Raw genomic sequence first — 57671 nt, 5'->3', positions numbered from 1 at the left:
AAATTGAATTATAACTTATTGTTTTTTACCTTAAAATAGAATAAGATATATTAATTGTTAAAAATAATTAATTATAATTTTGTGAATGTAATAATTGAATCTTCTTCACCTTTCAATACAACAGAAGATAAATCTTTTGCTATATCTAATCTAGCAGCTCCATAACCACTTTGATTAGTTGCTGGTATCAATATATCGTTGAATTTTTTAATAAACGGAGTTTTTTCAGCAGTATTCATAAATTTTTCAGCTTTAGATAAATAATAGACATCAAATTTTGGATTAATTGGTACAAACATTGCTTCAGCATTTTTAAGAATGAAATAATCTTTACTATCTTCGGCAGAAGCTATGCTTATTTTTTGAGGGTTTCCAGGAAGTATCTGTATTCTTAATTTTAGATCTCCTTCTTGATTATAAAAGACCTTGCCAAATAGAGGATCATTCACTCTTTGTGAATTTACTTTTACCGATTGAACTGATTTCGGTTCGTTTACTTCATCTTTTGAACATGAAAATAATGAAGAAACTACTACTAAAGTTAAAAAAATTTTTTTCATTTTTTTGAAATTAAATTAATAATAAGTAATTTTTAAGGAAGCTTATTTCTATAAAGGGTATCTCTAAAAAATATATTTATAAAAAAAGAAATAACCTATTGCTTTATTTTTTATAAATTTTAAAAGATAATTTTAGAGGTCATCATCATGATTTTACTACATTTCCTAGTTCCTCCCGTTTTTAAGTTTTAAATAACTTCCTTGTTATCTGTTTTACAAATATACAGTGTTGTTGTTTTAATAAAATGTTAAATAAACAAAAAACACGAATTTTTGTTTATTTATAACCAAAAGTGTTTATTTTTTTTGATTTATTGTTTTTTTTAACATCTTTATTTTTGTATTGCTTAATAAGCTTAAATTCTTGTAAAATTTAACAATTTAAAAACTGAATTTTATTGTTGACTGGAGGGTTTTTATGCTATTCTCTACAAAAACCCTGTATCTAATAATACAATTAGCGTGATTTATAATTTTAAACCTCCTTTTACGAAATATTAAAGTATTATTGGATCAATTGTAGTTTTGAATTGAGGAAAAGTGTTTAATCCTCAGGGTAACCGTAAGGTAATGTAAATAGATAGTTTTATGTATTGTACTAAAAAGAATACGAATAGAAAGATTGTTGTTTTTATAGATGTGCTATTAAAAGACTGTGTATTTGTTTTTGAACGGTGTTTGGGTTTTTTTGATAGGATCGGAAATACAAAAAAAGAGTAGAGAAAATCAATTCTCTACTCCTTTAATAATTTAAGAATACTTTTTCGGTGCTCCCTTAAAAGGAGCCTCTTCGTGTTGTTACATCTTATTTTATGATTTTACAACTAATTTTGTTTTTTTTGCAGAGGATGTTTTAGTTAATGAGGGACTTTTAATTTCACTTAAAACATTAACTGCTTCATCTATATAGGCATCTTTTGTAATAGCTTCAAACCAATCTTTGCGTTTTTGAGCAAAATTAGTGTCTTTTTTCATTAATTCATTTTCCTCACCTAGGTGGTTTACGGCTAAACTGTTTTTGTATTTTGTGATTTCTTTGAATTTTTTGGTTGCTTCTTCTATGTTTTTCTGTTCTGCAATAAATTTATCCATCTTTAGGCTAACCATACTTTCATCTTTTCGTTCATTAATCCATTTAGCATTTTGGTCTATTAGCTTAAATTGAGGATTTTCGATAACTCTTTTTTGGCTATTTGCTATTACGGTAGTAAAATTGCTTATGCTGTTTGTTAATTGATAATTAGCAGGGTCTATTTTGTCCCATTGTAAAGCTTTTTTCTCATCTCTTTCGCCTATTTTGATATAAGTATAACGATCAGGGAAAACCACATCGCTTGTAACACCTTCTAGTTGAGTAGAGCCACCATTTACTCTATAGAATTTTTGGGTGGTAGTTTTTAAAGCTCCCATATTAAAATTAAGATTAAATTTTGTTTTCAATTGATTTAAATCAAAAACATTTTGAACAGTTCCTTTGCCAAAAGATTGTTTGCTGCCTAAAATTATACCTCTTTTATAGTCTTGTATTGCTGCCGCAAATATTTCTGATGCGGAAGCAGAAAAGTTATTTTGAAGCACTACTAAAGGACCATTCCATTGAACTTTGTTGTTATGATCTGATAAAACATCTTTTTTATGTCCAGATGATTTAACTTGAACTACAGGACCTTGATCAATAAATAATCCTGTTATATCTACAACTGTTTTTAGAGAACCTCCTCCATTATCTCGTAAATCCATAACAATACCTTCGACACCTGCTTTTTTTAATTTTAGAACTTCTGCTTCTACATCTTTAGCCGCATCACGATTATCATCGTTTTCAAAATCTATATAGAATTTAGGTAAATGAATCAGTCCAAATTTTCTTCCGTTTTTTTCAATGATGCTTGATTTAGCATACGTTTCTTCTATTTCAACAACGTCCCGTATTATACGTATTACTTTGATTGTGCCATCTGTCTTTTTGATAGTTAGACGAACTTCTGTTCCTTTTGGCCCTTTTATTTTTTTTACCACGTCATCAAGACGCATTCCAACTACGTCTACAGGTTCGCCATTGCCTTGTGCAACTTTTAAAACTACATCACCTGGTTCTAATTCTTTACTTTTCCATGCAGGGCCTCCAGATATTAATTCGGAAATTTCAGTATTATCATTTTTTTTCTGTAAACGAGCACCAATACCTTCTAGTTTGCCACTCATACTTATGTCGAATTTTTCTTTTTCTTCTGGAGCAAAGTAAAAAGTATGTGGGTCAAACTGCGTTACAATTGAATTTAAGTATACCTCAAACCAATCTTCGCGATCTAAATCACTCACAAAATCAAAATAATCATCTAAATTTTTTATGGCTGATTCTCTTGATTCTTTTTCTAATTGTTCAAATGATTTGGCAGTATAGTTAGGGTCTTTTGCTTTTTTTTCATCTTCTAACTTTTGCTTGTCTACAATAGAAGCTAGTGTAGAAAGCTTAATTTGTAATCGCCATCTGTTTTTTAATTCATTATAATTTTTTGAAAATTCAATCTTCTCAGAATCAATGTCTATAGATTCATCTGTATTAAAGTTGAAAGGTTTATTGTTCAAAGCTCTGTAAATTACTTTGGCTTCGTTCATTCTCTTTTGAAGCCTTTCATAGACAAGATTAAAGAAACTCAGATTTCGAGCTTGTATCATGTCATCAATTTGATACTCAAAATTTTTAAATTCACGAATGTCTGATTCTATAAAAAAACGTTTAGAAGGATCTAAAGCATCAATAAAATTTTCGAATACATTTTTTGAGAAATTGTCATTGATAGTAGCGGGGGAGTAATGATAAACTTCTAATACGCTTACAATAGCGTCTAGTAGAACTCGATCTTTTTCTGGGTCCTCAGTTTTAAATTTTGGTTTAAAACTCCATAATACAGCTGATACCGCTACTATGAGCAGTAATAATTTGTAATTCTTTTTCATAAATGTCCAGATTGTATCCATATCTAATACTAAAATACATAAAAAATTATGCGAATATAAAATTGATGGTATAATTTTTTGTTAAAGCTACAAAATTAGTTAGAACAATTTAAATTCCTTACTTTAGCAAGACTTTTTTATGTTTTAAATAAATGAAAAAACCACTTATATTAGTAACTAATGATGATGGGATCACCGCTCCTGGCATACAAAAATTAGTAGAAATAGTTAAAGAAATAGGAAATGTAGTTGTAGTAGCTCCTGACAGTCCTCAAAGCGGGATGGGCCATGCAATTACCGTAAATAGTACTTTGTACTTAAATAAAATATCTGCTGATGGAGCAGAAGTGCTAGAATATACAACTTCAGGAACACCCTCTGATTGTGTCAAGCTGGCAAAAAATGAAATAATCAATGAGTCTATTGATTTATGTGTGTCAGGGATTAATCATGGATCTAACTCTGCTATTAATGTAATTTATTCAGGAACGATGAGCGCGGTTATAGAAGCAGGAATAGAAGGAATTCCTTCTATAGGTTTTTCTTTATGTGATTTTTCGTGGAATGCTGATTTTAGTGCTGTTAAACCTTATGTTGTAAAAATTATCCAGCAGGTTTTACAGAATGGATTGCCTAAAGGAGTTGTTTTAAATGTCAATTTTCCCAAATTACCCGCTCCTGATATAAAAGGAATCAAAATCGGACGCCAAGCAAAGGCTAAATGGGTTGAAAAATTTGATAAAAGACAATCGCCTTTTGGAAAAGACTATTACTGGTTAGCGGGTGAATTTGTTTGTGAAGATGTAGGTCAGGATACAGATGAATGGGCATTGGCTAATGGATATGTTTCTATTGTGCCTATTCAGTTTGATTTAACAGCTTATCATGCTATTCAAGAACTTAATAATTGGAAATGGGATGAATAAAATAGAATTGTTAAAAGGAACTTTGATAGGCTTTTTATCTACTTTTATAGGTGTTTTTTTGTTCTTTGAACTTTTTACAAATTATAGTTTTGGTGCTGGAATTACTCAAATGAAATCGTTGGGTTTCTTAGGTAAAATAATTACTCTTGGAGCAATACTTAATATGGTTGCCTTTTTTGGATTGTTAAAGTTAAATAAAGAATTAATGGCTAGAGGAGTGGTTTTGGCTACTATCCTTCTAGCAATTTTTACACTTTTTGTATAGATGAAATATTATATTATAGCAGGCGAGGCCTCTGGAGACCTACATGGAGCCAATTTAATGAAAGCACTTTATAAAGAGGATTCTAGTGCAGATATTCGTTTTTGGGGAGGTGATCTAATGCAACAAGTTGGAGGTGTATTAGTAAAGCATTATCGTGATTTGGCTTTTATGGGATTCATAGAAGTAATAATGAATTTAAATACAATACTAAAAAATCTTAAATTTTGTAAAACAGATATTTCTAATTTTAAACCAGATGCTATTATTTTTATAGATTATCCTGGATTTAATATGCGAATTGCCAAATGGGCAAAAGCGTTAGGAATAGCCACGCACTATTATATTTCACCTCAAATTTGGGCTTGGAAAGAAAGTAGAATTCATGCCATAAAGAGGGATATAGACCAAATGTATGTAATATTGCCTTTTGAAAAAGACTTTTATGAAAAAAAGCACAACTATGAAGTTCACTTTGTAGGGCATCCTCTTTTGGATGCTATTAAAAACAGGGCGAAAACGGATGAATTTTCGTTTAGGAAAGAATTTAATTTATCCTCAAAGCCAATTATTGCATTGCTGCCAGGAAGCCGAAAACAAGAAATTACTAAGATGCTTTCTGAAATGTTAGGAGTGGTTAGCCATTTCCCAGAGTACCAATTTGTAATTGCAGGAGCTCCAAGTCAAGAATTTGTTTTTTATGAAAAATTCATAGATAAACAATCTATTCAATTTATCCCTAACAGAACGTATGATTTATTAAGTATTTCAGCTGCTGCTTTAGTAACTTCAGGAACGGCTACTTTAGAAACGGCTTTGTTTAAAGTGCCAGAAGTCGTTTTGTATAAGGGAAGTGTTATTTCTTATCAAATAGCTAAGCGGATTATTACTCTGAAATATATATCTTTAGTGAACTTGATTATGGATGCACCTGTGGTGACAGAATTAATACAAGATGAATGCAATTCGGATAGAATCAAACAAGAATTAAAACAAATTTTAGAAGGAAATGGACGACAGAAAATGTTAGCCTCTTATGAGGTATTAGAAACAATTTTAGGGGGAAGTGGTGCTAGTATGAACACAGCCCAATTGATAGTAGAAAGTGTTTCTAAAAAAAAACAGTTTCTTTATGGTGCTTTGGATAAATAAAAACATTAAAATTCTAAAAGAATAGATGTTATTTTACAGATAAAGAAAATTAATTTAATTATTATTTGAAATGAAACTGTATCAATTTCCATTAATAAAGTCGGTTTTTTGGTTTATTATCGGGATTGTACTGTTTCATTTTTTTATATTTCATTTTCTTGTATTAATTTCTGTTTGGATCTTTTTAGTTTTAGGGAGTTTACTCCTTTCGGTTGGTTTTTATAAAAAAAGAAAAGATCAATTAGGTATTTCAATTCTTATTTCATTGGTTTTTACGGTAAGTGGCGTTTTAATTTCTATGCTTCATCAAGATTCTTTTAGATTGAGTCATTTTACTCATCTTAATGGGTATGATAAAAAGATTGGTATAAAAGCAGTGGTTTATGAACGTTTAAAAAGTACTTCCACTAAGCAGCGATATGTGATTTCTATTCAATCTGTGAATCAAAAACCATGTTCAGGTAAGATAATTTTGAATGTGAATAAGGAAGGGAAAAAGAACCCTAGATTAATTGTAGGTGCTGTATTGTTAATAAGAGGTATGATACATCCGATTCAATCAACACTCAATCCAGGACAATTTGATTATGCGTCTTATCTTAAAAAGAAAAATATATACGGTCAGTTATATGCTGAACAGGAAGATTTTAAAGTATTAAAGACCTCAGCCAAATCTATTCGTTATTATACTGCTAGATTTAGAGATCGGATTATAAATACATTGCAAAACAATGGTTTCCCCGAAAGAGAATTGGCTGTTTTAACCGCTTTAGTTATTGGTCAACAACAAGGAATAGATGAACATTTAATAAAAAATTATCAGTATGCTGGGGTTATACATATACTTTCAATATCCGGTTTGCATGTAGGTATTCTTTATCTTTTATTAGATTTTATTTTGACTGTTTTTTTGAAGGATAAAAGATACAGCTTGCTTAAGCTGTTTTTTCTTTTATTAGGATTATGGGGATTTGCCTTTGTAGCAGGTCTAGCAGCATCTGTTGTACGATCTACAGTTATGTTTAGTATAATTGGAATTGGAGCAAGCAGTAAAAAGCAAGTTAATATATATAATACACTTGCTGCCTCTGTATTGATTATTCTAATTGTTCAGCCTGCTTTTCTTTTTGATATTGGATTTCAACTTAGTTATTTGGCTGTTCTTTCTATTGTAAGTATGCAACCTATTGTAATTAAATTATGGAATCCAAGTAATCAAGTTTTGAACTTTTTTTGGAAATTATTTGTTGTTTCTCTCGTAGCCCAAATAGGAACTCTGCCATTAAGTTTGTATTACTTTCATCAAATCCCAGGTTTGTTTTTTGTTGCCAATCTTTTAGTAATACCTCTATTAGAATATATCATCATGCCTTTAGGAGTATTGGTTGTTTTGTTAGCTTATATAGATGGAACCTTCGAAGGCCTTATCTGGGTTTTAGTGAAAATGATTCAAGTAATGAATACTATAATAGAAAGTATTGCCTCTTTTGAAGAGTGTATATGGAAAGGAATCCCTTTTTCTTTTGATTTAATGCTTGTGAGTTATCTAATTATTATAACATTTTTTATTTGGGTGCAAAAACCTAGTTTTACAAAAATAGTGTTCTTTTTAGGGTTTTTATTGTTGTTTCAATCTGTTTTATTATTAAAAAAAATAGGAGCAAGCTATCAGGAGAAACTTATTGTTTTTCATTTGCCTAAACAAAAGTTGATAGGTGTTAGTAAAAACGGTACAACTGTTGTCTATAGTGATAGTGCAATAAGAAAAGGAAGTTATTTAGAACGTGTTTTGAATGATTATCAGGTGGAAACGGTTAATGAAAAGTTAGTAAAAAAAAATAAAAAGCAATGTGTTTTTTGGATTTCAGGTAAAAAAGTATTACTTATTGATTCGGATGATTGTATACGAAATAAAGTAAAGGTGGATTTTTTGATAGTATCAAATTCACCTAGAATAAATTTAGAGCGCGTGATAGCTATGTACCATCCTCAAAAGATTATAGCTGATGGGTCTAATTTTAAGAGTTATGTAAAATGCTTTCAAAAAACTTGTTTAAAAAGAAAAATCCCTTTTCATAATACATTTGAAAAGGGATCTTGTATAATTGAGTAAGAATTTATTTTTTTTGTTTTTTGTTAGATGTGTAACTGTTAATAATTTTATTAGCACCCTCTATCCATACGGTTGGACCACCAGCCACATAGCCGGAACTGCCTAATTGTTGGAAATTTATTTTTCCTTCTTTTTCTTGTGCTTGTACAAACCATACTGTTGGGTAACCTTGAACTTGAAATAATTGTTGTAATTGTGCGTTTTGAGTTTTTAATTCAGTTGGTTGCTCTGTTCTTCTTGGAAAATCTAATTCTACTAAAACTACATTTTCTTTTGCCCATTTTTCAAATTCAGGGGTTTTAAAAACTTCTTTTTGCAAACGAATACACCATCCACACCAATCGCTACCTGTAAAAAAGAAGAATAATGGTTTGTTTTGTTTTTTGGATAAGGCGACTGCTTTTTTTACATCGGTATGCCATTCTAAATTTTTATCTTCTGTTGGTTTTAGGACAAAACTCATAATAAAGAATGATAAAAGTGTAGCGAATATTATTTTTGTAATTTTCATAGGGTTAATTTTTTAAAATTCGTAATAATTCGGTAGGGTCCTTAGCCCCTTCGATTACTTCTTTTATATTGCCTCGAGTATCTAATATATAAAGAGTAGGATAACTAGGAACTTTAAGATATTTAGTTAATTCATGTGTGCTATTGCGTCCTTTTCGTTCAGGATCATAATTTGGGTTGTCAAAAGAATTTCCCATATAGTTTATTCTTGAATTTCCTTCGGCATTAAATTTGACGGCATAGTAATTTCGATTGATGTATTCTGCTACATCAGCATCTTGAAAAGTACCCTTATCCATCATTTTACAAGGAGTGTGCCAATCAGTATAAACATTCAAGAAAATAGGTTTAGCAACTCTTTTTTGTTTTGCTAAGGCATCATCAAGAGATAACCAATTGATATCTTGGGCATATAAGCTAAAACTGCTAATGGTGAATAATAATATGAGTAAAGTTCTCTTCATGTTTGTTTTTTACGTTCTTAACAGCAAAAATAATGCCGAATTTATGAAATTATTTCACGTCTTGCATTAGTTTTTTTATTAATGGTGAAATAACTATCAAAACCACCCCTGCTATTAGAGCATATAAGGCCAATGTATAATACCCATCTGTGTAAGATTGTAGCTTTGAGGCTAATGTGGTTCCTGTATTTGATTGCGAAATTTCAGCACCTAGCTTTCCAGCCGCTAATTGTCCAAAAGCACTGGCTAAAAACCATAATCCCATCATCATGCCAAACAACCTTTTAGGAGATAATTTGGTGATAATAGACATACCTATTGGGCCTAAACACAGTTCGCCTATGGTTGTAATAAAATAGGCAAAAGTAAACACATTTAATGAAGCAACTCCATTAGAGTCCGCAAAAAACTTCGTTGAATAAAAAAGATAAAAAGAAGCCGAAAGGAATAAAAAACCAATACCAAATTTGATCAGTGTATTGGGTTCTAATTTTCTTTTAGATAATCCTAACCATAGGAGTCCTATAAGAGGACTCAAAAGGATAACAAAAAAAGTGTTTGAACTGTTATTTACGACGTTAGGATCTATCGTAAAACCAAATAGGTTGTTGTTTAAATTATCTTTAGCAAATAAGGATAATGATCCACCGCTTTGTTCATAGATTGCATTGAAAAGAAAATAGAAAAAAATAAATGAAAAAGCAGCTATTAATTTTTTTTGTAAACTGGAATCCCCTAGCTTTATTAATTCATATACAAAATAGCCAATAGCAATAATTCCAATTGTATACATAAAATAATCCGTATAGTCTGTATTAATAACCATACTGTAGATAAAAGGAATACTAAGTAGTGATCCTAAATATACGGATATTTCTCGTATTTTTCTTTTGTTGTCAGGCAATCCTATTAGTGGAGAATCACCAATAGGACCTAAATGTTTTTTTGTAAATAAAAAGGTAATCAAACCAGCTATCATTACAACGGCTGCTGCTAAAAAACAGAGAGTCCAAGAATGGTATTTGCCTAAATAGATACATAAAGCACCTCCTAGAAGCCCCCCAATGTTAATTCCTGCATAAAACATACCGTATCCTGCATCTCTCCGAGGATCTTTTTCATCATATAGTTCCCCAACCATAGAGGATATGTTAGGTTTAAAAAAACCAGTTCCTATAATAGAAAAGGCAATGCCATAATAGAACATTTGCTGTGGAGAAAAGGCAATGAGAAGGTTTCCTAAAATCATTACAATACCTCCAAAGAAAAGAGATTTTTTAAAACCTAAAACTTTGTCAGCAAAAATACCTCCAATAAAGGTAAAGGCATAAACAAAGGCTTGAATAGCACCATATTGTAGGTTTGCAGCATGATCTTTAAGTAATAGTTGGTCTACCATAAAAAAAGTAAGCACACCTCGCATACCGTAAAAACAAAAGCGTTCCCACATTTCTACTGTGAACAAATACCACAATTGTTTAGGGTATTTTCCTTCAAAATTTTGAATTTCTTCTATTGTTGTTGACATAGTTTAAGATTGAAATTAGTTCATTCCTTTTTCTTTCATAACAGCATTTAATTTTTTTAGGATGGATAGCCCTAATATAGTTGCAAATAATAATAATAATATATTTACAATAAAGAAATTAGCTTTGTTTTCATAATCATACCACATACTAGCTAACACACCTGAAAGTTTGTTGCCAATAGAAATAGATAAGAAGAATCCTCCCATCATTAAGGCTGTAAGTCTTGGTGGGGCTAATTTAGATACAATAGATAATCCCATAGGGGATAGGCAAAGTTCACCGATGGTAATAACACCATAAGTACCTACTAGCCATAAAGGAGATACTTTTATAGAACCATTACTTCCAGCATATACAGCAGCTACCATAACCAAGCAGGAAAGGGATGAGATAAACAGTCCTAGTACAATTTTAGAAGGAGTACTTGGTTCTCTGTTTTTACGACGTAGCATAACAAAAAAACCAACTACTACTGGAGTAAGTAAGATAATCCATCCAGGATTTACGGATTGAAATAATTCAGTGTTGATAAGGGAGATTTTTTGATTAGGATTTTTTTCTAATTCAGCTAGTTTTTCTGGAGCTTCATTTTGAAAATAAACATCCTTTCCTTGTGTTTTAATTGGATCGCCATTTTCATCTTTTTGTGCTTGGAATTGGTGATCGTATTTTTGAACTTCTTTTGTCGCAAAATCTTTTTGATCTACTAGATAAATAGAAGATAAGACTTTTTCAGTAGAACCTGTAACTTGTCTATCAGTATAATAATTTGCCCAACGTGTTAAGGCTGTTCCATTTTGTTTAAAGACAGCCCAAAATAACATACCTACGGCAAAAATGGCAAGTAGGGCACCTAAAGGGCGTTTGTCTTCAGAGTTAGCTTTTAGATACAAACTAACATAAAAGATAATAACAGGTATACAAGCAAAAATAAAAGCATCTGTAGAATCTGATTTAAAAATATTACCAGGAATTATCCAACCGATAGCCCCACATATAATAGCTGGTAAGAATACTTTTCCTAAAATACTAGCTAGTGATATATCACCTTCTTGAACAGGTTTCGTAATGTTTGCATGCTCTAGGTGTTTTCTCCCTAATGTGAAAATAATTAAACCTAAAAACATTCCAATACCAGCAGTAATAAATGCAGCACTCCATCCGTACTGATTACGCATAAAAGCAGCTATGATGTTGCATAAGAAGGCACCTATATTTATTCCCATGTAAAAAATATTATATCCAGCATCTTTATTTGCAATATATTTTTCATCAGTATATAAGTTTCCAACCAAAGTAGAAATACTTGGTTTAAAGAATCCGTTTCCAATAACAATTAATGCCATTGAAATATAAAACGTAGTTAGGTCTTGAAACCCCAATCCTATGTATCCTAGTCCCATTAGGGTGCCACCTAAGTATACAGATTTAAAATAACCTAAATAACGATCAGCCATGTACCCTCCCAAAAAAGGAGTTAAATAGGTTAATGCTATAAAACTGCCAAATATATCATCTGCATGTTTATCACTAAAAGCCAATCCTCCTGTAGTAGTAGGATCAATCATGTATAAGACAAAGATGCCAATAATCAGATAATAACCAAAACGTTCCCACATTTCAGTAAAAAACAAAAATAATAATCCTTTAGGGTGTTTATTTTTCATGTGAATTAGTATTTAAAAAGCCCGCAACAATTTTGTTACAGGCTTGAAAGATATAAAATATTTTAATAAATTATCTATTTTCTACAGATAAGTCAATCTCGTCTTTATGATCCTCTTGCATCATCTTTTGCAACCAAGAACTTAATATAAATAAAATACCTGCTGCTATACCTGTCATAATGATGAATAGCATAAAGAATTCATATAAATTAGTGATTTGAAACCCTAAGAATGAAGGATAGACTAATGGCTCTGTTGATCCTGCTTCTTGTATTGGTGGTATTAGTGAAGATAAAGTACCAGCAAACTTATTTGCGGCAGCATTTGCTAAAAACCAGGTTCCCATTAATAAAGAAGATAATCTTAAAGGAGCTAATTTAGATACCATAGATAAACCAATTGGAGAAAGACATAATTCGCCAATTGAGTGAATGATGTATAAACCAATTAGCCACCACATAGAAACTTTTTCATCCATTCCAAGACCTTTAACAGCTATAGCAATTACGCCATAACCTAAAGCTACCAATGTTAAACCTAATGCCATTTTTTTAGGAGAAGAAGGCTCTGCATTACGCTTGTATAAAAAACCCCATACGATTGACATTACTGGAGCTAATAAGATTACAGCTAGAGGATTTACAGATTGGAAATAAGATGCTGGCATTTCCCATCCTAACAAATTTCGGTTGGTTTGTCTGTCAGCAAAAAGGGTTAAAGAAGCTCCTGCTTGTTCAAAAGCACCCCAGAAAAAGATTACGAAGAAAGCTAAAATAAAAATTACTAAAATTCTATTTCTTTCTACACTTGTTAAGCTTTTATCTGTTAAAATAATTAAAGGCATTACTACCATTGAACCATAAATAAAATAGCCAATAATATCCGTATCTGTATTGAATAATTGCTTGAAGTTAAGCATGAAAAAAACAATACCAATAGATCCTATTATATATAAAATGTTCTTTATATCTAATTGCTTAACGGGCAGACCTATTTCTTTTCCTTCTTCAGAAACTAAATATTTTTTTTGAAATAATGCAAAAAATATTAAACTCATAAACATACCAATACAAGCAGCTAAGAATCCCCATTTGAAATCCATCGAACCACACACTAAAGGAGAAAAGAATGCTCCTAAGTTAATTCCCATATAAAAAATAGTAAAAGCACTATCAATACGACGATCATTTGCGGGATATAACTGACCTACCATAGTTGAAATGTTAGGTTTAAAAAAACCGTTACCAATAATAATAGCAGTAAGTCCTAACCACATTAATGCAACGCCTCCGTTAGCACCGGTTGTGGCACTTAAAAACATGAAGAACTGACCAATAGCCATTAGTAATCCTCCAATCATGATACTTCTCCTATTCCCTAAGAATTTATCACAAAGATATCCTCCTAAGAGAGGAGTTAAATATACAAGTCCTGTATAGCTTCCGTAAATTTCAGAGGCTTCCGCATCTTTCATTAATAAGATTTTGGTCATGAATAGAATGAAAATAGCTCTCATTCCGTAGTAACTAAATCGTTCCCACATTTCTGTAAAGAACAAGAAATACAGTCCTTTAGGATGTCCTTGTTTTGCTGTTTCGCTCATTTTATAGTTTTTGGTTAGTAAAATATTTAAATTATAGTTTTTCTTTTATGAAATGGGTCATCTTAGTATACAGCTGTAAACGTGTTTTGCCTCCATAAATGCCGTGGTTTTTATCTGGATAAATGGCCCAATCAAACTGTTTGTTAGCCTGTACTAAAGCTTCTATCATTTTCATTGTGTTTTGTACGTGTACGTTGTCATCAGCCGTACCATGGATTAATAAAAAGTTTCCTTTTAATTTATTTACGTGTGTAATGGGAGAATTATTATCATAGCCCCCTGCGTTTTCTTGAGGCGTTTGCATATAACGTTCTGTATAAATACTATCATAATACCTCCAAGAAGTTACAGGTGCAACAGCTATAGCTGTTTTAAACACATCGGCTCCTTGAAAAATACAATTAGATGCCATAAATCCTCCAAACGACCAGCCAAATATACCAATTCTAGTTTTATCTACGTAAGAATAGTTTCCTATTACTTTTGCCGCGTCTATTTGGTCTATGACTTCATATTTTCCTAATTCTTTGTACGTACATTTTTTAAATTCAGCTCCTTTAAAACCTGTTCCACGTCCGTCTACACATACTATAATGTAGCCTTGTTGTGCTAACATTTTGAACCAGTAATCATCATTGGTATTCCACTTGTTCGCTACTTGTTGTGAACCAGGGCCTGAATATTGAAACATGAATACAGGATATTTTTTTGAGGTATCAAAATTTGTTGGCTTAATTATCCAAGTATTTAATTTATGTCCTTTTTCTGTTATGAGTTCAAAGAATTCTTTTGAAGGCAGGTTGTAATTTGTTAATTTCTCTTCTAGTTTTTCGTTAGAAGCAATAACTTTAATTTCTTTTCCCGTCTTAGAATCGTTTAGAGTGTACTTTGGTGCGTTTTTAGCACTAGAATAGGAATTAATAAAGTACTGAAAGTTAGGGCTAAAAGTAGCTGTATTCGTTCCCGTTTGGGATGTTAAACGGGTTTTATTGCTTCCGTCAATTTTTATAGCATATACATCACGATTGATAGAACCATTTTCAACAGACTGATAATAAATCATACTATTTTTTTCGTCAAAACCGTAATAGTGAGTTACTTCCCAAGGGCCTTTTGTTATTTGTTTTTTTAACTTACCTGTTTTGTCATAATGATAAATATGATTAAAACCCTCTTTTTCAGAAGTCCAAATAAAACTATTGTCTTTTAAAAATGTCAAATTATCAGTTACATCTACGTATGCTTTATCTTTTTCGTTAAGAACAACTTTAGTGGTTCCTGAATTTCCATCTACAAATAACAGGTCTAAATTGTTTTGATGGCGATTTAAAATTTGCGCACTCAACGTGTTAGGGTCATTAGTCCATTTTATACGAGCAATATAAAAATCGTTGTAATTATCTAAATTAATTTTTTTCGTTATTCCTGTTTTTATATCGTAGATATGCAAAGAAACTAGAGCGTTTTTTTCACCTGCTTTCGGATACTTAAAAACAGATTGTAGCGGATATAGACCTTCATTGTATAGATCCATTGAAAATTGAGGGACATCTGTTTCATCAAAACGGATAAAACCTATTTTATTAGAATCTAAATTCCAATCATAAGCTTTTACAAACGAAAATTCTTCTTCGTATACCCAATCTGTTACACCGTTAATAATATTATTTTTCTTGCCATCAGTTGTAATTTGGGTATGTTTTTTTAAAGCTATATCGTAGAAATATAAATTGTTTTGGTAAACATAGGTTATTTTTGAACCATCAGGTGAAAAGCTAGGTTCTTGTACTTTGTAATCGGTTAATTGAGTTAACGATTTTGTGGTAGTATCATAAATAAAATAATCAGCTACGAAAGAATGACGAAAAATTTGTTCACTATTATTTGCAATCAATATTTTTTTTTCGTCCTTACTAAAAGTATATTGGTCAATCCCCTCTAATTGACTAAAGTTTTTGCTATCTATTAGTGTAGCTACTTTAGTTAAGGTGGCAAAATCATACAAATTAATTTGTGAAGATTTAGACGTTTTATCAAAATCTAAAACAGTATATTGATTTGTGTTTTTCATGGCTTCTAAAGCAGTCATACCTTGTGCTCTAAAGGCTCCAGACCAAATTTCTTCTAAGGATACTTGTTTTTGAGCTATCGCTGAAAATGATACCAAAAACAATACTAAAACGGATGTAATTTTGTTTTTCATTTTTTAGTTGATATAAAAAATCGCCCAATTTTAGTGAAAAAAAACTAAACAATAGCGGATTTTTTTGTTAAAAGCTAATTTTGACCATCTGAGCAATGGTTCTGGTTGTGGCTTTATGGTGTAAAATTATTACTTTTGTTCCGTAAAATACTCGTTATAGAAACAATAAGGATTGATGTTAATTCCAGCATTAAAAAGGAAGGATGGTATTTTAAACCTTGTTTTTTTAATGAATCAAAGAGAATTAGTCAATTAGAGAGAATAAAATTTCATGGTTACTATCAATAGAATGTACCATGTTCGTAAAAGAAATGACATCTAGGAAGTAAGTACTTTTGATAATTATATTTATAACGAAAAGGAATTGTTGATTTTGAAATAAAAGATGCCGCTCTTTTGAACGTTTAGAAAAAATAAATTTGGGGGCTTTAAAAAAGATTTAATAAGCCTAAATAGATAAAGATAGTTGTTTGTTTTAAAAGGAGTTGGATAAGCAATTATTCATAAAAAAGATTTAATTAGAATATAAAATTAGTGATGATTGTAAAATTATCACTATAAATAGCATTATTAAGAATAAAGAAAACACTAGTAAATAAAATGACTAAAACAGTTAGCGGATTTTCAAAATTATCAAAGGAAGAAAAAATCAACTGGATAGTTGAAACCCATTTTTCAAATTCAGAAGAAACAAAAAGAATCATTAAACAATATTGGAATGATGATACGAACTTACAAAAATTACATGATGAATTTATTGAAAATACAATTACTAACTTTTACTTACCATTAGGAATCGCACCTAATTTCATAATTAATGGAAAGAATTACAGTATTCCTTTTGCCGTAGAAGAAAGTAGTGTAGTAGCTGCTGCCAGTAAGTCTGCTAAATTTTGGTCAGACCGTGGCGGATTTAAAACGACTGTTATTAATACCGAAAAAATAGGGCAAGTCCATTTTATTTATCAAGGAGATAAACAAAAATTAGAAACTTTTTTTGATACAATCAAATCGAAATTTTTTCTCGAAACGGAAAGTATTACTAAAAATATGCAAAAACGCGGTGGTGGAATTTTAGAGGTTGTACTTCGTGATAAAACAGCTGATTTAGAAAACTATTATCAGTTACACGCTACTTTTGAAACAAAAGATTCAATGGGCGCTAACTTTATTAATTCCTGTTTAGAGCAATTTGCTAAAACATTAAAAAAGGAAGCACAAGTATTTGAAATATTTTCAGAAGAAGAAAAAGACATCACAATCGTGATGAGTATTTTATCTAATTATGTTCCAAATTGCTTAGTTCGCGCAGAAGTTTCTTGTAAAGTAGAAGAATTACGTGAGAAAACTATTGAAAATCCACAAGAGTTTGCTGAAAAATTTGTGCAAGCAGTTCGTATAGCAGAAATAGAGCCGTACCGTGCCGTTACACATAACAAAGGGATTATGAACGGAATAGATGCTGTGGTAATTGCTACAGGTAATGATTTTAGAGCAATAGAGGCAGGAGTTCATGCTTATGCTTCAAAAGAAGGAAAATATTCTAGTCTGTCTCATGCCAAAATAGAAAATGGTGTTTTTACTTTCTGGATGGAAATTCCTCTGGCATTAGGAACAGTAGGAGGATTAACTACTTTGCATCCTTTAGTCAAAATAGCTTTAGAAATGTTAGAAAAGCCATCGGCTCAAGAATTGATGCAGGTGGTTGCAGTGGCTGGTTTAGCTCAAAATTTTGCCGCATTGCGTAGTTTAACTACTACAGGGATTCAGCAAGGACACATGAAAATGCACTTGATGAATATTTTAAACCAATTTCAAGCTACTGAAGAGGAACGAAAAAAAGTGGTGAAATACTTTGAGAAAAATACGGTTTCGCATAGTTCCGTTGTAGATTATCTAGCTGAAATTAGAAAGTAAAGAACTTTTTTGCAAATGACTATGAGACAAACTTTTTATAGCAACGGTAAACTATTGATTACAGGAGAATATGTAGTTTTAGATGGTGCTCAAGCTTTAGCATTGCCTACAAAGTTTGGACAAAATTTGATAGTTGAAGAAGGATCGCCTAATACTTTTGAGTGGACTAGTTACGATAGTGATGGTAGTATCTGGTTTGAGAGTTCTTTTAGTTTTCAAGAGGTTCTAACTAAAAAAGAATTTCAAGAGGATAAGATAAAGACAACATTAGTGGAAATACTACATCACGGATACTTGTTAAATAAAGATTTTTTTAAAAAGCATTCAGGATATAAAATAAAAACAGAACTAACTTTTCCAAAACTTTGGGGTTTAGGAACTTCTTCAACACTAATAAATAATATTGCTCAATGGTTAGAGATTGATGCTTTTACATTGCTTAAAAATAGTTTTGGAGGGAGTGGATATGATATTGCATGTGCGAAATATTCTTCTCCGATAACTTACCAACTTATTGATGAAAAACCCCATGCTATAGAAACTGATTTTTTTCCAGATTTCAGAGATCAAATTTATTTCGTTTATTTAAATCAAAAACAAAATAGTCGAACTGCAATTAAGAAATATAATGAGAAAAAAGTTGATATAGCGACCATAATACCAACGATTAATGCACTTACTCAGGAAGTTATAAATGCTGCTGAAATAGAAAGTTTTTCTAAGGCATTGCAATTACACGAAATCCAAATGAGTGCCATTTTAGAGCAACAAACTGTAAAAGAGGTACTTTTTACAGATTTTAATGGAATGGTTAAAAGTCTAGGAGCTTGGGGAGGGGATTTTGTTATGGTTGTTTCAAATGAAAACCCTTTATCTTATTTTTTAGACAAAGGGTATCCTGTAGTTCTGTCTTATAAAGATATTATTTTATAATTTTTCTAATTCACGTTCCGCTTTTTTTACTTTTTTATCTTGGTTAGCAGCTTTTTCACGCATTTTTTCTATTTTTTTATTCCACTTTTCAATGTCTAGAGGAGATAGCTTTCCTTTTTGGTTGAGTTTGTCAAATTTTTTCTGTTCTTTTTCAATATCTTGATTGATTTCTTCTTGTTTGTCACGTGCTTTTGCTAAATTTTTTTTGACTTCTTCTATTTTTTTGCGTTCTTTTTCAGCTTTTTCAAGCTGTTTTTCCATTCTTTTTTTGTCCTTTTCTAATTGTTCTATTCTACGTTGTTCTTCTTTAACTCGATCAGCTTCTGCTTCTTTCAATGCTTTTTCTGCTTTTAGTGTTTTTTCCTTTTCTTTTGCTATTTTTTTAGCTTCTTTTTCTGCTTCTTTTTGAGCGTGTAACTCACTTAATTTTATCTTAGCAATAGAATCTTCTTTTTTACTGATTAATTGTTTTTCGGATTGAGAAAGTATATTTTCTTGTGCTTGTATTCCTATACAGGTAAGAATAAATATTCCTGAATAAATAAATTTTAAGTTCATAATATTTTTTTAAAAATTAGCTCCTACTTTTCTGTTTGAGGTTACTAAATTTACAAATATTATTTTAAAAATTATGAATAAAATGAAAGGGGTTTTTATTGTATTTATAGTATTGCAACTGCTTGTGTTGAGTTGTAAAAAAGAAGAAGAACTTGAGGAGGCTAATTTTATACATCAGGAAAAAAAATCCGATTTTTTATTGCCAGAATCTAAAAAAGGACAGGTAATAGATCATAACTACTATTCTTTATCTTATAGAGAAGAGCATGAACAGGCAGAATGGGTAGCGTATTGGTTAAATCGGAAAGATGTTGTGTCTATACATCGTAAAAGGCCTTATTTTATAAATGATCCGATGATTGTAAGTAGATCAGCTAGTTGGAAAAATTATATTCGTTCTGGATATGATCGAGGTCATTTGTGTCCTGCGGGAGATAGGCGATTTTCGAAGCAAGCTTTTGAAGAAACATTCTATACCTCTAATGTTACTCCTCAAAAAAAGGATTTTAATGCAGGAATATGGAATCGCTTAGAACAAAAGGTACGATATTGGGCAAAGAAATATAATGAATTGTATGTGGTTACAGGAGGTGTTTTATCTCAAAAATTAAATCATATCGGAAAAGAAAATGTTACAGTACCAAATTATTTTTATAAAATAGTATTAAATAAGCGAGGAGATACCTATCATGGAATTGCTTTTTTACTACCACACGAGGATTCAGATCGTCCGCTTTATGAATTTGTTGTGTCAATAGATAAAATAGAACAATTAACAGAAATTGATTTCTTTCCAAAACTTCCTGATGAGATAGAAAATAGATTAGAAAGAAATCAAAGTTATAGAGAGTGGCGTTTTTAAAAAACTACCACTCATTTACTTTATTAGCATCCATTTTTAAAAAGACAAAGAGTAAAATGGTAAAAGCCCATAAGCTAGATCCTCCATACGAAAGAAAGGGTAGTGGAACTCCAATGGTTGGAAAAATACCAATAACCATAGCTATATTTACAAAATAATGTGTAAATAAAATAGAAGCTACTCCATATCCATAAATTCGACTAAATTTAGTGCGTTGATTTTCTGCTAAATATAAAATACGAAGCAATAATCCAGCAAATAATAAAACGACTATGGTTGAACCTATAAAGCCCCATTCTTCTCCAACAGTAGTAAAAATATAGTCCGTATGTTGTTCGGGAACAAAGTTTCCCTTGGTTTGAGTGCCTTCTAACCAGCCTTTTCCTAACAGTCCACCTGATCCAATAGCTATTTCAGACTGATTGGTGTTGTAACCTATTCCTGCTAAATCAACTTCTTTTCCTAAAAGGATGTTAAAACGATCTCTGTGATGTTGTTGGAACACATTTTCAAAAACATAATTTACAGAAATACTAAAGCCTGACATTAGTAGAAAAACAATCGAACTAGCAACAATATTTCTTTTTACTGGTTTTGATTTGTAAAAATGCAGGATTACACCTGTTAAAGCAATAAGTACTACATATTGTGGTTTTAATAATAAAGACATGATAAAAAGAACAATAGCTCCTACGCCAGTCCATAGATACCAAGAAGGTAATCCTTCTCGATTGAGTACGAAAATCATGGTAATGAATATGAGCGCACTACCTGCATCTGGTTGAAGCATAATGAGGCCTACAGGTATAAAAAGGATAGAAAGACCTAATAACTGATGGTTGAAATTTTTTAGATTAATTTGACTATCGCTTAAAAATTTTGCCAGAGCTAAAGCAGTTGTTGATTTAGCAAATTCGGAAGGTTGTAAAGTAAAAGATCCAATAGCATACCAGCATCTTTGTCCTGCTATGGTTTTACCAGCAACAAACAATCCTATTAAGGTTAGTAGCGAAATTCCGTAAAGAACACTCGAAAAACGTTCGTAAAATTTAGCTTCAATAGATAATACAACTATAATTACTAAAATAGTAAAAGATATAAAAATTAATTGTTTACCATAATTTTGCGTAATATCAAAAATGTAATTTGAATCAGGAGTTACATCAGCCGAATAGATGTTAGCCCATCCTATTAATACCAATAGGATATAAATTAATACTGTAATCCAGTCGATGTTTTTTCCAACACTTTGATGTCTCATTAATTTGTTTTTGTAACAGAGTTAGTAGTTTTTTCTAATGAATCTAGTTTTTGTTTTGCTTTGATTCTGTTTAAGGAATCTTTACGTAACCTAATTCTATACATGGAATCAATATATTTTCTAGTAAATTTGTTATATTGATGCTGAAGGCTTCTGTTGATGATGTTTTCTTCTCTAAATTTGTTAGTAATCTTTCCTTTTAGATATTTTTCAATCATAAGAGAAGTAATGGGGCCTGCAATGGTAGCTCCATAACCGCCATTTTCAACAAAAACGGCCATGGCTATTTTAGGGTTGTTTTTAGGAGCAAAAGCTACAAATATAGAATGGTCTTCTAATTGGACTTTTTTTCCGTTTATTCGTGCAAAATTTTCTGCGGTACCTGTTTTTCCACATATTTCAATACCTTCCACGCCTAAAAAATAAGCGGTACCTGTTTTAAATACTTCTGCCAAGCCTTCAATTACTGGAGGAAAGTGTTTTTTATTTATGGTAGTGGTGTGTTTGGTTCTAAATTTAGCGTCAATTGGTTGACCTTTTATTCTCTTAATGATATGAGGTGTGTAGTAATAGCCTTTATTAGCAATCGTTGCCATCATGTTGGCTAGTTGAATAGGAGTCATGAGTATTTCACCTTGTCCGATAGAGTTAGATACAATCATGGTCGATTTTAAACGACCGTTGGGGTAGTAACGTTCGTATGTTTTAGCGGTAGGAATATTGCCTTTTCTTCCCGTAGGTAAATCATATCCCATAAATTGGCCTAATCCAAAACTTCTTAAATGATCGCTCCAATAATCTACGCCTTTGGAAGCATTAGGAAACATACCAAGTGTTCTTAGATAGGTCGTTCCAAAGTAGGAATTGCATGATTTAGCTATCCCCATGTGTAACTTTCGCATACCTCCTCCGCAGTGACAACGCATAAATCGTCGACCGTAACTGAATCCGTGATGGCATCCTACAGCTGTTTCTGTGTTTATCGCGCCAGATTGAAGTCCAACTAGGGCTGTTAGGATTTTAAAAGGAGATCCTGGTGGATACTCAGCTAATAAACTTCTGTCGTACAAAGGTTTTGCTAAAGAATCATTGTATAATTTAGTGTAGTTTTTTGAACGCTGACGACCTACTAAAATAGCAGGGTCGTAAGTAGGAGCTGTTACTAAGCATAGTATTTCGCCTGTTTTAGGTTCAATAGCAATAATTCCTCCTCTTTTGTTTTTCATTAATAATTCACCATATTCCTGTAGTTTGGAATCAATGGTTAAGGTGATGTCTTTACCTTGAATGGCAATTGTATCGTATTTGCCTTCTTTATAAAGTCCAATTTCGCGGTTAAAACGATCGCGTTGGATATGCTTTACTCCTTTTTGACCTCTTAGTATTTCCTCATACATTTCTTCTACTCCTTGTTTGCCGAGTAAGTCACCACTTTTGTAATAAGGATTTTTAGTGATTGTGGCTTCATTAGCTTGTGTGATAAAGCCAAAAATATTAGCTCCATGATGAAATTGATAATCTCTTAAGGAGCGTTTTTGAATATAAAACCCATCAAATTTGCGTTCTTTTTCTTGAAAAGCAGCATACTCCATTTTATTTAATTGTCCCATAAATACAGAGGGGAGAAGAGGAGAATAAACTACCGCTTTTTCTAAACGTTTTAGAAAGTCTTTTTTAGTAATGTTTAATAGTTTGCAAAACTCGACTGTATCTAGTTTTTTTACTTCTCTGGGAACAACCATAATGTCATAAGAGGGTTGGTTGGCTACCAGTAAGTTGCCATTACGGTCATATATATATCCTCGTTCAGGATAATCGTATTTTATTTTAATAGAGATGTTTTCTGACTTTAGTTTTAGTTCATCATCTATTACTTGTAAATAAAAAAGCCTTGCTATGATTAGGATAGCAGAAACTATAATCATACCAGGTAAAAGAAGCTTTCTCATTTTTTAACGTTTGCTAGGCTTAAATAAATAAATAAATATAATGCTTACTATTAATGTAAATAGGGAAGCAAAAAGGGTACGGATTAGAGCATCTAACATAAACACGAATTTAAAAAATTCAAGTGTAAAAAGTACAAGATGATGCGTTATGATAGAAATTAGAATAAAAGTAAACCGTTCCGGAGATAATCGGTCGTTTATTCGTATTGTTTGATATTCGTAACTTAAACCGAATGCAAATTTAAAAAAGCTGGGTCTTAAATATGCTAATATTAAACAGGCAGTGGCATGAATACCTCCAGAATTATCAAAATAATCTATAGAAAGACCTAATAAAAAACTACTTACCAATAATCCCGCTTGATTCGTGTTGACAGGGTATAAAAGTATGAATAGAATGTATGGAAAGGGATTTATAAAGCCAAATAGGTTTATTTTGTTTAAAATAATTACTTGAACCGCAATTAGCAGGATAAAGCGAACGATATTTGATATAAGAGTACTATTCATCTTTTTTTACTGTTTCGGCTTCGAGTTTGTTGATTTCGGCGGCGTCTTTGTTTTTGATTATATACACATGATTTAAATTTGTCATATCAGTGAATAAACGAACATCTAGTGTGTAATAATTAGTTTCAGTATCCATGTAGATACGATCAATAATTCCTACAGGTATGTTTTCAGGAAAAATAGTTGAACGCCCACCAGTTACAATTGTATCTCCCTTTTTAACGCTTGCCAATCGAGGGATTTCAATGAGTTGAGCGTAGCCAGCATTTTTTGCTTTCCAGATCAAAGAACCAAAATGATTTGTCCTTTTGACTTTGGCATTTATTTTAGATTTTAAATTTAATATGCTTATTACCGTTGAATAGTTGGGAGATGTTTTTTCGATAACACCTACAATACCTTCACTACTAATTACTCCCATGTCTGGTTTTATACCTTTGATTGAGCCAGAACTAATTGTTAGATAATTTTCTGTTTTGTTGTATGAATTATTAACAACTCTAGATTGTATAACTTCGAGTTTGTCGTAACCTTTGATAGAATCTTTTGGTAGGATTGTAACACTATCTTTTTTATTAAAAAGTAGTTTTCTTAAAAAAGCATTTTCCTTTGCTAATTTGTTATTCTGATCTTGTAAGCTAAAATAGGTTTCTACTTCATTTACTTTTTCGTATACACTTCCTGTAACTGCATTGGCGGAATTTACCATTTGACTTCTATGGTAAGAATGTGATTGAATGGTAAGTGTTAACGAAAATACCAAAAGCAGCAAAAACAGCAACCGAGTGCTGTTTTTTATAATGAAATTTAGAATTTGCTGCATCGTAAAATAATAGTAAAGGTTGTTATACTATGTTGTGTTTGAAAAGCATTTATTTGATTAAAATGCTACGGAATCGGTTTAAATTTTTAAGCGTCATACCAGTTCCTCTAACGACAGCTCTTAACGGATCTTCTGCGATAAAAACAGGTAAATCCGTTTTTTGAGAAATTCGTTTGTCTAGCCCTCTTAGCATAGAGCCTCCCCCAGCTAAATAAATACCTGTATTGTATATATCTGCAGCCAATTCAGGAGGTGTTTGTGATAAAGTTTCCATGATGGCATCCTCAATACGCTGAATAGATTTGTCTAAAGCTTTAGCTATTTCGCGATATGATACTTCTACTTGTTTAGGTTTACCTGTTAATAGATCACGGCCTTGAACAGACATATCATCAGGTGGTGAGTCTAAATTTTCTATAGCTGCTCCTATTTCAATTTTTATTTTTTCGGCTGTGGTTTCTCCTACAAATAAATTATGTTGTGTACGCATGTAATAAATGATGTCGTTTGTAAATACATCACCAGCAATTTTAACTGATTTATCACAAACAATACCTCCCAATGCAATTACAGCAATTTCAGTTGTACCACCACCTATATCTACAATCATGTTGCCTTTGGGTTGCATGATGTCTAAGCCAATACCTATAGCGGCCGCCATTGGTTCATGAATTAAATATACTTCTTTACCATTTACACGTTCTGCGGATTCTTTTACTGCACGCATCTCTACTTCGGTTATTCCTGACGGGATACAAATTACCATGCGTAGAGCAGGAGTAAACAATTTTTTTTGTAGAGCAGGAATGCTTCTTATGAGCATTTTTATCATTTGCTCAGAAGCGTCAAAATCTGCAATAACACCGTCTTTTAACGGACGGATTGTTTTTATATTTTCGTGAGTTTTCCCTTGCATCATATTGGCTTCTTTTCCCACGGCAATAATTTTGCCAGATATGCGGTCACGTGCTACTATGGAAGGGCTATCGATAACAACTTTGTCGTTGTGTATAATTAACGTGTTTGCGGTACCAAGGTCAATTGCAATGTCCTCAGTCATAAAATCAAAAAATCCCATATTTCCTTTTGAGGGTTACTTAGTTTTATAGAATATACTAAGTTGCAAAAGTATGAAAATATTTTGGTTTATACGAAAATAAAAATTGCGTTAAAAATTTTTTTAACGCAATTTTTATTTTTAGTTGGAGAACTGCTTGCTTAATAATCGGGATAAGTATTTTGCGGTGCTAATTCTGTCATTTTTAAAGGTTTCTTTTCCTTTTTCCCAGTTAGCAGGACATACTTCTCCTGTTTCTTGTATACTTGTGTACCCCTCTATAAGTCGCATGAATTCTAATACATTTCTACCTAGAGACATATTATTTAAGCTTTGGTGGAACACAATGCCGTTTTCATTAATTAAATACGTAGCTCTATAACTTATATTGTCATTAATGGTTATTTCGTGGTTGTTTTCTGTGGTTTTCTTTCCATCTAATATGCCTAATATATTAGAAAGATTTCTGTTTGAATCAGAGATTAACGGATAGGTAATTCCTTTAATTCCACCTTCAGTAGCATCTGTTTGTAGCCACGCATCATGTGTTTCTACTGTGTCGCATGATGCTCCGAACAATAGTACGTTTCTTTCTTCAAGTTCTTTGGATATTTCTTGAAAAGCAAATAACTCAGTAGGGCATACGTATGTGAAATCCTTCGGGTAGAAAAAAAGTAATATTTTTTTGTTTTCTTTTTTTGCTAATTCGAATAGATTTACTTCTGAAACACCTTTGTTTTTTTGAATTGTTTTTACAGAAATACTAGGGAATTCTTTGTCAATTAATATCATATTTATCTGGTTTTAATATTTAAAAAAGTACATGTTATTTTTTATTATAAGTGTTTTTATTTTTAATTTATCCTGTTATGTGTAAATATATTTACCACTAGATGGTAGCGTTTATTATGTTTTGGAACTTAATAAAGGGGAGTGAAAATTATTTGTTTTTACTACTTATCGCTTTTCTAAGTCTGTTATTCTTTTGTTTTGTTCTTCAATCTTCTTGTTTTGTTCTTCAATCTTCCTGTTTTGTTCAATAGAATAAAGTGTTAACTCTTCAATTTTTTGAAGAAGTTTTATTTGAAACTCGCCTATATTTACTCCTTCTTGTTGCATTTGTTTTGCAGAGGCTATTTCGGGAAGGTGTTTTTTTGTTTTAATATGTTTTTCTACGTCTTCTAATTTGGGGAGATTGTAATTTTCCTCAAATACAAAGTCTGCTGTAGGGGTAGTGGTTACCTTTATTTCTTTTGCTTCAAGTCTGCCTTGTAAGGCAGTGTCTCCGTTGTTTCGTATTATTGCGCTTTTACCTATTCTTGTTCCTCCTTCAAAATCGCTCATGTAATTAACCCATAATTCATCATTATTTCCATGTACCAAAGCTCTTTGATCTAATATTTTACCTTGGTCCTGACCATCACTCATTCCTAATTTTAAATCAGCTCCTCCTATAGATGTGTTTCCATAAACTTCAAATTTATTATCTGATGATTTACCACCAATTCCTACATTACCATTTTCACCTATTAGTAAAGCATCTATATATTTGTGCGGGATTGTTTGGTTGTGTACTCTAAAGAAATACCCTCCGCCATAGTGTTTTTCATTTGAATTGTCAGAAATGATATTGTCATTTGCATCATGACCAATTTTTATATGTGTATGATTGGATGACTGATTGTCAAAAATAGCATTTCCATTAACCTCAAGTTTTTGAGAAGGAGTTAGTGTTCCAATTCCGGTATCTCCATTTGTAAGTATGGATATTCTGGGCGTATAGCCTGTTATTAAATGAAGGTTGTGGTTACTTTCGGTTCCTAAGAAGCCTCCTCCTCCATGCCAGTTATTGTGTGAAAAGATTCCTGTTTTGTATGTAGCATTCGAGTTGGTAGCTAATATTTTAGAATGATCATTGCCTGCTACATCAAGTACTCTAGCCCAGCCTTGATCATTAGAAGGAGTTAGTGTTCCAATTCCAGTATCTCCATTTGTAAGTATGGATATTCTGGGCGTATAGCCTGTTATTAAATGAAGGTTGTGGTTACTTTCGGTTCCTAAGAAGCCTCCTCCTCCATGCCAGTTATTGTGTGAAAAGATTCCTGTTTTGTATGTAGCATTCGAGTTGGTAACTAATATTTTAGAATGATCATTGCCTGCTACATCAAGTACTCTAGCCCAGCCTTGATCATTAGAAGGAGTTGTTGTGCCTATTCCTATATTACCATTTTCACCTATTAGTAAAGCATCTATATATTTGTGTGGTATTGTTTCGTTGTGTACTCTAAAGAAATACCCTCCGCCATAGTGTTTTTCATTTGAATTGTCAGAAATGATATTGTCATTTGCATCATGACCAATTTTTATATGTGTATGATTGGATGACTGATTGTCAAAAATAGCATTTCCATTAACCTCAAGTTTTTGAGAAGGAGTTAGCGTTCCAATTCCGGTATTTCCTGAAGTAGGAAAGATGTTTTGAGCGTTTGTATTGTTGAAGATGAATATTATAAAAAAAAGGACTGTCAACTTTTTCATTATGGTGTTTTTGTTTTGATGGTTTATTTTACAGAATGAGTACTTTGTTTTTCTTTATTTGACCTAGATTCTATACAATTATACGATTTGAGTGTTTTTAGTTACAATAGTTTGTTATTGTTTGGAATTTTTCCTCTTTTTTAAGGATTTTTTTGCGATTTTTAAGTTATACAAACGGATATTAGAATTTTGATACTAATATATCTGTATGTTTAGAAATTCGTTAGGCAATTTCTGTTATAAAAATCATTTGAGGTATTTAAGGGCGTTGCAAAAATAAGTTATGTAGATAAAATAATTGGTATTTATAACAAGATATATTGTTAGTGAAAAGTTAAAAATGTTATTTTAGAAAAACCCTTGTTAATTTAAATTAACAAGGGTAGGAGTTTGGTTTAAAAATTACTTTTAATGTTTAAAATGTCTCGTGCCTGTAAAGACCATGGACATTTTGTTTTCATTACAGTATGCTATGCTTAATTCATCTTTTATTGATCCGCCTGGTTGGATTACCGATGTAATACCCGATTTATGGGCAATTTCAACACAGTCAGGAAAAGGAAAGAACGCATCACTTGCCATCACGGCACCTTGTAAATTAAAATTAAATGATTTTGCTTTTTCTATTGCTTGACGTAAAGCATCTACACGAGAAGTTTGTCCTGTGCCTGAAGCGTATAATTGTTTGTTTTTAGCTAAAACAATCGTATTTGATTTGGTGTGTTTGCAAATTTTTGAAGCAAATAATAAGTCTTCTATTTCTTTTTCTGTAGGAATAGATGTTGTTACAGTTTTTAAAATTTCTTTAGAATCGGTTATTAAATCTTTTTCTTGAACCAAAGTACCATTCAAGCAAGTTCTTACATTAGTTTTGGGTAAATCAATAGGATTTTGGATTAATATGATTCTGTTTTTCTTTTCTTTTAGTATTTCTATTGCCTCATTGTCGTAAGCAGGAGCTATGATTACTTCGCAGAATAGTTTATTGATTTCGTTTGCAGTTGCTACGTCAATTGTGTTGTTGGCTATTAGAACGCCTCCAAAAGCAGAGGTAGGGTCGCCAGCCAAAGCATCTAAATAAGCTTCTTTCATAGTTGTACGAGTAGCTATACCACAAGCATTATTGTGTTTTAAGATGGCAAATGTAGGGGCATCATTTTTAAATTCACCCATTAGATTTACTGCAGCATCAATATCTAATAAATTGTTATATGACAATTCTTTGCCATTTAATTTGTGAAACATCTTGTTTAAGTCGCCAAAGAAAAATCCTTTTTGGTGAGGGTTTTCTCCATAACGAAGAACTTCTCCTTTAATTTCGCTGATTTTTAAAATAGGTTCTTCGAGATTTTTGTTGAAGTAATTAAAAATAGCGGAATCATAATGAGAAGAAACATTAAAAGCTTTAATGGCAAATTTTTTGCGTTGTTCTAAAGTGGTTGCTCCGTTTTGATTACTAATAAGTTCTAATAATAAATTGTATTCGTTAACAGAAGGGATGATAACCGTGTCTTTAAAATTTTTAGCCCCTGCTCTTATTAAAGAAATTCCGCCAATATCTATTTTTTCAATTATTTCGTTTTCATTAGCTCCTGACGCAACGGTTTTTTCAAAAGGATAAAGATCTACTATGACTAAGTCAATTTGAGGAATTGCATACTCTTGCATTTGTGCTAGATCATTTTCGTTGTCTTGACGGTTTAAGATCCCTCCAAAAATTTTAGGATGTAAAGTTTTAACACGGCCTCCTAAGATTGAAGGGTAGTCGGTAACTCCTTCTACAGGCACGACAGGTACTCCTAACTTTAAGATAAATTCTTCAGTTCCTCCTGTAGAGTAAATTGTAACATTTTGTTCGTGTAATTTTTTTACAATAGGTTCAAGACCCGTCTTGTCGAACACTGAAATCAATGCCGATTGAATTGTTTTAGTAGTATTCATTGTGTTGTTGTTATTAAAGGGCAAAAGTAGTTTTTTTTAAGAGCTATTCAAAATAAGATTTTAGAATTGTAACAAAAGAGAATAACTTAGTACCAATAAATAAAAACGTTATGATCATATACCTACGATTGCTTCAAGAGAGCTTTAGTTTTGCTATGAATGCGTTGCATAATAATAAATTAAGAACATTGCTTTCTTTGTTAGGCGTTACTATTGGGATTTTCTCTATTATAGCTATTTTGTCAGCTGTAGATTCATTGGATCGGAAAATTAAAAAGGATGTAGGGAGTTTAGATAATAGTGCGGTGTACTTGTTTAAATATTCTTTTTCACCTACGGATGTTCCTGATTGGAAAATAGAGCAATTCCCTAAAGTAACCTATGATGAATATCGTTATTTAAAAGATAATACCTCTAAAATAGAAGTGCTTTGTTATCAGTATTTTACAAATAGAGAAACGGTGAAGTTTGAGGATAAATTAATGAGTAATGTAGGAATTGTACCTTGTACTTATGAGTATATAGATATTAATAAATTAGATTTTTTGGAAGGACGTTTTTTTAATGAACAAGAATCTAATTCGAGTACCGGTGGTGTGGTTATTGGCGCTGAAATAGCACAAACACTTTTTAATGGTATGTCAGCGGTAGGGAAAGAAATTAGAATATACGGACAACGTTTTAAAGTGTTTGGGGTCTTAAAAAAAGTTGGGAATCGCATGATTAATTTTGGAGAAAACCCAGATGGGAGTGTATATCTTAATTTGAATAAAGTTCGTACCCTTTATGGTGATAATAATGAAAAATTTATGCCTGTTGTGATTATTAAACCTCTTGAAGGGATAAGTCAAGCAGAAGTGAAAAGTGAAATTGTTCAAAAAATGAGAACTTATAGAGGGTTAAGTTATGGGCAAATTAATAATTTCTTTTTGAATTTTATAAAAGGAGCAACCGATATGTTGGATGGATTAATTTCGCAGATGAATTTAATTGGTTGGATTATAGCTGGTTTTTCGTTACTAGTGGGTGGTTTTGGTATTGCCAATATTATGTTTGTATCGGTAAAAGAGCGTACCAATTTAATAGGGATACAGAAATCATTGGGGGCTAAAAATCATTTTATTTTGTTGCAATTTTTGTTTGAAGCAATTGTTTTATGTTTAATTGGCGGTGTGATAGGTATCGTATTCGTTTGGTTAGTTGCTTTAGGGCTGACACAAGTGTTAGACTTTGATTTTGTTCTGAGTTTTTCAAATATTCTATTTGGGACATTTTTAGCTATTATTATTGGTTTAGTAGCGGGTATATTACCTGCTATTTCGGCTTCAAAATTAGATCCTGTAGAGGCAATAAGAAGCGGGATGTAGTTTTTTAAATTCTTTTATTAGGTTTGTTTTTATCTCTAAATCCTGTTTTTATATTGAATTTAATGATTTTAAAATATGTTGTCGAGGGTTAAATAACCGTAATTTTAATATGTTTGAAAGAGGATAAGTGTTTTTCTAAAAGAGTGGTAGTTTAAAAAATACTTCGTCCGATTCTACTGTTAGAGCGATTCGAACGAAGTAAATACAGGCGAAGATCATAATGTTGATAATGAACCTTCTTTTGATTATTGAAAAAGAGGCACGTTAAATGGTAAGTGCTTTTCAGAGAGCCTCTTTTAATTATCTTACTTCTTGATTTAAAATTAGATCAATGTAAAGATTTATTTTGTTTTTAAGATCTTTTCTATGTGAAATAAAATCTAGGAAACCATGGTCTAGTACAAATTCAGATGTTTGGAATCCTTCAGGTAAATCCTTGCCTGTAGTGTCTCGTACTACACGAGGACCAGCAAAACCTATTAAAGCTCCAGGTTCAGCTATGTTAATATCTCCTAACATGGCGTATGATGCGGTGGTTCCTCCCGTTGTAGGGTCTGTACATAATGAAATGTAAGGGATTTTTGCGTCTGCCAATTGAGCTAATTTAGCAGATGTTTTAGCTAATTGCATAAGTGAATAAGCGGCTTCCATCATGCGAGCTCCTCCTGATTTTGAAATCATGACAAAAGGAATTTTGTTTTTGATAGCATGATCAATACCACGTGCAATTTTTTCGCCTACAACAGCTCCCATAGATCCACCAATAAAGGCAAAGTCCATACAACAAACTACAAGGTCTTTTCCTTTTGATTTTCCTACCCCTGTGCGTACAGCATCTTTTAGTTGTGTTTTTTTGATGGTATCAACCAAACGATCAGAATATTTTTTAGAATCAACAAAATTTAAAGGGTCTTTAGCTGTCATATTAGCATCTAACTCAGTAAATTGATTGTCATCAAATAGTATCTGAAAGTATTCAGCACTTCCTATGCGTACGTGAAAATCATCTTCGGGGCTTACCCATAAGTTTCTGGCTAATTCATCAGCGTCTACAATTTTTCCTGTAGGTGATTTGTACCATAAACCTTTAGGTACGTCCATTTTTGCCTCAGTAGGAGTCGTAATTCCTTTTTCTTTTCTTTTAAACCAAGCCATAGTTAGTTATGAGTTTAAAGTTATAAGTTTGAATTGTTGGTTTAATTCATAACTTATAACTGATAATTAAAGAGTATTTATGTTATTTAAGTCGGCAAAAGCCTGTTCTAATCTTTTATTGAAAGTTATTTCGCCTTCACGAACCCATTTGCGAGGATCGTAGTGCTTTTTGTTTGGTGCCTCAGTACCTTCTGGATTGCCAATTTGGGTTCTTAAATAGTCTATTTTAGAAATTACATAGTCACGTATTCCTTCAGTGAATGCAAATTGTAAATCGGTATCGATATTCATTTTAATTACCCCATAAGAAATAGCTTCTCTTATTTCTTCAAGTGTAGAACCTGATCCTCCATGAAAAACAAAGTCTACAGGGTTATGTCCTGTATTGAATTTGTTTTGAACGTATTCTTGTGAGTTTTTAAGGATTTTTGGAGTTAATTTTACATTTCCAGGTTTATATACACCATGCACATTTCCAAAAGCAGCAGCAATTGTAAATCGAGGTGAGATTTTCATTAATTCTTCATACGCATAAGCTACTTCTTCTGGTTGAGTGTAAAGTTTTGAACTATCTACATGTGAATTGTCTACGCCATCTTCTTCACCACCTGTAATCCCTAATTCTATTTCAAGAGTCATGCCCATTTTACTCATTCTAGCTAAATACTCTTTGCATATTTCGATATTTTCTTCTAATGGTTCTTCTGATAAGTCAATCATGTGTGAAGAAAACAAAGGTTTGCCTGTTTCTGCAAAATGTTTTTCAGATGCATCTAATAAGCCGTCAATCCAAGGTAATAAATTTTTAGCGCAATGGTCCGTGTGTAATATGACAGTTGCTCCGTAAGCTTCCGCCAGAGTGTGGATGTGTTTTGCTCCAGCTACGGCTCCTAAAATAGCAGCTCGTTGCCCCTCATTAGAAAGTCCTTTTCCTGCATTATACGCAGCACCACCATTAGAAAATTGAATAATTACAGGAGCTTTTAATTTAGCAGCAGTTTCAATAGTTCCATTAATAGTACTAGAACCTACCACGTTTACTGCTGGTAACGCAAATCCTTTTTCTTTTGCATAATTAAAAATTTCTTGAACTTGATCACCGGTTGCTACACCTGATTTTATGTTGTGTGTCATTATGTTTGTTTTTTAAAAGATGGACAAAATTACAAATTTATTTAGAATGGATAATTAATGCCTATATTAAATTGAGATTTATTTATATTGAATTCTGTAAACCAACGGCTTGCTTGATTTAGACTGGGTGAATATGTTTTGAATCCCCAATCTAATCGTAATACAAAAAAGTTAAAATCATAACGATAGCCTATTCCTGTTCCTAAAGCTAAACCTTCTAATGAATTGAAATTTTTAAAAACCTTTTTTTCATCTATTTCGTATGCTTTTCCAATATTAGCATTCCAAATATTTCCACAATCTGCAAATAAAGCGGCATGATGTTGGCCTAAAACAGTAAATCGAATTTCAGTATTGAATGCTAATTTCATATTAGCTTCGTTGAAATCATTTACGGAATTTGAGTTTCCAGGTCCCAAACTATAGGACTGCCACGCTCTGTTGTCATTAGCACCTCCTGCAAAATAACTTCGAGTAAAAGGAATAGAGTTTGAATTACCATAAGGAATGGCAAGCCCACCAAAAGCTCTGAAAGCTATGTATATTTCGTTTCTTAAATCCCAATGTTTTATATATTCTAATTCAGCTTTTAGATATTGTGAATATTCAAGTCCTAATATGTTACGATGCCCATTAAGATTTTTAGGTCTATTGGTTAAGTCCGCAATGAGAGACATAATATTTCCTGTGGATTCAAATTTAGTTTTAACGCTATAAAACTCTTTATCAGAAATGTCTGTTTGAGAGGTTTTGTTGTAACTAATACTGCTAGATAGGATTAAATTGTTTTCAGTTAATCTTTTTTTTCTTTCTAAAATACTTTGAATGGTTCGTAAGTCTTGTTCGTTTTCATTTAATTTGGGGTAAAGCCCCTCAAAGGCGTATTTCATAAATAGATCGGCTCCACCATTTTCTATTGATAAATTGTTTTGATCATCTAATAATTCTGGATAATGGTTGTATAATTTTGCTAATTGATTAAGCTGGTCATAACTTGATGTATATACATTGAAATAATTATTGATATTGATGTTTTTTATATACTGTAAATTTGCTAAATCTAATTTGAAGTTGGTTTTAGAAGAAGGAGACCAGTTATAGTTTATTACTCCTGTAATACTTTCTTTGTCCAAACCAATATTGAGTTGTTTAGAAAAACTTGCTCTTATGAGTGTACTAGGAAACATAGATTTAGGAATAATACTTTTAGTATTTAAAGGGAAAAATATTCTAGGAAATGATAATTTTAAGTCTGCTCCATATTCTTGAATGTTAAAAAATAATTTTTTGGGGTTAGCAAAGTCTTTGGAAGAACCTAGATTTCCTTTTACACCAATTTCTAAAATTTCCGCTCCTCTAAAGATATTATTGATAAGGACAGATGTGTTTCCTGTAATACCAAAGTCTTGTATGTTGGAATGAGTAAAATCCGCACTAGCTCTAAAACTAAATCGGTCTTTTGGGATAAGTGTGATTTCAGTTGTAAGAGTCTTATCTTTAGGGTTTTCGGCAAAAGTAATATTAGGAAAATTAAACACGCGTAAATTGCTTAAAGAACGTAGTGTTTGTGTTCTGTTGAAATCACTAAAGACACTATCTTTTTGTATAAAAATACCGTTTGTTATTGATTTGGCGCGGTGTTTTATTTTTTCGTTGCTATAAAAGGTGTAGTTTTTATAAGTTACACTGTCTTTTATTTCCTTTACAAAAAAACCTTTTTTAGGTTTGTTTATGATATTAATGTTTATTTTTCCTATTTTTTTGATTTCATAAGGTTTGGTAATTAGAGAGTCTCCTTTTTTTATTTTGCGATCTGTAATTTTTATTGTTACAGGGGTTTTATAACTTGCTGTGTCAATTTCAAATTCAATATTTTGTTGTTGGAAGTCATATATTCCGTTGTTTTTAAAGTGCTGTGTAAGTCTGTTTATTTCATTACTAAAGTTACTTTCTTTGTATTGTTTGCCTTGTTTTATGTGTGATTTTAAAGCAACTTTTTGGTATAAAGAATCAATAGATTTATTCGCTATATCTGTTTGAATTGAGTCTAAAATGTACGGTTTTCCTTTTTTTACAAAATATTCAATACTTGCTTTTTTGTTTTTTAAGTAATTAATTTTATAGGAAGATTTAGCGTGTAGATAGCCTTGGTTTTGGTACCAAGCTTCTATGTTTTTTGCATTTCTTATTGTTTTAATTGAATCAACAAGCACTGGAGGTTCCCCCGTTTTTTTTAAAAAAGAATGAATTCCTGAATACAAAAAAGATTTGCCAAGTCTATGTACTTGCTTTTCAGATAACCATTTAGATAGCTTGTTGTATTTTTTAGGATTATCTAATATGTTTTTTTTAAAAAGGGAATCAGTGTGTTCTTTTGCGAGATTATATAAGTGTAATCTGAAATTAAACCCTAGGATAGAAGTATTGGGTTGCTGATTTATTTGTTCAATAATTCCGTCTTCATTTGTTTTAAATTTCAGACCATCAACATCTAATGTGTTGTTTACTAGCAAATGTTTATTGGCAGGAACTTTTTTTACCGTGCTACATGCGGTATAAAGTACTGCTAATAGAATAATTATTGATATTTTTGTAGGGATTTTGTTCAAACCAAAAAAATTAATTCAAAAATACATTTATGCTTAGCAAAAACCAAATAAAACTTGTTTCTAGTTTACATCAAAAAAAATACAGGAAAGAATATGGTTTGTTTTTAGCGGAAGGAGTAAAGGTTATTCGGGAACTTTTAGCGTCTAAATTTGAGTTGGAGCATTTGTATATGGTAGAAGAACTGTTTGATGATTTGCCAGCTAAATTTAAAACGTTAGTGTCCACCGTTGAATTAAACAGAATGAGTGCTTTGACTACGGCTAATAATTGTTTGGCTTTATTTAGAATTCCAAAAGAGCGAGTATTGAAAGAGGAAGGACTTATAGTTGCTCTTGATGATGTTAGAGATCCAGGTAATTTAGGGACAATAATCAGACTTTGTGATTGGTTTGGTGTTTCACAAATTGTATGTACTAAAGAAACAGTTGATTTGTATAACCCTAAAGTAATACAAGCTACTATGGGGTCTGTTAGTAGAGTTGATGTTCATTATGTTGATCTAGAAGTGTTTTTGAATAGTACAAAACTTCCTATTTATGGTACTTTTATGGATGGGAACAATATATACAAAGAGGAACTTCCTAATCAAGGAATACTTATTTTAGGGAATGAAGCAAATGGTATTTCTGAAAAAATAGAAAATAAAGTTGCGCACAAAATAGCAATACCTCAATTTGGCGATTTGCAAAAAACGGAAAGTTTAAACGTAGCCACAGCTACAGCAATAGTTTTAAGTGAATTTAGGAGAGGTTTTTAGTGAAAAGAAAAGTTTATAAAAATCCCTCGTGTATTCATACTTTCAATGTTTCCAGTCCAAGGGCTATTGGGGTTGTTATCTGGGATCATTTCATTGTTAAATCCAAAGACACCTCGTATAGACGGTGAAAATTTGAAATACTCAAGATAAATATCAATACCAGCTCCTAGTTCATAGTTATTACTCTGTTTAATCATTCTAAAACGATTAACAGAGTTGTCATCTGTAGATTCTGCATTGCTGGATAAATTAATAGATCTAGAGACACCACCTAGTACATAGGGCTTGATGTTACCTGTGCGTTTTGATGAAAATTTCAGAAGAAGAGGGAAATGTATATATGTAGATTTTACCTCTCTGAGTTCATCTCGGGTTTCCTTCATGTTAGGGAAATGAAGGTTTCTTTGTCCGTAATGCAGCCCTGGTTCAAAACGCAAATCAATGTGTTCGTGTAGTCTTAAATTGCTTATTAAGCCTACATTAAAACCTGTTTGACTATCCACAATTACATCTTGTCCGTTGTGTTTTTTGTTGATTTTGAAGTCATAATTGTTGAAACCTAAAAAGAAACCAAAATGCACTCGTTGTTTGTCAAAATTAGCTAGGTTAGTTAGTGGTTTTTTTGCAAAGATATGTTTGCTGAAAGGGGTTTGCCCTAAAACAGGAAAAGCAAATAGTAGCAGTATTAAATAGTTTTTCATTTTTTATCTTTTTGAAGCAGAATAAATTGTTGCAACTCCCATAGTTTGTGGTGTATGTTTTACATCTATAAACCCAATTTTTCGTAAAATATTGTTTAACGCTTCTCCGTAAGGAAAGATAGATGCGGAATCTGCTAGATAACGATAAGCAACTTTGTCTTTGGAAAAAAATTTTCCAATTAAAGGCATAATCATTTGAGTGTAAAATTGATACCCTTGTTTGAATGGAAATTTTTCAGGCACTGAAGTTTCTAGGATTACAAAGATACCTCCTGGTTTTAATACTCTAAGGATTTCGGAAAGACCTTTTTCTAAATTTTCAAAATTTCGAATCCCAAAACTTACTGTTATAGCGTCAAAACTATTGTCTTCAAAGGGAATGTTTTCAGAATCACCTAATACGAGTTCAATTTGGTTGGATAAATTCTTTTTACGTATTTTTTCTTGTCCCACTGCTAACATTCCTGCCGAAATATCTAGGCCGATTATCTTTTCGGCTTGTGTGTCTTTCATTAATATTGCTAAGTCTCCTGTTCCAGTAGCAATATCTAAAACTTTTTTTGGTTGAATAGAACCAACTAATTGTACTATTTTTTTTCGCCATTGCACATCTATTCCAAATGAGATTACACGATTTAAACTATCATACTCATGGGAAATAGTGTCAAACATTTTAGATACTTGTTCTTTTTTGCTTGAGTCAGAGTTTTTATAAGGTTTTGTGCTAATTGACATAAAAAAAATATTTGAAGCAAATATAAAATTTAATTTTGAATGGAGAATAAGGTTGTTTGTTGATAAAAAACAGATGTTTTGTTCATAAAATAGGGGTGTATGCTTTTTAGTGTGTTATTAAGGTTATTTTTAGGCTCTCAGCTAGAATTGTTGTTGAATAAAGTCTTAATTTGTAGATCTTTTTTTCTTGGTTCTAGTGTTTTGTTTCAGGATAAAAAAACTTAAAAAAAAATGTGTAGAATTGTTTTTAAAAGAAGTTTTACTTTATATTTAAGTCAATTGAAATATTGGCTTTGAGTTAAAAAGAGCTAAATTTTTAATCATAATTCACTTTAATTGTAATAAAATAAGCGGTATTTTTTTAAAATACCGCTTATAAAATATTTATATCTATATAATTAAAAACTGTTTTCAGCAATCAAAAAAAATAGAAAAGAATTATTTTATGCTGAATAATCCTTCAGGTTTGTTTTCCAAAGCATTAAAACGATCGATACATTCTTGTATAAGTTTTTTAGCTTCAGTAATATCACCCCATCCTTGAACGTCTACTTTTTTATTTTCAAGGTCTTTATAAACTTCAAAGAAATGTTCGATTTCTTTTAATAGATGTGGATTGATGTCGGATAAATCATTTAATTTGTTCCAGATAGGATCAGAAATAGGGACACAAATAATTTTTTCATCAGATCCTTTGTCGTCTGCCATATTAAAAACACCAATAGGTTTTACTTCTACAACACAACCTGGGAATGTAGGTTTCGTAACCAAAACTAAAACGTCTAGAGGATCACCATCTAAAGCTAGAGTTTCAGGAATAAAACCATAATCCGCTGGATACATCATAGAAGAATATAACATACGATCAAAACGCATTCTTTTTAAATCAAAATCATATTCATATTTATTACGGCTTCCTCTAGGGATTTCGACTAACACGTCAAATGTAGTGATTTTATCAGTAGTCATTATTTTATATATTTAATTTTGAGGGTGCAAAGGTACGTTAAAATTTGGAATATGGAAATTTGAAATGCTAGTTTTTCAGTAAATATTCTTTTGTTGATGTTGAAAACGAGTTGATTAGTACTGATGTGGAATTTTATACCTTATTTTTTAAGGTAACAACGACGAATAAAAAAGGGATACGTTTTATAAGATGGCGTATTTTTGAGTATATTATGACTGTTTCTTTTTTTGCTTTGAAATGTAATAATTTTTTAAGAGGGCTTGTAGTATTTATATGATGTGAAATCAAAACATCTGGATTCTTGAAAGCAAGTATCTGGTAAGAGCATCTAATAAATAGGTCATTTTATTCTAATTAAATCGTTTTTAGTATTTTCAGTTGGTTTAGATGTTACTCGCTTCGTAATTTTTAAATTGTTTTCTGAAATATTTAATTAAGATTTTAGTAGTAATTCCTTTAATTCAAATTATGCGTTAGACTTTGTAATGAAGATAAAAACGCACGGAAATATTTTACTACGGCTGTAGTTTTACTTGAGGGTAAAAAATCGAGTCCTTTTTTATTTTCAAAGTTGTTTTATTCTATAAGAGGCAACTGTTTAAAATTATTGAGGAGGAGGGATTATTTTAGACAAGTCATAAAACGTTATGACTTGTCTAATTTTTTTAAAATAATGAATTAATAGTATTAGAATTCAGGGAAGAAACCAAAACGTACACCAAAAGTAGGAGGAATACTACCGTTAATATCTGTAAATGCTGAACGCCAAATACAATCTATACGAATGGGTTTGAAATTTCCAAGACCAATGTTTTCAATACCAAAACCATATTCTGAATAAGCATTAGTTGGTGCGTTATAGTTTATAGATGAATGATTGATTGTTTTATTACTTTGAGATATACTGCCCCAAACGGTTTTGTAAAATAGTACTTCTCTTAATTTTAGTTTTTTTAATAGAGGGATCCTGTTAAATATATAGCCATTGAAATGATGCTCAAAGCGTATCGAAAGATATTGATCTGTGACTAAATCATAATAGTCTAGTAAGGAAAAAGAATTAGGAGAAATAGAATATGCCTGATTTACAACAATTGGAGTTAAGAGATTGAGAGGTAGTTTTTGGAAAACTTTCGCCCCTTCTAATGTAGTTCTTAATACACCAAAGTTACTTAACTGTAAGGGTTTTTCGTATAATAGTTGGACTTTATCATAATTATATTGTCCATTAAATACCCCTTTTAAGCCATGTGTGTACTTAAGAGCAAATGTACTATAGAGTCTTCCTGTATAAGTTTGGTCTACTCCAAATCCATAAACATCTCGCTTAGGAGTATAGAAAACACCGCAACTAATAGCAAAATCAGTTAATGTGTTTTTTATTTCTCCGTTGTAATTGTACGCTAATGAAAATCTGTTTTCACTTGCTGATTTCATATATCTGTGCACAAAGCTTAGGTTGAATTTTAAGTTATTGTGGGGTTGGTAATCAGTGCTAAATACACTTTTTTCTACATTTGTTAGACTGTAATTTTCACCTCTTGCAATAATTACATTTGTGCTAGGACCTGTAGCTATAAGTTCTGATTCCTCTAAACCTATACCGCTTAGTTGTAGGTTGTCTTTTAGAAAACCTAATCCTAATGTAATACGGGGACTGCTATTGATTAAATAACGAGTGCTAAGTCCGAATTTTGTAGCATGATCCATTGATCCATACGCCATATATCCATTTACTCTAAACATATCATTAGGGTTCGTAAATGTTCTGAAACCTGCTTTTAGTCTAAGGCCTTCGATATTATTGTTTGAAAAAGTTTGATATAATGAGCCGTATTGTATGTTTTTAAAAACAGTAAAATACCCAGAAGTAAGTATTGTAATTAGATTGGTAACTCTTCTTATTCTTTTGTTGTTTCCTAGGTCTGTAATGATTTTTCTTGTGTTGTTTATCCCTGCTTCTCGAGTAGTAAGCTGTTTCCAGTAGTTATCTTCTTTCTCAAATTGATTGGCTAGTGTTTGTACTTCAACTTGGTCATAAAAATTTGGGGCTAATTCTTGGTTAAAAATATAATCAGAATATAGTATGTTTTTTTTTAGATACATACCTTTTTCGCCATCTTCTTTAGAAAAGAAAGTAAAGTCTCCCTCGTAAGTTTCACGTTCAGGTAGGTATACATCATTATCCTGTATGGTATAAATTTTTTCAATAGAAAGGTTTCTTACGAAATTTAAATTTACTTTAGGGTTGTTGCGAAGATAGATTTCCGTAATGGCAAAATTTTTGTCGCTTACTTTAAAAGAACCTTGAAAAAGTAAGTCTTGATTATTTCTAGGAAAATAAAAGATTTCGTAAATCTTCTTATTACCCTCTTGAATACTGTCTTTTAAGACATACTCATATTGGCTATATCCGCGTGTGGATAATGGACTCATGAAAACTTTGTTAAGTATTACTACATCATCATCATATACGTCAAAAGGTTTTATAAAATTGCCTATTTTTTCCATCATAAATCCTTTGTCTGCCAATCCCGTAGTACGTTCCCCTTCAACAACTTCTTTGTATTTGTTGTTTATATTGTTGCCATAAATTTTTTCGTTTGTTTCTTTTAAGTAAGTGGGAATTATGTAGTTGGTTTGGTTTCTTTTTTGTTCGGCAATTTTTATTACACTATCATAATGACTCCCCAAGACTCTTTTTAAGAAAATGCTGTCTAAATTGCTTAAACCGTTTGCTACTGAGGTATATTTAGTGTATTGGTAAGATTTAGAAGATACTAATCCATTTTTCTTCTTGTTTTTCCAAATTTGTTGTAAGATTCTATAAGCAGGATTTTCCTCTTTTTTTAAATGTTTTTTAGGTTTAGCAACTACAATAACTTCTTTTAATTGTTTTGTTGTAGACATAACCACTTTTAAATTGTTTATGATGGATGTGTTTAGTTCAACTTCTTTATCTTCAAAACCAGCATATTTAATGATGATTGTTTTGTAGTCATTTGCAGATTCAATGCTAAAGACTCCATTTATGTCAGAAGAAATTCCTGTTTTATTGCCTTTGAAATAAATGTTAGCAAAAGGCAAAGGGAGGTTTTGGTCATCATATATTACTCCACTAACTTTTGTTTGTGCATTTACAAATAATGTAAAAAACAATATTGTAAAAAAACTAATCTTTTTTTGCATATTCTTAAAAATTGGTATATACCTAAGAATAAAGCTCCATCATTTTCTAAAAGATGGAGCTTTATATAAATAACAGATATATAGTTAATTATTTATACAATACTTTCTTAACTGCTTTAATCACATCTTGTGCGTTTGGCAACCATTCTTTTAATAAAGTTGGCGAGTAAGGAGCCGGTGTGTCAGCTGTGGTAATTCTTTGAATAGGCGCGTCTAAATAGTCAAAAGCTCTTTCTTGAACTATATAGGTAATTTCAGAAGCTACTGATGCAAAAGGCCAAGCTTCTTCTAGAACTACTAATCTATTTGTTTTTTTAATAGAGTTTAAAATGGTATCGTAGTCCATAGGGCGAACTGTGCGTAAATCAATAATTTCAACAGAAATTCCTTCTTTTGCTAGTTCATCGGCAGCTGTGTAAGCTTCTTTGATTATTTTTCCAAATGATACGATTGTAACATCTGTTCCTTCGCGTTTAATATCGGCTACTCCAATAGGAATTGTGTACTCTCCTTCAGGTACTTCTCCTTTATCACCATACATTTGTTCTGATTCCATAAAAATAACAGGATCATTGTCGCGTATAGCGGATTTTAAAAGACCTTTAGCATCATAAGGAGTAGAAGGTACAATAACTTTTAATCCAGGGCAATTTGCAAACCAATTTTCAAAAGCTTGCGAGTGCGTAGCTGCTAACTGACCCGCTGAAGCAGAGGGGCCTCTAAAAACCATAGGCATTGGGAATTGTCCTGCACTCATTTGTCTCATTTTTGCGGCATTGTTAATAACTTGATCAATACCCCCAACGAGACAAAAGTTAAATGTCATATATTCTACAATTGGGCGACAACCGTTCATTGCACTACCTACTGCTATGCCTGAAAATCCCATTTCAGCAATAGGAGTGTCTATAACACGTCTAGGGCCAAACTCGTCTAACATTCCTTTTGAAGCTTTATATGCTCCATTGTATTCAGCCACTTCTTCTCCCATTAAATACACCGACTCATCGCGGCGCATTTCCTCACTCATAGCTTCACAAATGGCTTCTCTAAACTGTATCGTTCTCATAAAATTTTCTTAGATTCTACAAAATGAATCGCAAAAATATGAAATTTTAAACCAGGATCAATGAAATTAAAAGAGAAACTAACTAAAAAATGATAAAAAATTATTATGCACGCATAATAATTGTATGTATATTTTAGTTATATTTGTAATTCTATAAATTTTAAACCAATTTGATTAGCAATGAAAATATTAGTTTGCATCAGTCACGTACCTGATACTACTTCAAAAATTAATTTTACCAATGGTGATTCAGAATTTGACACGAATGGGGTACAATATGTAATCAATCCGAATGATGAATTTGGATTAACAAGAGCCGTAATGTTTCAAGAACAGCAAGGTGCTACAGTAACTGTAGTAACTGTGGGTGGAGCTGATACAGAACCAACGTTAAGAAAAGCATTAGCTATTGGAGCAAACGATGCAATTCGAGTAAATTCAAACCCAACAGATGGTTTGTTTGTGGCAAAAGAATTAGCTGAAGTAATTAAAAATGGCGGTTTTGACTTAATAATTGCAGGAAAAGAATCATTAGATTACAACGGAGGAATGGTTCCTGGTATGACTGCTGGTTTGTTAGGATACAATTTTGTCAATTCATGTATAGATTTAAAAGTTGAAGGGAATACGGTAACGGCTGCTCGTGAAATTGATGGAGGGAAAGAAGTGGTAACTACATCATTACCTCTTATCGTGGGAGGTCAGAAAGGATTAGTGGAAGAAAAAGATTTACGTATCCCTAATATGCGCGGAATCATGACTGCTAGAACGAAACCTCTTAATGTAGTAGAACCAGTAGGAGTAGATGTTGCAACAAAAGCAGTGAAATTTGAAAAACCAGCTCCAAAACAAGAAGTTAAATTAATAAGTCCAGATAATTTAGATGAGCTTATTAACTTATTACACAACGAAGCTAAAGTTATCTAATTTTGAATTTTAAATGATAAATTACGAATCATTTAAAAAATATAATTCAACGTTTAAACAAAATAGTAAAAATTATGTCAATTTTAATATATGCAGAATCAGCGGAAGGAAAATTCAAAAAAGTAGCATTTGAATTAGCTTCATACGCAAAAAAAATAGCAGAATCTACTGGAACTACAGTAACAGCTTTAACTATTAACGCTGGAGATGTTTCAGAATTAGGAAAATACGGTGTAGATAAAGTGTTAACAGTTTCTAGTGATAAATTAAACAATTTCAATGCTAAAGTATATGCTGATGTAATTAAACAAGCGGCAGAAAAAGAAAACTCTAAAGTAGTGGTATTGTCTTCTACTACAGATTCTTTATACTTGTCGCCTCTTGTTGCAGTAAACTTAAATGCAGGTTATGCTTCTAATGTAGTTGCTTTGCCTGTAAGTACAACTCCATTCCAGGTAAAAAGAAACGCTTTTTCAAACAAAGCTTTCAATATAACACAAATTGATACCGATGTAAAAGTGTTAGCTATAGCAAAAAATAGCTTTGGGTTAGTAGAGTCAATGGGTTCAGCTACAGCTGAAGATTTTGCTCCAGCTATTTCTGATGCAGATTTTGGTGTAAAAACTCAGTCAGTAGAAAAAGGATCAGGAAAAGTTACTATTGCGGATGCGGATGTAGTAGTTTCTGGAGGTCGTGGATTAAAAGGACCAGAAAACTGGGGAATGATTGAAGAATTAGCTTCTGTGTTAGGGGCAGCAACAGCATGTTCTAAACCAGTTTCTGATTTAGGATGGAGACCTCATAGTGAACACGTTGGGCAAACAGGTAAGCCTGTAGCTACTAACTTATATATTGCAGTTGGTATTTCTGGTGCAATTCAGCACATTGCAGGTGTTAACTCTTCTAAAGTAAAAGTTGCAATTAATTCTGATCCAGAAGCCCCTTTCTTTAAAGTTGCAGATTATGGTATTGTAGGTGATGCTTTTCAAGTGGTTCCCGCTTTAATAGAGAAATTAAAGGTATTTAAAGCTCAGAATTCATAAGTTGAGTTATTTAAAATAATCCTAAAAAGAGCCATATTATGGCTCTTTTTTATTAACAGTACAAAGTTTTTTGTTACTTTGCAAAGATATATTCACAGTCAAAAAAATGAGTTTAGTCAGACTATCTATAAAAGGAATTTCATACAGCCAAACGCAAAATGGAGCTTATGCTTTGATTTTAAATGAAGTAGAGGGAGAACGAAAATTACCTATTGTTATTGGAGCTTTCGAAGCGCAGTCAATTGCTATTGCTTTAGAAAAAGAAATACGACCTCCAAGACCTCTCACACATGATTTGTTTAAAAATTTTGCCGATCGATTTGATATAATTGTTAAACAGGTAATTATACATAAATTAGTAGATGGCGTTTTTTATTCAAGTATGATTTGTGAGCGCGATAAAATCGAGGAAATAATTGATGCTAGAACTTCTGATGCAATAGCACTAGCGTTGCGTTTTGAAGCTCCAATTTTTACGTATAAAAATATATTGGATAAGGCGGGTATTTATTTAAGTACTTCTTCAGATGAAAATAGAATATCTGATGAAGACATACTTTCAACGCCTGAAACTTTTGGCGCTTTGCAAGAAGATGATAAAACATCAGCTTATTCAAAATTAAGTTTAGCTGAGTTAAACGAACTCATGGAAGAAGCCGTTCAAGATGAAGATTATGAAAAAGCAGCCAAAATTCGTGATGAGATAAATAAAAGAGAATTATAATTTTTTCAGGGTATTCATTTATTCAAATAAGTTAAAAATGAAGCAATATCTAGATTTAGTTAAACACGTTTTAGATAGTGGAAATCAAAAAGGAGATAGGACAGGAACTGGAACCAAAAGTGTTTTTGGTTATCAAATGCGTTTTGATTTAAGCCAAGGATTTCCGATGGTAACAACAAAAAAACTACATCTAAAATCTATAATTTATGAACTCCTTTGGTTTTTAAGGGGAGATACCAATATTCAATACTTAAAAGAAAACGGGGTGCGTATTTGGGATGAATGGGCTGATCAAAAAGGAGATTTAGGACCGGTATATGGTCGTCAATGGCGCAATTGGAATAATGAAGAGATAGATCAAATAACAGAGTTAATAGAAACTTTAAAGAAAAATCCAAATAGCAGAAGAATGTTGGTTTCAGCTTGGAATCCTTCGGTTTTGCCCGATGATAAAAAAACGTTTGCTGAAAATGTTGCTAATGAGAAAGCCGCTTTGCCTCCTTGTCACGCCTTTTTTCAGTTTTATGTAGCTGATGGTAAATTATCTTGTCAATTGTACCAGCGTAGTGCAGATGTCTTTTTAGGAGTGCCCTTTAATATTGCGTCGTATGCTTTGCTAACCATGATGATTGCACAAGTATGTGACTTACAAGTCGGCGATTTTATTCATACCTTTGGAGATGCTCATATCTACAATAATCATGTAGAACAGTTAGAGTTACAGCTGTCCAGAGAGCCACGCCCGTTACCAAAAATGATCTTGAATCCAGAAATTAAAAATATTTTTGATTTTAATTTTCAAGATTTTACATTAATAGATTACGATCCTTATCCACATATTAAAGGAGAAGTAGCCGTATAAAAAGAGATTTAAATGGATATTAATCAACAGGAACTTTATGAGTATGCTCGTCTACGAATTAAGCAAAAAAAGCGTTTATATGCTCATTTTGTGATATGGTTTACAGCAAGTTTGTTTTTAATATTTACTAATTACGGGCTAAACACTTTTTCTGACTCGAATTGGTCACTTTGGGTTATAACCATTTGGTTTTTTTTCTTTGTTTTACATTTTATTCGCGTTTTTATAACGGAACGTTTTATGAACAAGAAATGGGAACGAGAACAAATAGAAAGATTGGTTTTTAAACAACAGCGTAAATTAGAACAACTTCAAAAAGAAATTCAAAAAAATGCCTAAGAAAATAATATTAATTGCTGCTGCGGGTCAAAATAATGAATTAGGTAAAAACAATAATCTGCTTTGGCATTTGCCAAACGATTTTAAGCATTTTAAAACCTTGACAAGTGGGCATTGTATTATTATGGGACGTAAGACGTTTGAAAGTTTTTCAAAACCACTACCTAATAGAACGCATATTATTATTACTCGGAAAAAAGAATATGCTGTTCCAGAAGAATGTATTGTTGTTCATTATCTGGAAGAAGCATTACAAGCCTGTCCTGTAGATCAAGAGGTATATGTAATAGGGGGAGGAGAAATTTATAGACAGTTTATTGATCTGGCAGATCAAATAGAACTAACAAGAGTGCATGGTTGTTTTGAGGCAGATACATTTTTTCCTGATATCGATCAAGATAAATGGGAACTTAAAGAGTCTATTTTTTATTCTAAAGACGAAAAACATTTGTATTCCTTTTCTATTGAAAAATATGTTAAAATCTAAACATCATTAGTTTTATCTTTTTTGCCCTTTTATTTTTATCAAAAAGGCTAAGACATCATTTGGGTTGAAGTATAAAAAAATATTTTTTTTAAACAGAAGCTTTTTAGGTAGATCATCTATTTGAATTAGTGTAGTGGATAGAGGAAGATTTTTTAAGATGATTTTATTGTGTTTTAGTTAATGGATGGTCTTATTCAATAAACAATAATTCCACTTTTAGTTAAGGGGAAATAATGCAAAATAAGACAACAACAGAGTTCGTGCTGAAATAGAGAGGGTAAATCAGAATAAAACTATTTAATTCTATTCTGATTTAGACTTATCTGTAAAGGACTTGGTTAGAATTAAAACAACCCATTAATTTCAGCGTCAATTTTATTAATAATCATTCCTAAATCTTCAGGATTGTCAACAAAGTTAATATTATCAACGTCAATTATTAATAAATTTCCCTTGTTGTAAGTCTGAATCCATGCTTCATAACGTTCGTTTAGTCGGCTTAGATAATCGATAGAAATTGAGTTTTCATAGTCACGTCCACGTTTGTGAATTTGTCCAACTAAATTAGGTATAGAACTTCTTAAATAAATTAATAAATCAGGCGGTCCAACTAAGTTTTCCATTAATTCAAACAAAGAGGTGTAATTTTCAAAATCGCGATTACTCATTAGCCCCATAGCATGTAAGTTTGGAGCAAAGATATGAGCATCTTCATAAATAGTTCTGTCTTGAATGATTTTTTTACCACTTTCCCTAATTTTCAAAATCTGACGAAAACGGCTATTCAAAAAATAAATTTGAAGATTAAAACTCCATCTGTCCATAGAGTGATAAAAGTCGTCTAAGTAAGGGTTTTCATCTACATCTTCAAAATGGGGTTCCCATTTAAAATGTTTGGATAGAAGTCTGGTTAATGTAGTTTTTCCGGCTCCTATATTTCCAGCAACTGCTATATGCATTAGGGTAAAATAATTTTATGATTGGTAATTCCTTGAGCTGTAAAAATAGCTAAATTTTGCTTTTTATAGTAAAAACTTATGAATGAATTTTCAATATTTTCGATCGGAATCGTTTTTTGTTTTTTGATGTCAAAAAGAAAAAGTTTTTCATTTCTTTGATATACAATGATTTTTTCGTCAGTTATTGATATTTGATCGTATTCAGGAAGTTTAGTTATCCATGTTTTTTTACCAAAAATACTACATTGGTAAAAATTGTTTTCTGTGTCTATCCAAAAGAAATTGTTGTAAGTAGAGGAATAATTTTTAATTGGTTTTTCAAAAATTACGCCAATAGCTTGTGTTGTGTTTTTAGTGTAGTTGTAAAGGAGTAATTGCTGATTGGTTTCATTAAAAATCCAATAATTGTTTAAACCAGCTATTCCAATAGCACTTAAAGCAATTGAGTTGTTAATAGAGTTAAAGTTTAATTTTTGAACCTCGTTTAGTTGATTGTCTAAAGCTATGATGGTATTGAAATTGCTGAAAAAAACAAGGATTCGTAACGGGTTTTGTAAATCAACCTTAGAGATCTCTCCTAATTGAATGTTTTTATATTCATATTTTTCACCGTTTTTTATTTTGAACAAGATATTTTTTTTGATAAAGTAGAGAAAACCTATGTTGTCTTCGCCGATGTATTCATCTGCTTCAATTGGTGTAGCGTTTATGAGTGAAGCATTAATTTTAGGTACTTGACTAAACGTGAAAAGATTCAATAATAATACGAGTATACATAACATTTTTTTCATAATAGAAAGGTATGAAAATAAAACAGCCTTGTAACTATAATTTACAAGGCTGTTTGAGGTTTGTATTTAGTTATTATAAGTTAAAAGCAGTTTTTATTTTATCTACGAAGTCTAATTTTTCCCAAGTGAATAATTCAACTTCAACTTCTTTTTTCTCTCCTGAAGGAGAAACAAAGCTCTTAGTAACCACTTCGTTTTTACGTCCCATATGTCCGTAAGCAGCAGTTTCACTATAGATAGGAGTTCTTAATTTTAAACGTTGTTCAATTGCATAAGGTCTTAAATCAAATAATTCATTAACCTTTTCAGAAATCTGAACATCAGTTAAACCGTTTTTAGCAGTTCCATAAGTATTGATGTATACATTACATGGTTTTGCAACACCAATAGCGTAAGAAACTTGTACTAAAACTTCATCAGCAACACCAGCTGCTACTAAGTTTTTAGCAATGTGACGTGTTGCATAAGCAGCTGACCGGTCTACTTTTGAAGGGTCTTTACCAGAAAAAGCACCACCACCATGAGCTCCTTTGCCTCCATAAGTGTCAACAATGATTTTTCTGCCTGTTAAGCCAGTATCGCCATGTGGGCCTCCAATTACGAATTTTCCGGTAGGATTGATATGATACTCAATTTTATCATTGAATAAATGAGCATATTGCGGATATTTAGCAATAATTCTAGGAATTAAAATCTCAATAATATCTTTCTTGATTTTAGCTAACATTTCCACTTCTTCAGCAAAATCATCATGTTGTGTAGAAATTACAATAGCGTCAATGCGAACCGGTTTGTTGTTGTCGTCGTATTCTAAAGTTACTTGGGATTTAGCGTCGGGACGTAAATAGGTAATTTCGTTGTTTTCTCTACGTAATTCGGCTAATTCTTGTAATAGTTTATGAGATAAGTCAAGTGCTAACGGCATGAAATCTTCCGTTTCATTCGTGGCATAACCAAACATGATTCCTTGGTCGCCTGCTCCTTGTGCGTTTGCTTTGGTTTCAAAATCCGCTTCAGCTGTAATTCTATCCACACCACGATTGATATCGTCTGATTGTTCGTGAATAGCAGATAACACGCCGCAAGAATTCGCTTCAAACATATATTCGCTTTTCGTGTAACCAATTTTTTTAATTACCTCACGAGCGATGCTTTGAACATCTAAATAGGTTTTTGATTTTACCTCTCCTGCTAAAATTACTTGACCAGTAGTTACTAGGGTTTCACAAGCTACTTTAGACGCAGGGTCAAATGCTAAAAAGTTATCAATTAATGCGTCACTGATTTGATCAGCTACCTTATCAGGGTGTCCTTCACTCACTGATTCTGAGGTAAATAAATAGGCCATATACTAGTTTTTTTTGTAATAATTCGTGAGGAAAATTTTGTAGCGATTGCCTAAAGAGTAGTAGTTACTGCTTTAGCATTTTTTTATGAGGTTGCAATCAGTTCAAATTTTTCCTCTTGTAAACTTGGTACAAATGTATAAAAGGAAATTGAATTCTGAAGAATTATTAACTTTTTTTTGAATAAACATAAGTATTGAAAAATGAGGTGTTTTTAGTTTTTTAATGGGTGAATTCGGTTTGTTTTAGAATTAATTAAACTAAATAAGTTTTATTTAAATAAAATTTAGAAAAATAAACTATTAATTTTATTTTTAAAGAATAATAATCTAGTTTTGTCCTGTTTTTTTATGTTAGATGAAAAAGGATTTTAATAAATATATAATGAGTATGATGGGAATTCGTCTTTCCAGAGTTTACTATTGTATAAAATTTAAAAGTTTACAACAGCACCTCTGCATTTGCAGAGGTTTTTTTTTGAATAAATTTTACAACACAATTGTATAATACATAGAATATGAAAATAGAAACTCTTTTAGCTAATTTAACTCAGCACAGTGGTATCAAAGATGCTTATGGTGCTACCCATTTACCTATTTATAACACAGCTACCTTTGATTATAAACGACAGCAGAACACAGATTTTTAGTATGATTATTCACGAACGGATAACCCTACGCGCAATGCCTTGGAAACGGTTTTTGCAAAAGTTGAAAACGGATACGGAGCTGTTTGTACTAATACAGGTATTGCCGCTATTGCGCTATTATTTGAAACCGTTTTACAATCAGGGGATAGAGTACTAGTAGAAAGGGACTGTTATGGAGGAACCTATCGTCTTTTGAATATCTTGTTAGAGAAAAATAATATTGAAGTATCTTATGCTGATTTTACCAATACAGAGGAAGTAGAAGATATTTTGGCTAAAAATAAAGTAACTCTAATTTTATGCGAATCACCTACTAATCCTAGTTTGAAAATTATAGATATAACAGCAATAGCTATTTTGGCTAAAGCCTATCATGCAATTTTTGCTGTAGATAATAGTATGGCAACATTTGCTTCGCAAAAGCCATTAGAATTAGGTGCTTATTTTTCAGTTTTTTCAGCAACGAAATGTGTTTCGGGACATGGGGCCTGCGTGGCTGGTGTTATCGTTGTAAGAGAGGAATCATGGTACAAAAAAAAATCATTGTTATTCTAATGCACAAGGTCGTGCGCAAAGTCCTTTTGATGTTTTTTTAGTATCATTAGGCTTGCCTACACTAACTTATAGAATGAAAGCGCAAGAGCAAAGTGCTTTTCAAATAGCTCAAGAATTATTAAAGTTTCCAGATATAAAATCAATTAAATTTCTAGGACTGAAATCACATCCACAATATGATTTAGTTAAAAGACAAATGAAGATACTACCAGCTGTGCTAACGGTTGATTTTGAAGATGAATTTATAGCTGAATCCGTTATTAAAAACACACAGCTATTTGGAGAAAAAGTTTCATTTGGAACCGCAGATTCAAAAATAGAAATTCCGGCTAAAATGAGCCACGAAACATATTCTGAAAAAGATTTACAAAAAATAGGATTGACTAAAGCTACCGTGCGCTTTTCTATTGGTTTAGAAAATACAGAAGATTTAGTACAAGATATAAAAGAAGCAATTGACTGTGCCTCTCTAAAAGTTTATTAAAAATGTATAATTATTTGAAATCTATTCCTTGTGGAGAATCAATACCTTTTAATAACCCGCACGCAGTTTCTGTTAGTTTACCTACAATCCATGATATAATTAGCTATGAAGAAGGAGATAAGAAGATGCTAGAAAAAATGCAATCGGGTTATCCAAGGTTTTTTAGGAATAAATTGGTACAACGATTGGTAGATTATGTTCGAAAAAAATATGAAGTAACGGAATATTATTTGATTTTACCTATTTCTTCTCAAAAAGCCTATCATATTCTTTGTGAATTAATTCATGTAAAGTTGGATTTTATAGAGCTATTAAATTGTGTTTTTATACGAATAAAATCAGATCATCATTTATTGAAACCAGTTAATGACTATATCCGAAATGCAGGATTTGTTATAAGTTTCCGACAAGCTGAAAATGTTTTGATAAATTTAGGATTGATCCGTCAAATTTACCAAGAAGAAAAAACAAAATTTTTAGAAGCTAATAGAAATATTCATACTATTTTAGGGCAAGCGTATAATGTAAATGATGATGCTATTGTATTAACAAATTCGGGTGCTAATGCTGTGTTTTTAGTTTGTGAAACCATTATTCAAAAAGGCATTTTAGAAGGAAAAAATAAGGTTGTGCAATTAGGATGGCTCTATTTAGACACCATGGAAATATTACAAAAAAGAAGCCCCAATACCTATTGGCAGGTAGATGTATATAACTTAGAAGCATTAGAAATTTGGCTAAAAAAAAATCACAAAAGGATTTCTTTAATAACAACTGAGGTCGTTTCTCACCCAAAATTAGATTGCGTAGATGTAAAAAAACTCTATTCTATTTGTAAAAAATACAAAATAAAGTTATTGTTGGATGTTACGCTTATTACTCCATTTAATTTCAATGTTTTAGAACATTGCGATATAGCGGTTGAAAGTTTATCAAAATTTGCTTGTGGGAAAGGAGATGTGCTGATGGGAGTAATTGTTTCTAAAGATTTAAGACTATTGCAGAAAATAAAAAAAATATGTAATTAAGCCCTTTTCAGGAGAGATAGAAAGATTAGGAATAGAAATATTAAATTACAAAGAACGGCTAGAAAAAATATCTTTATCGGTACCCCCCCCCTTGATAGATTTTTTTTCTAATAAACCCCAAATCAAGGAGGTTTTAAGCGTTAGAGAAGGGAAGGCCTATGAGAATTATAAAAAAATAGCCACCTCAAATAGGATTCCAAGATTAGTATCTGTGGTATTTAATGAAAATTTGACGAATTATTATGATTGTCTAGAATTTGCCAAAGGGCCAAGTTTAGGAACAGAATTTACGTTGGTAATGCTTATGTGTATTTAGCACATTACGATCTGTTAAAAACAAAAGAAGGACGGAACTATTTGTTAACAAACAATTTAGAGTTTGAATTATTACGCATTTTAATTGGAACAGAGCCTATTCAGGATATACTTGTTAAATTTAGAAAAAAAACAATATCTTAATGTTAAAAAAGTGTTAAAAAATAGTTATTAAAAAATATTATCCTTCAAAAAACGTTGTGCTGCTAGTTAAATATAACACTTTGTGGTGTTTGTTTTTTTTATGTAGACTGCATGGTAAATAAAATAGAATATGCAACAAATGGAGAGAATTATTTTTGTTTTAAAGGATTTTTATTTTTCAATTTCGGAATTGCCTCCTGTGTTACAATTGGCAATGGTTTTAAGCTTTGTTTTTATTTGTGTATATATTATAACTTTTCTTAATTTAATTTATTTGAATTGGGAGAAAAAATCAGTAGCTATTCAAAAAAAGACCCTTAATTTAATTTATTTACAAAAAATAAAAGAAATAGTATATTCTCCTAAAGAATATACACTAGAAGATATTAAGCTTGTTTTTGAAAATAAAAAGGATTTTAAAAAAACACATAAATTATTAATTACAGAAACGATTATTGAATTGATAGCTGAAGATGAGGTATATGATTTGCATAATTTTAATGAAATATTGTATTTTTTTGATTTAAAGTCCTTTTGGGAGGAACGATTATTAAAAGGAAATCTTAAAACCAAGTTAGAAGGATTATCACAAATTATAAAATTAAGATTAACGATATCAGAATCTGTTATTATTTCCTTAGTTTACGATAAAAACGAGGCTTTGCGTAAAAAAGCTAGGAAAGCCTATATTTATTTAAGTAAACATGATCCCTTTCGTTTTTTTAATGAAGATTTTGATAGTGAATTTACGGAATGGGATAAAATTCAAATCCATGAAATCCTTTTAAAAAGAGCAAAGGAATTTATACCCAATTTTGCTCAGTGGATTACCAGAACAGAAAATATAGATTTAAAATGTTTTTTTATATATGAAACATCTTTTTATAAACAACAAGAAAATTTACCTTTTCTATTAACACTTTTAACACAAACTACAAATTCTAAAGTTCGGAAGGCCTTGATAGAAGCAATAGGAGTTCTTCAAAACAATAATATAGAAGATGCTTTAATTGCAAATTATGACTTTGAACCTATATCAGTTCAACACAGTATTATAAAAACAGTTACAGAAACAAAACCAGATAATGGATTAGAGTTTTTGAGATCTGCTTTTTATAAAACCTTTGATACTAGTTTGAAGATTAGAATAGGACGCGCTATTTATAATTACGATAATGAAGGGGTAAATTTGATTAACGAAATGGAATCCAAAATTGATGATGGTTTTGAAAATTTAATTTTCAAACACATTAAAAACCCACTAATAAAAGTTTAATTTTTTAATAATAACTGTATGTCAAAAAACTACGGAAACTATAACTATTAATATGGCTGATATCTTTCAAAATCTGATTTTTCTCTATGCCTCAATGCTTACCATAATATATTTTATGCTCATTGTTTATGGTTATAAAGAAATAAAAAAATACAAAGAAAATCAGAGCAAAGAAATGGATGAAGATTTCTTGAATACTCCTTTCGCTCCAGGTATTTCTATTGTAGCTCCTGCATATAACGAAGAAATGACAATAATTGATAACGTACACTCCATGCTTACTTTAAATTATCCAAAATTTGAAGTAGTTATCGTTAATGACGGGAGTAAGGATAGTACATTAGAATTATTAATAGAGAATTTTCAGCTGGTTGAAACCCCCTTTGCCTACGTAGAAAAAATAAAAACAAAACCACTAAAAAGAATTTTAAAATCTACGAATCCAGCTTATTCTAAGTTGACGGTTGTAGATAAAGTAAATGGAGGTACCAAGGCAGATGCCTCTAATGCGGGTATAAATGCTTCTAGTTATCCTTATTTCTTATGTACCGATGTAGATTGTATTTTATCTCGTGATGCACTTATCAAAATGATTAAACCCATCTTAATTAATAAAACACAAGTAATAGGAGTAGGTGCCACTTTGCGTATGGCTAACAGTTGTGTGATTCAAAATGGGGTAGTTACACAAGTTAAAGTTCCTAGTAGAATTATTCCCCTTTTTCAAGAAGTAGAATATTTAAGAAGCTATTTAATAGGGAAAATGGGATGGTCAAGAATAAATGCCATAGGTAATATATCAGGAGGATTAGGGATGTTTGATAAATCTGTAGTTATTGCTGCTGGAGGATATGATCCTTCATCACATGCAGAAGATATGGACTTAACCACACGTATCATAGGATATATGTGTAATTTTAATAAAGATTATAAAATTGTTCAGATACCCGATACCTGCTGTTGGACAGAAGGACCTCCTAATATTAAAATATTAAATAGGCAAAGGACAAGATGGGCTCGTGGATTGCTGCAAATTTTTACAGTTCACAGAAAATACCTTTTCAATCCCAAATACAAACAATTAGGAATGATTACCTTACCTTATACTTTGTTCTTCGAATTTTCGGCACCACTTATAGAACTAGTAGGGTATTTATACACGGCATACCTCTTAATCACTAGGGGAATAAATTTTTATACTGCAAGCATAATGCTAACTTTTGTTTACTTGTTCGGAATTTGTCTTTCATTAATAACGATCTATCTAGATAAATTAGTACAAGAACAATACAGAACCTTTAATGAATATTTAAAACTATGTTTTTTTACTTTAGTAGAACCTTTTATATATCATCCACTTATCGTTTTTTATAGCTTAAAAGGGTACGTAGATTTTTTATCACGTAAAAAATTCGAGTGGGGACAAATGACCCGTCAAGGTTTTGCACAAAATAAAACCACACCTACTACTGTAGAAAATCAAGAAGTTGAATAATTGTATTAATAAAAAATGATTTCAAAAAATTACCACTTATTACTAGTTCTTTTCCTATCAATATACTCCTTAAATGCCCAAGATACAATGGAAGATTATGCCATTATGGCTAAAAAATATTTTAAAAAGCAAGAATGGCAAAAAGCCAAAGACATTCTTGAAGAAGGATTAAAGCAAGATGAAACAGATTCTAATCTCAGAATGCTTCTAGGTAGGTACTACTATGTAAAAAAAGACTTTCAAAACGCAAGATATCATTTG

General features: G+C 31.5%; 48 protein-coding genes and 2 pseudogenes (1 of these 50 only partly in view). 22 read left to right on the top strand and 28 right to left on the bottom strand.

The genetic code is table 11. From position 1 onward, the window contains the following. Positions 1-71 precede the first annotated feature (71 nt). Positions 72-560, bottom strand: a complete 489-nt coding sequence (locus HUE53_RS05375) for a hypothetical protein (RefSeq protein WP_065212986.1) — start codon at positions 558-560, stop codon at positions 72-74. Positions 561-1370: 810 nt separating this feature from the next. Beyond that, positions 1371-3542 carry a carboxy terminal-processing peptidase gene (locus HUE53_RS05370; RefSeq protein ID WP_065212987.1) on the bottom strand — a complete coding sequence of 724 codons (2172 nt, stop codon included), beginning with the start codon at positions 3540-3542 and terminating at the stop codon, positions 1371-1373. A gap of 131 nt (positions 3543-3673) precedes the next feature. Here HUE53_RS05370 and surE point away from each other — a divergent pair, with 131 nt between their 5' ends. The 4 genes from surE (at position 3674) to HUE53_RS05350 (ending at position 7974) form a co-directional block, all read left to right on the top strand. Then, positions 3674-4447, top strand: coding sequence for a 5'/3'-nucleotidase SurE (surE, locus tag HUE53_RS05365; RefSeq protein WP_065212988.1), 774 nt, complete (start codon positions 3674-3676; stop codon positions 4445-4447). Further along, positions 4440-4712, top strand: coding sequence for a hypothetical protein (locus HUE53_RS05360; RefSeq protein WP_014164964.1), 273 nt, complete (start codon positions 4440-4442; stop codon positions 4710-4712). The genes surE and HUE53_RS05360 overlap by 8 nt, the downstream gene beginning before the upstream one ends. After that, entirely contained in the window at positions 4713-5861 is a 1149-nt protein-coding gene (gene lpxB, locus HUE53_RS05355) for a lipid-A-disaccharide synthase (RefSeq protein ID WP_065212989.1), read from the top strand. Between the two features lie 70 nt (positions 5862-5931). Then, complete coding sequence (locus HUE53_RS05350; RefSeq protein ID WP_065212990.1) at positions 5932-7974, top strand: ComEC/Rec2 family competence protein; 2043 nt, start codon at positions 5932-5934, stop codon at positions 7972-7974. Positions 7975-7978: 4 nt separating this feature from the next. Here the strand turns inward: HUE53_RS05350 and HUE53_RS05345 are convergent, their stop codons facing one another. The 6 genes from HUE53_RS05345 to HUE53_RS05320 form a co-directional block, all read right to left on the bottom strand. Continuing rightward, entirely contained in the window at positions 7979-8485 is a 507-nt protein-coding gene (locus tag HUE53_RS05345; protein ID WP_014164961.1) for a thioredoxin family protein, read from the bottom strand. Between the two features lie 4 nt (positions 8486-8489). After that, complete coding sequence (locus tag HUE53_RS05340; protein WP_014164960.1) at positions 8490-8948, bottom strand: thioredoxin family protein; 459 nt, start codon at positions 8946-8948, stop codon at positions 8490-8492. Between the two features lie 49 nt (positions 8949-8997). Continuing rightward, positions 8998-10476, bottom strand: coding sequence for a peptide MFS transporter (locus tag HUE53_RS05335; RefSeq protein ID WP_014164959.1), 1479 nt, complete (start codon positions 10474-10476; stop codon positions 8998-9000). 15 nt (positions 10477-10491) lie between these two features. Beyond that, positions 10492-12144 carry a peptide MFS transporter gene (locus HUE53_RS05330; RefSeq protein ID WP_014164958.1) on the bottom strand — a complete coding sequence of 551 codons (1653 nt, stop codon included), beginning with the start codon at positions 12142-12144 and terminating at the stop codon, positions 10492-10494. A gap of 70 nt (positions 12145-12214) precedes the next feature. Then, positions 12215-13747: a peptide MFS transporter gene (locus HUE53_RS05325; RefSeq protein WP_014164957.1), complete on the bottom strand. Its 1533-nt coding sequence runs from the start codon at positions 13745-13747 to the stop codon at positions 12215-12217. 31 nt (positions 13748-13778) lie between these two features. Further along, a complete protein-coding gene (locus tag HUE53_RS05320) occupies positions 13779-15950 on the bottom strand; it encodes a S9 family peptidase (RefSeq protein ID WP_014164956.1) in 2172 nt (723 codons plus the stop codon). Positions 15951-16550: 600 nt separating this feature from the next. Between HUE53_RS05320 and HUE53_RS05315 the strand changes: the two genes are divergently transcribed. Together HUE53_RS05315 and HUE53_RS05310 are read left to right on the top strand one after the other, a co-directional pair. Next, positions 16551-17867, top strand: coding sequence for a hydroxymethylglutaryl-CoA reductase, degradative (locus tag HUE53_RS05315; RefSeq protein WP_014164955.1), 1317 nt, complete (start codon positions 16551-16553; stop codon positions 17865-17867). Positions 17868-17888: 21 nt separating this feature from the next. Next, complete coding sequence (locus tag HUE53_RS05310) at positions 17889-18800, top strand: GYDIA family GHMP kinase (RefSeq protein WP_041253364.1); 912 nt, start codon at positions 17889-17891, stop codon at positions 18798-18800. On the opposite strand, the gene HUE53_RS05305 is transcribed toward HUE53_RS05310, so the two are convergent. Continuing rightward, positions 18795-19358, bottom strand: coding sequence for a hypothetical protein (locus tag HUE53_RS05305; protein WP_014164953.1), 564 nt, complete (start codon positions 19356-19358; stop codon positions 18795-18797). The genes HUE53_RS05310 and HUE53_RS05305 overlap by 6 nt on opposite strands. 73 nt (positions 19359-19431) lie before the next feature. Here HUE53_RS05305 and HUE53_RS05300 point away from each other — a divergent pair, with 73 nt between their 5' ends. Then, the gene (locus HUE53_RS05300) at positions 19432-20220 is read left to right on the top strand and encodes a DNA/RNA non-specific endonuclease (RefSeq protein ID WP_014164952.1); all 789 of its coding nucleotides are present in this window, start codon (positions 19432-19434) and stop codon (positions 20218-20220) included. Between the two features lie 4 nt (positions 20221-20224). Here HUE53_RS05300 and rodA read toward each other — a convergent pair whose 3' ends face one another. The 8 genes from rodA to purH all read right to left on the bottom strand — a co-directional run bounded on the left by rodA (position 20225) and on the right by purH (position 30299). Further along, complete coding sequence (gene rodA / locus HUE53_RS05295; protein ID WP_014164951.1) at positions 20225-21481, bottom strand: rod shape-determining protein RodA; 1257 nt, start codon at positions 21479-21481, stop codon at positions 20225-20227. After that, a complete protein-coding gene (gene mrdA, locus HUE53_RS05290) occupies positions 21481-23430 on the bottom strand; it encodes a penicillin-binding protein 2 (RefSeq protein ID WP_014164950.1) in 1950 nt (649 codons plus the stop codon). Before mrdA ends, rodA begins: the two co-directional genes overlap by 1 nt. A 3-nt stretch (positions 23431-23433) precedes the next feature. Then, complete coding sequence (locus tag HUE53_RS05285) at positions 23434-23940, bottom strand: rod shape-determining protein MreD (protein ID WP_077225636.1); 507 nt, start codon at positions 23938-23940, stop codon at positions 23434-23436. Continuing rightward, positions 23933-24763, bottom strand: coding sequence for a rod shape-determining protein MreC (gene mreC, locus HUE53_RS05280; protein WP_077225635.1), 831 nt, complete (start codon positions 24761-24763; stop codon positions 23933-23935). Before mreC ends, HUE53_RS05285 begins: the two co-directional genes overlap by 8 nt. Positions 24764-24812: 49 nt before the next feature. Further along, on the bottom strand, positions 24813-25841 hold the full coding sequence (locus HUE53_RS05275) for a rod shape-determining protein (RefSeq protein WP_014164948.1): 1029 nt from the start codon (positions 25839-25841) through the stop codon (positions 24813-24815). Between the two features lie 120 nt (positions 25842-25961). Continuing rightward, positions 25962-26612, bottom strand: coding sequence for a peroxiredoxin (locus HUE53_RS05270; RefSeq protein ID WP_014164947.1), 651 nt, complete (start codon positions 26610-26612; stop codon positions 25962-25964). A 165-nt stretch (positions 26613-26777) separates the two neighbouring features. Next, positions 26778-28358, bottom strand: coding sequence for a coiled-coil domain-containing protein (locus HUE53_RS14280; RefSeq protein WP_225556185.1), 1581 nt, complete (start codon positions 28356-28358; stop codon positions 26778-26780). 408 nt (positions 28359-28766) lie between these two features. Next, positions 28767-30299, bottom strand: coding sequence for a bifunctional phosphoribosylaminoimidazolecarboxamide formyltransferase/IMP cyclohydrolase (gene purH, locus HUE53_RS05260; protein WP_192188771.1), 1533 nt, complete (start codon positions 30297-30299; stop codon positions 28767-28769). Between the two features lie 110 nt (positions 30300-30409). Here purH and HUE53_RS05255 point away from each other — a divergent pair, with 110 nt between their 5' ends. After that, positions 30410-31666 carry an ABC transporter permease gene (locus tag HUE53_RS05255; RefSeq protein WP_041253185.1) on the top strand — a complete coding sequence of 419 codons (1257 nt, stop codon included), beginning with the start codon at positions 30410-30412 and terminating at the stop codon, positions 31664-31666. Between the two features lie 300 nt (positions 31667-31966). Here the strand turns inward: HUE53_RS05255 and accD are convergent, their stop codons facing one another. The 3 genes from accD to tamL all read right to left on the bottom strand — a co-directional run bounded on the left by accD (position 31967) and on the right by tamL (position 36564). Further along, a complete protein-coding gene (accD, locus tag HUE53_RS05250; protein WP_014164943.1) occupies positions 31967-32821 on the bottom strand; it encodes an acetyl-CoA carboxylase, carboxyltransferase subunit beta in 855 nt (284 codons plus the stop codon). A gap of 66 nt (positions 32822-32887) precedes the next feature. Beyond that, on the bottom strand, positions 32888-33955 hold the full coding sequence (gene fbaA, locus HUE53_RS05245) for a class II fructose-bisphosphate aldolase (RefSeq protein WP_014164942.1): 1068 nt from the start codon (positions 33953-33955) through the stop codon (positions 32888-32890). A 41-nt stretch (positions 33956-33996) separates the two neighbouring features. After that, positions 33997-36564 (bottom strand): translocation and assembly module lipoprotein TamL, encoded by a 2568-nt coding sequence (gene tamL, locus HUE53_RS05240; RefSeq protein ID WP_014164941.1) that lies wholly within the window; start codon positions 36562-36564, stop codon positions 33997-33999. Positions 36565-36593: 29 nt separating this feature from the next. Here tamL and HUE53_RS05235 point away from each other — a divergent pair, with 29 nt between their 5' ends. Next, on the top strand, positions 36594-37322 hold the full coding sequence (locus HUE53_RS05235) for a TrmH family RNA methyltransferase (protein ID WP_065212994.1): 729 nt from the start codon (positions 36594-36596) through the stop codon (positions 37320-37322). On the opposite strand, the gene porT is transcribed toward HUE53_RS05235, so the two are convergent. The 5 genes from porT to HUE53_RS05210 all read right to left on the bottom strand — a co-directional run bounded on the left by porT (position 37319) and on the right by HUE53_RS05210 (position 43986). Next, positions 37319-38023, bottom strand: coding sequence for a type IX secretion/gliding motility protein PorT/SprT (gene porT / locus HUE53_RS05230; protein WP_014164939.1), 705 nt, complete (start codon positions 38021-38023; stop codon positions 37319-37321). The two genes, HUE53_RS05235 and porT, sit on opposite strands and share 4 nt — an antisense overlap. Before the next feature lie 3 nt (positions 38024-38026). Continuing rightward, positions 38027-38758 (bottom strand): bifunctional demethylmenaquinone methyltransferase/2-methoxy-6-polyprenyl-1,4-benzoquinol methylase UbiE, encoded by a 732-nt coding sequence (gene ubiE, locus HUE53_RS05225; RefSeq protein ID WP_014164938.1) that lies wholly within the window; start codon positions 38756-38758, stop codon positions 38027-38029. A gap of 438 nt (positions 38759-39196) precedes the next feature. Further along, positions 39197-39727, bottom strand: coding sequence for an inorganic diphosphatase (locus HUE53_RS05220; RefSeq protein ID WP_014164937.1), 531 nt, complete (start codon positions 39725-39727; stop codon positions 39197-39199). 688 nt (positions 39728-40415) lie between these two features. Further along, positions 40416-42917, bottom strand: a complete 2502-nt coding sequence (locus HUE53_RS05215; protein WP_014164936.1) for a DUF5686 family protein — start codon at positions 42915-42917, stop codon at positions 40416-40418. Between the two features lie 88 nt (positions 42918-43005). Continuing rightward, positions 43006-43986, bottom strand: coding sequence for a pyruvate dehydrogenase complex E1 component subunit beta (locus HUE53_RS05210; protein ID WP_065212996.1), 981 nt, complete (start codon positions 43984-43986; stop codon positions 43006-43008). Positions 43987-44166: 180 nt separating this feature from the next. Here HUE53_RS05210 and HUE53_RS05205 point away from each other — a divergent pair, with 180 nt between their 5' ends. The 6 genes from HUE53_RS05205 (at position 44167) to HUE53_RS05180 (ending at position 48368) form a co-directional block, all read left to right on the top strand. Then, entirely contained in the window at positions 44167-44913 is a 747-nt protein-coding gene (locus HUE53_RS05205; RefSeq protein WP_192188770.1) for an electron transfer flavoprotein subunit beta/FixA family protein, read from the top strand. A 74-nt stretch (positions 44914-44987) separates the two neighbouring features. Next, entirely contained in the window at positions 44988-45956 is a 969-nt protein-coding gene (locus HUE53_RS05200; protein ID WP_014164933.1) for an electron transfer flavoprotein subunit alpha/FixB family protein, read from the top strand. Positions 45957-46062: 106 nt separating this feature from the next. After that, complete coding sequence (locus tag HUE53_RS05195) at positions 46063-46680, top strand: bifunctional nuclease family protein (RefSeq protein WP_014164932.1); 618 nt, start codon at positions 46063-46065, stop codon at positions 46678-46680. Positions 46681-46717: 37 nt separating this feature from the next. After that, positions 46718-47542 (top strand): thymidylate synthase, encoded by an 825-nt coding sequence (locus HUE53_RS05190; RefSeq protein WP_014164931.1) that lies wholly within the window; start codon positions 46718-46720, stop codon positions 47540-47542. 12 nt (positions 47543-47554) lie between these two features. Further along, entirely contained in the window at positions 47555-47881 is a 327-nt protein-coding gene (locus tag HUE53_RS05185; RefSeq protein ID WP_014164930.1) for a 2TM domain-containing protein, read from the top strand. Next, complete coding sequence (locus HUE53_RS05180; RefSeq protein ID WP_014164929.1) at positions 47874-48368, top strand: dihydrofolate reductase; 495 nt, start codon at positions 47874-47876, stop codon at positions 48366-48368. Before HUE53_RS05185 ends, HUE53_RS05180 begins: the two co-directional genes overlap by 8 nt. Before the next feature lie 344 nt (positions 48369-48712). On the opposite strand, the gene HUE53_RS05175 is transcribed toward HUE53_RS05180, so the two are convergent. The 3 genes from HUE53_RS05175 to metK all read right to left on the bottom strand — a co-directional run bounded on the left by HUE53_RS05175 (position 48713) and on the right by metK (position 51466). Continuing rightward, the gene (locus HUE53_RS05175; protein WP_014164928.1) at positions 48713-49327 is read right to left on the bottom strand and encodes a deoxynucleoside kinase; all 615 of its coding nucleotides are present in this window, start codon (positions 49325-49327) and stop codon (positions 48713-48715) included. Further along, positions 49327-50118 (bottom strand): hypothetical protein, encoded by a 792-nt coding sequence (locus tag HUE53_RS05170; RefSeq protein WP_014164927.1) that lies wholly within the window; start codon positions 50116-50118, stop codon positions 49327-49329. Before HUE53_RS05170 ends, HUE53_RS05175 begins: the two co-directional genes overlap by 1 nt. A 73-nt stretch (positions 50119-50191) precedes the next feature. Further along, a complete protein-coding gene (metK, locus tag HUE53_RS05165; protein ID WP_014164926.1) occupies positions 50192-51466 on the bottom strand; it encodes a methionine adenosyltransferase in 1275 nt (424 codons plus the stop codon). Positions 51467-51981: 515 nt separating this feature from the next. Here metK and HUE53_RS14415 point away from each other — a divergent pair. The 7 genes and pseudogenes from HUE53_RS14415 to HUE53_RS05140 all read left to right on the top strand — a co-directional run. Continuing rightward, positions 51982-52113, top strand: a complete 132-nt coding sequence (locus HUE53_RS14415; protein WP_014164925.1) for a hypothetical protein — start codon at positions 51982-51984, stop codon at positions 52111-52113. Positions 52114-52125: 12 nt separating this feature from the next. Further along, positions 52126-52668: pseudogene (locus HUE53_RS14410) on the top strand (aminotransferase class I/II-fold pyridoxal phosphate-dependent enzyme); the annotation flags it as partial. A gap of 43 nt (positions 52669-52711) precedes the next feature. Next, a pseudogene (locus HUE53_RS14405) lies at positions 52712-53152 on the top strand (PLP-dependent transferase); the annotation flags it as partial. A 2-nt stretch (positions 53153-53154) separates the two neighbouring features. Beyond that, positions 53155-54180, top strand: coding sequence for a PLP-dependent transferase (locus HUE53_RS05155; protein ID WP_041253184.1), 1026 nt, complete (start codon positions 53155-53157; stop codon positions 54178-54180). Between the two features lie 598 nt (positions 54181-54778). Then, on the top strand, positions 54779-55915 hold the full coding sequence (locus tag HUE53_RS05150) for a hypothetical protein (RefSeq protein ID WP_014164924.1): 1137 nt from the start codon (positions 54779-54781) through the stop codon (positions 55913-55915). 52 nt (positions 55916-55967) lie between these two features. After that, positions 55968-57410, top strand: coding sequence for a glycosyltransferase family 2 protein (locus HUE53_RS05145; RefSeq protein WP_014164923.1), 1443 nt, complete (start codon positions 55968-55970; stop codon positions 57408-57410). A 15-nt stretch (positions 57411-57425) separates the two neighbouring features. After that, positions 57426-57671, top strand: the start of a protein-coding gene (locus HUE53_RS05140) for a tetratricopeptide repeat protein (RefSeq protein WP_192188769.1). The gene runs 2520 nt beyond the window's last position; 246 of the gene's 2766 nt are visible here — the first part of the coding sequence; its start codon is at positions 57426-57428; its stop codon lies off the right edge, out of view.

The sequence above is a fragment of the Flavobacterium columnare genome (genome assembly GCF_014844295.1).
Lineage (GTDB): Bacteria > Bacteroidota > Bacteroidia > Flavobacteriales > Flavobacteriaceae > Flavobacterium > Flavobacterium columnare.
The sequence above is the reverse complement of the archived record's forward strand: the minus strand, read 5'-3'. Positions and strand labels throughout refer to the sequence as shown.

Coding starts and splice junctions, on each gene's coding strand:
- HUE53_RS05375 (WP_065212986.1), bottom strand. CDS start 560: ATGAAAAAAATTTTTTTAACTTTAGTAGTAGTTTCTTCATTATTTTCA.
- HUE53_RS05370 (WP_065212987.1), bottom strand. CDS start 3,542: ATGGATACAATCTGGACATTTATGAAAAAGAATTACAAATTATTACTG.
- surE (WP_065212988.1), top strand. CDS start 3,674: ATGAAAAAACCACTTATATTAGTAACTAATGATGATGGGATCACCGCT.
- HUE53_RS05360 (WP_014164964.1), top strand. CDS start 4,440: ATGAATAAAATAGAATTGTTAAAAGGAACTTTGATAGGCTTTTTATCT.
- lpxB (WP_065212989.1), top strand. CDS start 4,713: ATGAAATATTATATTATAGCAGGCGAGGCCTCTGGAGACCTACATGGA.
- HUE53_RS05350 (WP_065212990.1), top strand. CDS start 5,932: ATGAAACTGTATCAATTTCCATTAATAAAGTCGGTTTTTTGGTTTATT.
- HUE53_RS05345 (WP_014164961.1), bottom strand. CDS start 8,485: ATGAAAATTACAAAAATAATATTCGCTACACTTTTATCATTCTTTATT.
- HUE53_RS05340 (WP_014164960.1), bottom strand. CDS start 8,948: ATGAAGAGAACTTTACTCATATTATTATTCACCATTAGCAGTTTTAGC.
- HUE53_RS05335 (WP_014164959.1), bottom strand. CDS start 10,476: ATGTCAACAACAATAGAAGAAATTCAAAATTTTGAAGGAAAATACCCT.
- HUE53_RS05330 (WP_014164958.1), bottom strand. CDS start 12,144: ATGAAAAATAAACACCCTAAAGGATTATTATTTTTGTTTTTTACTGAA.
- HUE53_RS05325 (WP_014164957.1), bottom strand. CDS start 13,747: ATGAGCGAAACAGCAAAACAAGGACATCCTAAAGGACTGTATTTCTTG.
- HUE53_RS05320 (WP_014164956.1), bottom strand. CDS start 15,950: ATGAAAAACAAAATTACATCCGTTTTAGTATTGTTTTTGGTATCATTT.
- HUE53_RS05315 (WP_014164955.1), top strand. CDS start 16,551: ATGACTAAAACAGTTAGCGGATTTTCAAAATTATCAAAGGAAGAAAAA.
- HUE53_RS05310 (WP_041253364.1), top strand. CDS start 17,889: ATGAGACAAACTTTTTATAGCAACGGTAAACTATTGATTACAGGAGAA.
- HUE53_RS05305 (WP_014164953.1), bottom strand. CDS start 19,358: ATGAACTTAAAATTTATTTATTCAGGAATATTTATTCTTACCTGTATA.
- HUE53_RS05300 (WP_014164952.1), top strand. CDS start 19,432: ATGAATAAAATGAAAGGGGTTTTTATTGTATTTATAGTATTGCAACTG.
- rodA (WP_014164951.1), bottom strand. CDS start 21,481: ATGAGACATCAAAGTGTTGGAAAAAACATCGACTGGATTACAGTATTA.
- mrdA (WP_014164950.1), bottom strand. CDS start 23,430: ATGAGAAAGCTTCTTTTACCTGGTATGATTATAGTTTCTGCTATCCTA.
- HUE53_RS05285 (WP_077225636.1), bottom strand. CDS start 23,940: ATGAATAGTACTCTTATATCAAATATCGTTCGCTTTATCCTGCTAATT.
- mreC (WP_077225635.1), bottom strand. CDS start 24,763: ATGCAGCAAATTCTAAATTTCATTATAAAAAACAGCACTCGGTTGCTG.
- HUE53_RS05275 (WP_014164948.1), bottom strand. CDS start 25,841: ATGGGATTTTTTGATTTTATGACTGAGGACATTGCAATTGACCTTGGT.
- HUE53_RS05270 (WP_014164947.1), bottom strand. CDS start 26,612: ATGATATTAATTGACAAAGAATTCCCTAGTATTTCTGTAAAAACAATT.
- HUE53_RS14280 (WP_225556185.1), bottom strand. CDS start 28,358: ATGAAAAAGTTGACAGTCCTTTTTTTTATAATATTCATCTTCAACAAT.
- purH (WP_192188771.1), bottom strand. CDS start 30,299: ATGAATACTACTAAAACAATTCAATCGGCATTGATTTCAGTGTTCGAC.
- HUE53_RS05255 (WP_041253185.1), top strand. CDS start 30,410: ATGATCATATACCTACGATTGCTTCAAGAGAGCTTTAGTTTTGCTATG.
- accD (WP_014164943.1), bottom strand. CDS start 32,821: ATGGCTTGGTTTAAAAGAAAAGAAAAAGGAATTACGACTCCTACTGAG.
- fbaA (WP_014164942.1), bottom strand. CDS start 33,955: ATGACACACAACATAAAATCAGGTGTAGCAACCGGTGATCAAGTTCAA.
- HUE53_RS05235 (WP_065212994.1), top strand. CDS start 36,594: ATGCTTAGCAAAAACCAAATAAAACTTGTTTCTAGTTTACATCAAAAA.
- porT (WP_014164939.1), bottom strand. CDS start 38,023: ATGAAAAACTATTTAATACTGCTACTATTTGCTTTTCCTGTTTTAGGG.
- ubiE (WP_014164938.1), bottom strand. CDS start 38,758: ATGTCAATTAGCACAAAACCTTATAAAAACTCTGACTCAAGCAAAAAA.
- HUE53_RS05220 (WP_014164937.1), bottom strand. CDS start 39,727: ATGACTACTGATAAAATCACTACATTTGACGTGTTAGTCGAAATCCCT.
- HUE53_RS05215 (WP_014164936.1), bottom strand. CDS start 42,917: ATGCAAAAAAAGATTAGTTTTTTTACAATATTGTTTTTTACATTATTT.
- HUE53_RS05210 (WP_065212996.1), bottom strand. CDS start 43,986: ATGAGAACGATACAGTTTAGAGAAGCCATTTGTGAAGCTATGAGTGAG.
- HUE53_RS05205 (WP_192188770.1), top strand. CDS start 44,167: ATGAAAATATTAGTTTGCATCAGTCACGTACCTGATACTACTTCAAAA.
- HUE53_RS05200 (WP_014164933.1), top strand. CDS start 44,988: ATGTCAATTTTAATATATGCAGAATCAGCGGAAGGAAAATTCAAAAAA.
- HUE53_RS05195 (WP_014164932.1), top strand. CDS start 46,063: ATGAGTTTAGTCAGACTATCTATAAAAGGAATTTCATACAGCCAAACG.
- HUE53_RS05190 (WP_014164931.1), top strand. CDS start 46,718: ATGAAGCAATATCTAGATTTAGTTAAACACGTTTTAGATAGTGGAAAT.
- HUE53_RS05185 (WP_014164930.1), top strand. CDS start 47,555: ATGGATATTAATCAACAGGAACTTTATGAGTATGCTCGTCTACGAATT.
- HUE53_RS05180 (WP_014164929.1), top strand. CDS start 47,874: ATGCCTAAGAAAATAATATTAATTGCTGCTGCGGGTCAAAATAATGAA.
- HUE53_RS05175 (WP_014164928.1), bottom strand. CDS start 49,327: ATGCATATAGCAGTTGCTGGAAATATAGGAGCCGGAAAAACTACATTA.
- HUE53_RS05170 (WP_014164927.1), bottom strand. CDS start 50,118: ATGAAAAAAATGTTATGTATACTCGTATTATTATTGAATCTTTTCACG.
- metK (WP_014164926.1), bottom strand. CDS start 51,466: ATGGCCTATTTATTTACCTCAGAATCAGTGAGTGAAGGACACCCTGAT.
- HUE53_RS14415 (WP_014164925.1), top strand. CDS start 51,982: ATGAAAATAGAAACTCTTTTAGCTAATTTAACTCAGCACAGTGGTATC.
- HUE53_RS05155 (WP_041253184.1), top strand. CDS start 53,155: ATGTATAATTATTTGAAATCTATTCCTTGTGGAGAATCAATACCTTTT.
- HUE53_RS05150 (WP_014164924.1), top strand. CDS start 54,779: ATGGAGAGAATTATTTTTGTTTTAAAGGATTTTTATTTTTCAATTTCG.
- HUE53_RS05145 (WP_014164923.1), top strand. CDS start 55,968: ATGGCTGATATCTTTCAAAATCTGATTTTTCTCTATGCCTCAATGCTT.